56 protein-coding genes and 1 pseudogene (1 of these 57 only partly in view) are annotated in these 55,759 nt (G+C 62.2%); 39 read left to right on the top strand and 18 right to left on the bottom strand.

Annotated elements, in window-relative coordinates:
• Window positions 1-752 precede the first annotated feature (752 nt).
• The 16 genes and pseudogenes from phnC to EC919_RS15790 all read left to right on the top strand — a co-directional run bounded on the left by phnC (window position 753) and on the right by EC919_RS15790 (window position 15,484).
• Window positions 753-1,586 (top strand): phosphonate ABC transporter ATP-binding protein, encoded by an 834-nt coding sequence (phnC, locus tag EC919_RS15865; protein ID WP_133775376.1) that lies wholly within the window; start codon window positions 753-755, stop codon window positions 1,584-1,586.
• A 66-nt stretch (window positions 1,587-1,652) separates the two neighbouring features.
• Entirely contained in the window at window positions 1,653-2,657 is a 1,005-nt protein-coding gene (gene phnD / locus EC919_RS15860; protein WP_133775375.1) for a phosphonate ABC transporter substrate-binding protein, read from the top strand.
• A gap of 90 nt (window positions 2,658-2,747) precedes the next feature.
• Entirely contained in the window at window positions 2,748-3,536 is a 789-nt protein-coding gene (phnE, locus tag EC919_RS15855) for a phosphonate ABC transporter, permease protein PhnE (protein ID WP_133775374.1), read from the top strand.
• 140 nt (window positions 3,537-3,676) lie between these two features.
• Window positions 3,677-4,354, top strand: a complete 678-nt coding sequence (gene phnF, locus EC919_RS15850) for a phosphonate metabolism transcriptional regulator PhnF (RefSeq protein ID WP_133775373.1) — start codon at window positions 3,677-3,679, stop codon at window positions 4,352-4,354.
• A 14-nt stretch (window positions 4,355-4,368) separates the two neighbouring features.
• A complete protein-coding gene (gene phnG / locus EC919_RS15845; protein WP_133775372.1) occupies window positions 4,369-4,851 on the top strand; it encodes a phosphonate C-P lyase system protein PhnG in 483 nt (160 codons plus the stop codon).
• A gap of 26 nt (window positions 4,852-4,877) precedes the next feature.
• Window positions 4,878-5,510 carry a phosphonate C-P lyase system protein PhnH gene (gene phnH / locus EC919_RS15840; RefSeq protein WP_133775428.1) on the top strand — a complete coding sequence of 211 codons (633 nt, stop codon included), beginning with the start codon at window positions 4,878-4,880 and terminating at the stop codon, window positions 5,508-5,510.
• On the top strand, window positions 5,510-6,583 hold the full coding sequence (locus EC919_RS15835; RefSeq protein ID WP_133775371.1) for a carbon-phosphorus lyase complex subunit PhnI: 1,074 nt from the start codon (window positions 5,510-5,512) through the stop codon (window positions 6,581-6,583). Before phnH ends, EC919_RS15835 begins: the two co-directional genes overlap by 1 nt.
• Window positions 6,580-7,467, top strand: coding sequence for an alpha-D-ribose 1-methylphosphonate 5-phosphate C-P-lyase PhnJ (locus EC919_RS15830; protein WP_133775370.1), 888 nt, complete (start codon window positions 6,580-6,582; stop codon window positions 7,465-7,467). Before EC919_RS15835 ends, EC919_RS15830 begins: the two co-directional genes overlap by 4 nt.
• The gene (gene phnK, locus EC919_RS15825) at window positions 7,464-8,294 is read left to right on the top strand and encodes a phosphonate C-P lyase system protein PhnK (protein WP_133775369.1); all 831 of its coding nucleotides are present in this window, start codon (window positions 7,464-7,466) and stop codon (window positions 8,292-8,294) included. The genes EC919_RS15830 and phnK overlap by 4 nt, the downstream gene beginning before the upstream one ends.
• A gap of 22 nt (window positions 8,295-8,316) precedes the next feature.
• Window positions 8,317-9,057 carry a phosphonate C-P lyase system protein PhnL gene (gene phnL, locus EC919_RS15820; RefSeq protein ID WP_133775368.1) on the top strand — a complete coding sequence of 247 codons (741 nt, stop codon included), beginning with the start codon at window positions 8,317-8,319 and terminating at the stop codon, window positions 9,055-9,057.
• Complete coding sequence (locus EC919_RS15815) at window positions 9,051-10,214, top strand: alpha-D-ribose 1-methylphosphonate 5-triphosphate diphosphatase (RefSeq protein WP_133775367.1); 1,164 nt, start codon at window positions 9,051-9,053, stop codon at window positions 10,212-10,214. The genes phnL and EC919_RS15815 overlap by 7 nt, the downstream gene beginning before the upstream one ends.
• Entirely contained in the window at window positions 10,214-10,780 is a 567-nt protein-coding gene (phnN, locus tag EC919_RS15810; RefSeq protein ID WP_133775366.1) for a phosphonate metabolism protein/1,5-bisphosphokinase (PRPP-forming) PhnN, read from the top strand. Before EC919_RS15815 ends, phnN begins: the two co-directional genes overlap by 1 nt.
• Window positions 10,771-11,520, top strand: coding sequence for a phosphonate metabolism protein PhnP (gene phnP, locus EC919_RS15805; RefSeq protein WP_133775365.1), 750 nt, complete (start codon window positions 10,771-10,773; stop codon window positions 11,518-11,520). The genes phnN and phnP overlap by 10 nt, the downstream gene beginning before the upstream one ends.
• Window positions 11,521-11,660: 140 nt before the next feature.
• A pseudogene (locus EC919_RS27870) lies at window positions 11,661-12,542 on the top strand (cache domain-containing protein); the annotation flags it as partial.
• Window positions 12,528-13,667 carry a methyl-accepting chemotaxis protein gene (locus EC919_RS27865; protein ID WP_432213826.1) on the top strand — a complete coding sequence of 380 codons (1,140 nt, stop codon included), beginning with the start codon at window positions 12,528-12,530 and terminating at the stop codon, window positions 13,665-13,667. The pseudogene EC919_RS27870 and the gene EC919_RS27865, both read left to right, overlap by 15 nt.
• A gap of 995 nt (window positions 13,668-14,662) precedes the next feature.
• Window positions 14,663-15,484 (top strand): alpha/beta fold hydrolase, encoded by an 822-nt coding sequence (locus EC919_RS15790; RefSeq protein WP_133775362.1) that lies wholly within the window; start codon window positions 14,663-14,665, stop codon window positions 15,482-15,484.
• 89 nt (window positions 15,485-15,573) lie between these two features.
• Here the strand turns inward: EC919_RS15790 and moaA are convergent, their stop codons facing one another.
• The 3 genes from moaA to EC919_RS15775 all read right to left on the bottom strand — a co-directional run bounded on the left by moaA (window position 15,574) and on the right by EC919_RS15775 (window position 19,142).
• Window positions 15,574-16,572, bottom strand: coding sequence for a GTP 3',8-cyclase MoaA (gene moaA / locus EC919_RS15785; RefSeq protein WP_065991658.1), 999 nt, complete (start codon window positions 16,570-16,572; stop codon window positions 15,574-15,576).
• A gap of 75 nt (window positions 16,573-16,647) precedes the next feature.
• Complete coding sequence (locus EC919_RS15780) at window positions 16,648-17,475, bottom strand: formate/nitrite transporter family protein (RefSeq protein ID WP_133775361.1); 828 nt, start codon at window positions 17,473-17,475, stop codon at window positions 16,648-16,650.
• Between the two features lie 317 nt (window positions 17,476-17,792).
• Window positions 17,793-19,142 carry a cation:proton antiporter gene (locus EC919_RS15775; protein WP_133775360.1) on the bottom strand — a complete coding sequence of 450 codons (1,350 nt, stop codon included), beginning with the start codon at window positions 19,140-19,142 and terminating at the stop codon, window positions 17,793-17,795.
• Between the two features lie 153 nt (window positions 19,143-19,295).
• Here EC919_RS15775 and EC919_RS15770 point away from each other — a divergent pair, with 153 nt between their 5' ends.
• Together EC919_RS15770 and EC919_RS15765 are read left to right on the top strand one after the other, a co-directional pair.
• Window positions 19,296-19,511, top strand: a complete 216-nt coding sequence (locus EC919_RS15770; protein ID WP_133775359.1) for a DUF6434 domain-containing protein — start codon at window positions 19,296-19,298, stop codon at window positions 19,509-19,511.
• Window positions 19,512-19,528: 17 nt separating this feature from the next.
• The gene (locus EC919_RS15765; RefSeq protein ID WP_133775358.1) at window positions 19,529-20,155 is read left to right on the top strand and encodes a glutathione S-transferase family protein; all 627 of its coding nucleotides are present in this window, start codon (window positions 19,529-19,531) and stop codon (window positions 20,153-20,155) included.
• A 12-nt stretch (window positions 20,156-20,167) separates the two neighbouring features.
• Here the strand turns inward: EC919_RS15765 and EC919_RS15760 are convergent, their stop codons facing one another.
• Window positions 20,168-20,986, bottom strand: a complete 819-nt coding sequence (locus tag EC919_RS15760; RefSeq protein ID WP_133775427.1) for a helix-turn-helix transcriptional regulator — start codon at window positions 20,984-20,986, stop codon at window positions 20,168-20,170.
• Between the two features lie 114 nt (window positions 20,987-21,100).
• On the opposite strand from EC919_RS15760, the gene EC919_RS15755 reads away from it, so the two are divergent.
• Complete coding sequence (locus tag EC919_RS15755) at window positions 21,101-22,057, top strand: threonine dehydratase (RefSeq protein WP_133775357.1); 957 nt, start codon at window positions 21,101-21,103, stop codon at window positions 22,055-22,057.
• Between the two features lie 55 nt (window positions 22,058-22,112).
• Here the strand turns inward: EC919_RS15755 and EC919_RS15750 are convergent, their stop codons facing one another.
• The 3 genes from EC919_RS15750 to EC919_RS15740 all read right to left on the bottom strand — a co-directional run bounded on the left by EC919_RS15750 (window position 22,113) and on the right by EC919_RS15740 (window position 25,209).
• Window positions 22,113-22,895, bottom strand: a complete 783-nt coding sequence (locus EC919_RS15750; RefSeq protein WP_133775356.1) for a YkgJ family cysteine cluster protein — start codon at window positions 22,893-22,895, stop codon at window positions 22,113-22,115.
• A gap of 171 nt (window positions 22,896-23,066) precedes the next feature.
• Window positions 23,067-23,840, bottom strand: coding sequence for an L-iditol 2-dehydrogenase (locus EC919_RS15745; RefSeq protein ID WP_133775355.1), 774 nt, complete (start codon window positions 23,838-23,840; stop codon window positions 23,067-23,069).
• 55 nt (window positions 23,841-23,895) lie between these two features.
• On the bottom strand, window positions 23,896-25,209 hold the full coding sequence (locus EC919_RS15740) for an ABC transporter substrate-binding protein (protein WP_133775354.1): 1,314 nt from the start codon (window positions 25,207-25,209) through the stop codon (window positions 23,896-23,898).
• Window positions 25,210-25,502: 293 nt separating this feature from the next.
• Between EC919_RS15740 and EC919_RS15735 the strand changes: the two genes are divergently transcribed.
• Window positions 25,503-26,432, top strand: a complete 930-nt coding sequence (locus tag EC919_RS15735) for a helix-turn-helix domain-containing protein (protein ID WP_133775353.1) — start codon at window positions 25,503-25,505, stop codon at window positions 26,430-26,432.
• 314 nt (window positions 26,433-26,746) lie between these two features.
• Here EC919_RS15735 and EC919_RS15730 read toward each other — a convergent pair whose 3' ends face one another.
• From EC919_RS15730 to EC919_RS15715, 4 genes are all read right to left on the bottom strand, one after another.
• On the bottom strand, window positions 26,747-27,163 hold the full coding sequence (locus EC919_RS15730) for a phosphate-starvation-inducible PsiE family protein (protein WP_243842275.1): 417 nt from the start codon (window positions 27,161-27,163) through the stop codon (window positions 26,747-26,749).
• A gap of 349 nt (window positions 27,164-27,512) precedes the next feature.
• Window positions 27,513-27,674 carry a hypothetical protein gene (locus tag EC919_RS15725; protein WP_108119258.1) on the bottom strand — a complete coding sequence of 54 codons (162 nt, stop codon included), beginning with the start codon at window positions 27,672-27,674 and terminating at the stop codon, window positions 27,513-27,515.
• Between the two features lie 187 nt (window positions 27,675-27,861).
• Window positions 27,862-29,445, bottom strand: a complete 1,584-nt coding sequence (locus EC919_RS15720) for a putative bifunctional diguanylate cyclase/phosphodiesterase (protein WP_133775351.1) — start codon at window positions 29,443-29,445, stop codon at window positions 27,862-27,864.
• A gap of 257 nt (window positions 29,446-29,702) precedes the next feature.
• A complete protein-coding gene (locus EC919_RS15715) occupies window positions 29,703-31,046 on the bottom strand; it encodes an OprD family porin (RefSeq protein WP_133775350.1) in 1,344 nt (447 codons plus the stop codon).
• 443 nt (window positions 31,047-31,489) lie between these two features.
• On the opposite strand from EC919_RS15715, the gene accB reads away from it, so the two are divergent.
• The 11 genes from accB to EC919_RS15660 all read left to right on the top strand — a co-directional run bounded on the left by accB (window position 31,490) and on the right by EC919_RS15660 (window position 40,400).
• On the top strand, window positions 31,490-31,972 hold the full coding sequence (accB, locus tag EC919_RS15710; protein WP_133775349.1) for an acetyl-CoA carboxylase biotin carboxyl carrier protein: 483 nt from the start codon (window positions 31,490-31,492) through the stop codon (window positions 31,970-31,972).
• An 18-nt stretch (window positions 31,973-31,990) separates the two neighbouring features.
• On the top strand, window positions 31,991-33,346 hold the full coding sequence (gene accC, locus EC919_RS15705) for an acetyl-CoA carboxylase biotin carboxylase subunit (RefSeq protein WP_133775348.1): 1,356 nt from the start codon (window positions 31,991-31,993) through the stop codon (window positions 33,344-33,346).
• 5 nt (window positions 33,347-33,351) lie between these two features.
• Window positions 33,352-33,762, top strand: a complete 411-nt coding sequence (locus tag EC919_RS15700; protein ID WP_133775347.1) for an acetyl-CoA carboxylase biotin carboxyl carrier protein — start codon at window positions 33,352-33,354, stop codon at window positions 33,760-33,762.
• A gap of 24 nt (window positions 33,763-33,786) precedes the next feature.
• Window positions 33,787-34,554, top strand: a complete 768-nt coding sequence (locus EC919_RS15695) for a LamB/YcsF family protein (protein ID WP_133775346.1) — start codon at window positions 33,787-33,789, stop codon at window positions 34,552-34,554.
• A gap of 162 nt (window positions 34,555-34,716) precedes the next feature.
• Window positions 34,717-35,463, top strand: a complete 747-nt coding sequence (locus EC919_RS15690) for an SDR family oxidoreductase (RefSeq protein WP_133775345.1) — start codon at window positions 34,717-34,719, stop codon at window positions 35,461-35,463.
• Window positions 35,464-35,559: 96 nt separating this feature from the next.
• The gene (locus tag EC919_RS15685) at window positions 35,560-36,261 is read left to right on the top strand and encodes an amino acid ABC transporter permease (RefSeq protein WP_133775344.1); all 702 of its coding nucleotides are present in this window, start codon (window positions 35,560-35,562) and stop codon (window positions 36,259-36,261) included.
• A 6-nt stretch (window positions 36,262-36,267) separates the two neighbouring features.
• Window positions 36,268-37,026 (top strand): amino acid ABC transporter permease, encoded by a 759-nt coding sequence (locus EC919_RS15680; protein WP_133775343.1) that lies wholly within the window; start codon window positions 36,268-36,270, stop codon window positions 37,024-37,026.
• Window positions 37,027-37,040: 14 nt separating this feature from the next.
• A complete protein-coding gene (locus EC919_RS15675) occupies window positions 37,041-37,769 on the top strand; it encodes an amino acid ABC transporter ATP-binding protein (protein WP_166650569.1) in 729 nt (242 codons plus the stop codon).
• Window positions 37,770-37,857: 88 nt separating this feature from the next.
• Window positions 37,858-38,691: a transporter substrate-binding domain-containing protein gene (locus tag EC919_RS15670; RefSeq protein ID WP_133775341.1), complete on the top strand. Its 834-nt coding sequence runs from the start codon at window positions 37,858-37,860 to the stop codon at window positions 38,689-38,691.
• 49 nt (window positions 38,692-38,740) lie between these two features.
• Window positions 38,741-39,010: a hypothetical protein gene (locus tag EC919_RS15665; protein WP_133775340.1), complete on the top strand. Its 270-nt coding sequence runs from the start codon at window positions 38,741-38,743 to the stop codon at window positions 39,008-39,010.
• 181 nt (window positions 39,011-39,191) lie between these two features.
• Window positions 39,192-40,400 carry a pyridoxal phosphate-dependent aminotransferase gene (locus EC919_RS15660; protein WP_243842268.1) on the top strand — a complete coding sequence of 403 codons (1,209 nt, stop codon included), beginning with the start codon at window positions 39,192-39,194 and terminating at the stop codon, window positions 40,398-40,400.
• Window positions 40,401-40,468: 68 nt separating this feature from the next.
• Here the strand turns inward: EC919_RS15660 and EC919_RS15655 are convergent, their stop codons facing one another.
• The 3 genes from EC919_RS15655 to EC919_RS15645 are packed head-to-tail and all read right to left on the bottom strand — an operon-like array spanning window position 40,469 to window position 43,732.
• On the bottom strand, window positions 40,469-41,446 hold the full coding sequence (locus tag EC919_RS15655) for a biotin-dependent carboxyltransferase family protein (protein ID WP_133775339.1): 978 nt from the start codon (window positions 41,444-41,446) through the stop codon (window positions 40,469-40,471).
• Window positions 41,443-42,153 (bottom strand): 5-oxoprolinase subunit PxpB, encoded by a 711-nt coding sequence (pxpB, locus tag EC919_RS15650; protein ID WP_133775338.1) that lies wholly within the window; start codon window positions 42,151-42,153, stop codon window positions 41,443-41,445. The genes EC919_RS15655 and pxpB overlap by 4 nt, the downstream gene beginning before the upstream one ends.
• A gap of 43 nt (window positions 42,154-42,196) precedes the next feature.
• Window positions 42,197-43,732: an MFS transporter gene (locus EC919_RS15645; RefSeq protein ID WP_133775337.1), complete on the bottom strand. Its 1,536-nt coding sequence runs from the start codon at window positions 43,730-43,732 to the stop codon at window positions 42,197-42,199.
• Window positions 43,733-44,049: 317 nt separating this feature from the next.
• Between EC919_RS15645 and nac the strand changes: the two genes are divergently transcribed.
• The 3 genes from nac (at window position 44,050) to EC919_RS15630 (ending at window position 46,276) form a co-directional block, all read left to right on the top strand.
• Window positions 44,050-44,964 (top strand): nitrogen assimilation transcriptional regulator NAC, encoded by a 915-nt coding sequence (gene nac, locus EC919_RS15640; RefSeq protein WP_133775336.1) that lies wholly within the window; start codon window positions 44,050-44,052, stop codon window positions 44,962-44,964.
• 154 nt (window positions 44,965-45,118) lie between these two features.
• Entirely contained in the window at window positions 45,119-45,664 is a 546-nt protein-coding gene (locus EC919_RS15635; RefSeq protein ID WP_133775335.1) for a glutathione peroxidase, read from the top strand.
• Between the two features lie 3 nt (window positions 45,665-45,667).
• Entirely contained in the window at window positions 45,668-46,276 is a 609-nt protein-coding gene (locus tag EC919_RS15630; RefSeq protein ID WP_133775334.1) for a dTMP kinase, read from the top strand.
• A gap of 103 nt (window positions 46,277-46,379) precedes the next feature.
• On the opposite strand, the gene EC919_RS15625 is transcribed toward EC919_RS15630, so the two are convergent.
• From EC919_RS15625 to EC919_RS15615, 3 genes are all read right to left on the bottom strand, one after another.
• A complete protein-coding gene (locus EC919_RS15625; protein WP_133775333.1) occupies window positions 46,380-48,638 on the bottom strand; it encodes a putative bifunctional diguanylate cyclase/phosphodiesterase in 2,259 nt (752 codons plus the stop codon).
• 284 nt (window positions 48,639-48,922) lie between these two features.
• A complete protein-coding gene (locus EC919_RS15620) occupies window positions 48,923-49,216 on the bottom strand; it encodes a hypothetical protein (RefSeq protein ID WP_133775332.1) in 294 nt (97 codons plus the stop codon).
• Window positions 49,217-49,475: 259 nt separating this feature from the next.
• Window positions 49,476-50,123, bottom strand: a complete 648-nt coding sequence (locus EC919_RS15615; RefSeq protein ID WP_133775331.1) for a BON domain-containing protein — start codon at window positions 50,121-50,123, stop codon at window positions 49,476-49,478.
• 343 nt (window positions 50,124-50,466) lie between these two features.
• On the opposite strand from EC919_RS15615, the gene EC919_RS15610 reads away from it, so the two are divergent.
• Entirely contained in the window at window positions 50,467-51,360 is an 894-nt protein-coding gene (locus EC919_RS15610; RefSeq protein WP_208294984.1) for a universal stress protein, read from the top strand.
• Window positions 51,361-51,373: 13 nt separating this feature from the next.
• Here EC919_RS15610 and EC919_RS15605 read toward each other — a convergent pair whose 3' ends face one another.
• Window positions 51,374-52,126 (bottom strand): helix-turn-helix domain-containing protein, encoded by a 753-nt coding sequence (locus EC919_RS15605; protein ID WP_133775425.1) that lies wholly within the window; start codon window positions 52,124-52,126, stop codon window positions 51,374-51,376.
• 298 nt (window positions 52,127-52,424) lie between these two features.
• On the opposite strand from EC919_RS15605, the gene EC919_RS15600 reads away from it, so the two are divergent.
• From EC919_RS15600 to atpD, 4 genes are all read left to right on the top strand, one after another.
• A complete protein-coding gene (locus tag EC919_RS15600; RefSeq protein ID WP_432213819.1) occupies window positions 52,425-53,336 on the top strand; it encodes a universal stress protein in 912 nt (303 codons plus the stop codon).
• A gap of 61 nt (window positions 53,337-53,397) precedes the next feature.
• Entirely contained in the window at window positions 53,398-54,426 is a 1,029-nt protein-coding gene (locus EC919_RS15595; protein ID WP_133775329.1) for a class I fructose-bisphosphate aldolase, read from the top strand.
• A 233-nt stretch (window positions 54,427-54,659) separates the two neighbouring features.
• Complete coding sequence (locus EC919_RS15590) at window positions 54,660-55,475, top strand: PRC-barrel domain-containing protein (protein WP_133775328.1); 816 nt, start codon at window positions 54,660-54,662, stop codon at window positions 55,473-55,475.
• Window positions 55,472-55,759: the start of a F0F1 ATP synthase subunit beta gene (gene atpD, locus EC919_RS15585; protein WP_133775327.1), read on the top strand. It continues 1,149 nt past the right edge of the window; the window shows 288 of its 1,437 coding nt (coding positions 1-288); the start codon lies at window positions 55,472-55,474; its stop codon lies off the right edge, out of view. Before EC919_RS15590 ends, atpD begins: the two co-directional genes overlap by 4 nt.

The raw sequence follows: 55,759 nt of genomic DNA, 5'->3' as shown, positions 1-55,759 counted from the left end.
ACCGCAATTCGCGGGCAAGCGCGCTCCTACAGTTGATCTTCATCAAACCGGTTGATTTCTGATCGTGCCCACGCTCCGCGTGGGTATGCATCCCCTGACGCTCCGCGTCCATCCCAGGCTGAAGCCGGTCCTGATGGACGAATGCATTCCCATAGTAGGACCGGCTTCAGCCGGGAAGAGGCCAGTCTGAACACCCTCAGTTCTGCGGCGTGACGCCTTACGCTTTCCCGGCTAAAGCCAGTCCTACCGACGCAGGCACGACGCGAAACTGTAGGAGCCGGCTTGCTGGCGAACCGGTTTCGTCAGCCAACACTCTCGGTTCTGGCCCACCGCATTCGCCAGCAAGCCGGCTCCTACAGAACCGCTGCCAGGCATCAGTACTGCGGCGTAACGCCTGACGCTTTCCCGTCTAAATCCAGTCCCACCCACTGCATCGCGTTGTGCCAACGGACCAACGGCACGAATTATTTGTTTCAACCCCGCCTTTAACCCCGCCATCCAGCCTTCAACATCCGCGCAACTTGTCTAGCCCGCACAGCGCCTAAACCGCCCTTCGACGTCCTGATGTCCACAAAACCCACGAAAAACCCCGCATCAAATGGTCTCCGAACTGCCACTCCACAGTCATCGTCGATTCATGGAACTGCCACAGGCTGCCCCTAATGTCACTCGCACCGAACGCGGCCATGGACGGTCGTGCGGCTGATCATTCACCCCGGCAGGACGCTGGAATCACAAGACCAGAGAAGCCCATGAACGCAGCCATCCACGTCGACCGCCTGAACAAGACATTCGCTGGAAAGACCGCTTTGGTTGACCTTGCATTGTCTATACAACACGGAGAAATGGTGGCGCTGATCGGCGCTTCCGGTTCCGGCAAATCCACGCTGTTGCGGCATCTGGCCGGGCTGGCCTGCTGTGATCGCAGCAACGGCGGCAGCGTCCAGGTGCTGGGCCGCGAAGTGCAGGCTTCGGGCCGCCTCAACGGCAAAGTGCGGCGCCTGCGCGCCGACATCGGCTACATCTTCCAGCAATTCAACCTGGTCAATCGCCTCAGCGTCCTCGACAACGTCCTGCTCGGCTGCCTCGGTCGCATGCCGCGCTGGCGTGGCAGCCTGGGGCTGTTCAACGCCGAGGAGAAAGCCCGCGCCATGGCCAACCTCGACCGCGTCGGCCTCGCCGATCTCGCGCCGCAACGGGCCTCGACCCTGTCCGGCGGCCAGCAGCAGCGGGTGGCCATTGCCCGCGCGCTGACCCAGCAGGCCGAAGTGATTCTTGCCGACGAACCCATTGCGTCCCTCGACCCCGAATCGGCGCGCAAGGTCATGGAAATTCTCGCCGACATCAATCGCCGGGACGGCAAGACTGTCGTCGTCACCCTGCATCAGGTGGATTACGCCGTGCGCTATTGCCCGCGTGCCGTGGCCCTCAAAGGCGGGCGCATTCACTTCGACGGCAACGGCTGCGAGCTTAACAGCCAGTTCCTCAACGACCTGTATGGCGCCGACGCCGACACCAGCCTGATGTTCGACGGCAGCGCGCGGAACACCGAACGACCGCCCCAATTGCTGATGGCCCGCGCCTGACTCAGTGGCGGCACCGGTAACAGACAACACCCAACCCCACACGAAAACCAGCTCCGGGAGTTCCCCATGTTGAACCGTATCGGGCGCGTATTCGCGTCTGCCGCTGTCGTCGCCGGTTGCCTGATGGGCACTGCGCAGGCCGACGACAACGTCATCAACTTCGGCATCATGTCCACCGAGTCGTCGCAGAACCTGAAAAGCGTCTGGCAGCCGTTCATCGACGACATGACGAAAAAGACCGGGCTGAAAGTCAACGCCACCTTCGCCTCCGACTACGCCGGCCTGATCCAGGGCATGCGCTTCAACAAGGTCGACGTGGCCTGGCTGGGCAACAAGGCGGCGATGGAAGCGGTGGACCGTTCCGGCGGCGAGATCTTCGCCCAGACCGCCGCCGCCAACGGTGCGCCCGGCTACTGGAGCGTGATCATTGCGCGCAAGGACAGCCCGATCAATTCGGTCGAGGACATGCTCAAGCACGCCAAGGAACTGACCTTCGGCAACGGTGACCCGAACTCAACGTCGGGCTATCTGGTGCCGGGCTACTACGTGTTCGCGCAGAACCACGTCGACGCCGCCACCGCCTTCAAACGCACGCTGAACTCCAGCCATGAAGTCAACGCCCTCAGCGTGGCCAAAGGGCAACTGGACGTCGCCACCTTCAACACCGAAAGCTGGGACCGTCTGGAAGTCACCCAGCCGGACAAGGCCGCGATGCTCAAGGTGATCTGGAAATCGCCGCTGATCCCGGCTGACCCGATGGTCTGGCGCAAGGGCTTGTCGGACGTGGACAAGAACAAGATCCGCGATTTCTTCGCCAACTACGGTGACACCGACGAAGAAAAGGCCGTGCTGAAGAACATGCAGATGGGCAAGTTCCTCAAGTCCTCGGACGACCAGTTGCTGACCATCCGCCAGCTCGAGCTGTTCAAGCAGAAGACCGAAACCACGGCCAGCACCACCCTCAGCGCCGACGAGAAGGCCACCCGCCTGAAAGACATCGACGCCGGGCTGACCAGGCTGCAGGACCGTATTTCCGAGCTGGAAAAACAAGGCACCGCCAAGGCGGGTTGATGCACGGGGCGTGCTTGCCTGTGTGGGTAAATCACCTGCAGGCACAGCGCGCCAGTCATGACGCTTCACCCGATCGCAACCGGACTTTTTATGACCACTCACGCTGCTTACCTCGAAGCCGCTGGCAAGCGCAGCTGGCCGCAATACCTGGGCTGGGGCCTGTTCCTGGCGATGATGGCCTGGGCCTGGCACGGCGCGGAAATGAACCCGCTGGCGCTGTACCGCGATTCCGGCAACATGGCGACCTTCGCCGCCGACTTCTTCCCGCCTGACTTCCACGAATGGCGCGCCTACCTCAAGGAAATGATCGTCACCGTGCAGATCGCCCTGTGGGGCACGCTGCTGGCGATCGTCTGCTCGGTGCCGCTGGGCATTCTCTGCGCCGACAACATCACCCCGTGGTGGATTCACCAGCCATTGCGCCGGGTCATGGATTCGTTCCGCTCGATCAACGAAATGGTCTTCGCCATGCTCTTCGTGGTGGCTGTCGGCCTGGGCCCGTTTGCCGGTGTCCTCGCGTTGTGGATCAGCACCACCGGCGTGCTCGCCAAGCTGTTTGCCGAAGCGGTGGAAGCGATTGATCCGGGCCCGGTCGAGGGCGTGCGTGCCACCGGCGCCAGTGCGTTGCAGGAAGTGATCTTCGGGGTCATTCCGCAGGTCATGCCGCTGTGGATTTCCTACGCGCTGTACCGCTTCGAATCCAACGTGCGCTCGGCCACGGTGGTGGGAATGGTCGGTGCCGGCGGGATCGGCGTGATCCTCTGGGAAAACATCCGCGCCTTCCAGTTCACCCAGACCTGCTCAGTGCTGCTGGTGATCATCGTGGTGGTGAGCGTCATCGACATCTTCTCCCAGCGCCTGCGCAAGCAGTTCATCTAATGACCACGACAGGAGAGGGTGCGAACCCTTTTTTAGCCATGCAGTTGTCTAGACAATCCGAAGCACTGATTCGAGAACCGATGAGCCGCGAAACGCTTCATCGCGAGCCCATGCATCGCGAATCGCCTCATCGTGAACCCATGTACCTCGAACTCGCGCAGACCCTGCGCAGTGAACTCGACCGCTACACCGCCGGGGAATACCTGCCCGCCGAAACCCAGCTGGCGGCGCGCTTCGAGGTCAACCGCCATACGGTGCGCCGGGCCATCGACGAGCTGGTCCGCGAAGGCAGCCTGCTGCGCCGACAGGGCAAAGGCACTCAGGTGCTGGGCCGTCCGCTGGTGTACCCGGTCGCCGCCGGCAGTGCCTACAGCGAATCCCTCGCGGCGCTGGGCCACGGCGTCGAAGCGGTGCTGCTGCAACGCAGGCTCTGCACGGCAACGGCGGAGGAGGCCGGGCACCTGGGCCTTGAACCCTACGCGCCGCTGATCGAACTGCAAACCCTGCGCCGCCTCGACGGCCAGCCGGTCTGCCTGATTCGCCACCGTTACTGCGCCACCCGCGCGTCGTTGATCGCCGACTACGTCAGCGGCTCGGTGCGCCAGTTCCTTGCCGAACGCCAGTTGCCGTTGACCCGCACCTTCAGCCTGATCGGCGCGCGCCTGCCCAGTCGCGAAGAAGCCAGCGTGCTGCTGATGCCGCGCCACTTGCCGGCGCTGACGGTGCTCACCCTGTCCCACGATGCGCACGGAAACCCGGTGGAGATTGCCCATTCCACCAGCCGCTCCGACCGCTTCCAGTATCAGATCGTCACCTGACGGAGATGCCCTCGATGACTGCCACACCCGCTTGCTCCACCGCATCCGACGCCCAAGTACCGGACCACGCCGCGCGCCAGCACTGGATTGGTGTGCTCTCGCGCAGCCGCCGCAGCGAACTCCTGGCCCACGAAGCCGCGTTGCGTGACGCCGACTACCAACTGATCCGCGCGCCGGAAATAGGCATGACCCTGGTGCGGGGCCGCATGGGCGGCAGCGGTGCGCCGTTCAACGTCGGCGAGATGACCGTAACCCGCTGTGTGGTGCGCCTGGCCGACGGCCGCACCGGCTTCAGCTACCTGGCGGGGCGCGACAAGGCCCACGCCGAACTCGCCGCCCTGGCCGACGCGCATTTGCAGGGCGCCCAACAGGCGCACTGGATCAGCGACCTGATCGACCCGCTGGCCCGTGCGCAAGACATGCGCCGGACCCAACAACAAGCCGAAACCGCCGCGACCAAAGTGGACTTCTTCACCCTGGTCAGAGGAGAGAACTGATGAGCACCTCTCTCGCAACTGAATCCTTGCCCGCCTCGCTGCTGCAGCCAGCATTCGCCGACCCGGTGCTGGATGCCCAGCGCAGTTTTCGCGCCGCCCTCAAGGCGCTGGCCGGCCCCGGTGTCGCGCAAAGCCTGCTCGCCACGCAAACCCCGCCGCACCTCGAAGGCCTCGCCGCCGCCAGCCACGCCCTGTGCCTGGCCTTGCTGGACATCGACACGCCACTGTGGCTCGCGCCGACGTTCGACACCCAGGCCATTCGCGCCAACCTGACCTTCCATTGCGGCTGCCCGATCGTCAGCGACCGGCAGAACGCCCGCTTCGCGCTGCTCGACGACAGCCAGTTGCACGACCTCAGCGGTTTCGACCTGGGTAACGACCGCTATCCGGATCAGTCCTGCACGCTATTGGTCCAGTTGCCGAGCCTGCAGGGCGGCACGCAACTGGCCTGGCATGGGCCGGGCATCGAAAGCAAAAACCACGTCAGCCTGCCGTTGCAGGAGGCGTTCTGGCAGGAGCGCGAAGCGCGCAATGATTTCCCGCGCGGCATCGACGTGTTCTTCGTCGCCGGCAGCGAATTGCTCGGCCTGCCGCGCAGCACCCAAGTGATGTTCAAGCCCCAGCAGTCCAGGCCTCAACAGTCGAAAGGAGCCGCCTGATGTACGTTGCCGTCAAGGGTGGCGAACAGGCCATCGACAATGCCCACAAACTGCTGGCGAAACAGCGCCGGGGCGACACGTCCGTCGCGGAACTGGGCGTGGAACAGATCCGTCAGCAACTGCCCCTGGCCGTCGCCCGGGTGATGACAGAAGGCTCGCTTTACGACGCCGAACTGGCGGCGCTGGCGATCAAGCAGTCGGCCGGCGATCTGGTTGAAGCGATCTTCCTGCTGCGCGCCTACCGCACCACGCTGACCCGCTTCAGCGCCAGTCTGCCCATCGACACCTCGGCCATGCAGCTCAACCGGCGTTTGTCGGCCACGTTCAAGGACGTCCCCGGCGGGCAATTGCTGGGCCCGACCTTCGATTACACCCACCGTCTGCTGGATTTCACCTTGCTGGCCGAAGGCGAATTTCCCGGCCCTGAAGCCCAGGCCGACGCCGCCGTTCAGGACTGTCCGCGGGTGCTGGGGCTGCTCGCAAAAGAAGGCCTGATCAAGGAAGAACAGGACACCGGCGCGCCGGTCGCCGACATCACCCGCGAGCCGCTGGAGTACCCGGCCAGCCGCGCCGAACGCCTGCAAGCGCTGGCCCGGGGCGATGAAGGGTTCCTGTTGGCGCTGGGCTATTCGACCCAGCGCGGCTATGGCCGCAATCACCCGTTTGCCGGCGAAATTCGGGTGGGTGAAGTGGAGGTGTGGATCGAGCCGGAAGAGCTGGGCTTTCCGATTTCCATTGGCGCCATCGAGCTGACCGAGTGCGAAATGGTCAACCAGTTCGTCGGTTCCGCCACCGAGCTGCCGCAATTCACGCGCGGCTATGGCCTGGCCTTCGGGCATGCCGAGCGCAAAGCCATGGGCATGGCGCTGGTGGACCGCTCCCTGCGCGCCGGTGAATACAGCGAAGAAATCGTCTCGCCGGCCCAGCAGGAAGAGTTCGTGCTCGCCCACTGCGACAACGTCGAGGCCGCCGGTTTCGTCTCGCACCTGAAACTGCCGCACTACGTGGACTTCCAGGCCGAACTGGAACTGATCCGCAAACTGCGCAAGCCCTCCAAGGAGCCGGCTCAATGAACGCCGCCACGCAGCCACGTCCCCAGCCACAGACGCCGCGAGACGAGGCCTACAACTTCGCGTATCTGGATGAACAGACCAAACGCATGATCCGTCGCGGCCTGCTCAAGGCCGTGGCGATTCCCGGTTATCAAGTGCCCTTCGGTGGCCGTGAAATGCCGCTGCCCTACGGCTGGGGCACCGGCGGCATGCAACTGACCGCCGCGATCCTCGGCGCCGAAGACGTGCTGAAAGTCATCGATCAGGGCGCCGACGACACCACCAACGCCGTGTCGATCCGCCGTTTCTTTGCCCGCACCGCCGGCGTCGCCACCACTGAGCGCACGCCCGAAGCGACGATCATCCAGACCCGCCACCGCATCCCGGAAACGCCGCTGCACGCCGATCAGATCATGGTCTATCAGGTGCCGATCCCCGAGCCGCTGCGCTTCATCGAACCGTCGGAAACCGAGACCCGCACCATGCACGCGCTGAATGACTATGGCGTCATGCACGTCAAGCTCTACGAAGACATCGCCACCTTCGGCCACATCGCCACGGCCTACGCCTACCCGGTGACCGTCGACGAGCGCTACGTCATGGACCCGTCGCCGATCCCCAAATTCGACAACCCGAAACTCGACATGAGCTCGGCGCTGATGCTGTTCGGCGCCGGTCGCGAGAAGCGTCTGTACGCGGTGCCGCCGTTCACCCGCGTCACCAGCCTGGACTTCGAGGATCACCCTTTTGAAGTGCAGAAGTGGGAACACAGCTGTGCGATCTGCGGCAGCCACGACTCGTTCCTCGACGAGCTGATCCTCGACGATCAGGGCACCCAGAGTTTCGTCTGCTCGGACACCGACTACTGCGCGCAACGGGTCAGTCAGGGGAGGGCCGGGCAATGAACGCTGCTCAACAGATCGACCGGGATGCCGTCAGCGATCGCACCCAGCCGCTGCTGAAAGTACGCGGACTGACCAAGTTGTACGGGCCGGAGAAAGGATGCCAGGACGTCAGTTTCGAGCTGTACCCGGGCGAGGTGCTGGGCATTGTCGGTGAATCCGGCTCCGGCAAGTCGACGCTGCTGTCGTTGCTCAGCGGCCGTTGCCCGCCCGACAGCGGCGTCATCGATTACCGCCTCGCCGACACCCATAAAAGCGCCGGCCAATGGCTCGACCTTTACAGCGCCAGCGAGGCCGAACGGCGCACCTTGCTGCGCACGGAGTGGGGCTTCGTCGAGCAGAACCCCCGCGACGGCCTGCGCATGGCGGTGTCAGCCGGCGCCAATATCGGCGAGCGGCTGATGGCCCAGGGCGTGCGCAATTATCAGGCGCTGCGGGCGGCGGGGCTGGACTGGCTCAATCAAGTGGAGATCGATCCGGCGCGCATCGACGACCTGCCACGGACTTTTTCCGGCGGCATGCAGCAACGTTTGCAGATCGCCCGAAATCTGGTGTCCGGCCCACGGCTGGTGTTCATGGACGAGCCCACCGGCGGCCTCGACGTGTCGGTGCAGGCGCGTTTGCTCGACCTGATGCGCGGGCTGGTGCGCGAGCTGGACCTGGCGGTGGTGATCGTCACCCACGACCTGGCCGTGGCCCGCTTGCTCGCCGATCGGCTGATGGTCATGCGCCGTTCCCATGTGGTGGAAACCGGCCTGACCGATCAGATCCTCGACGACCCGCAACATCCGTATTCGCAGCTGCTGGTGTCTTCGGTGCTGCAGCCATGATCCGCCTTTCGGGATGCCTTCAATGAACACGCTGATCGAGGTCCGTGACCTTTCGAAAACCTTCACCCTGCACCAGCAGAACGGCGTCGTGCTCAACGTGCTGCGCGGCCTGAATTTCTCCGTCAGCGGCGGCGAATGCCTGGTGCTCCACGGCCATTCCGGCGCGGGCAAAAGTACGCTGCTGCGCACCCTTTACGGCAACTACCTGCCGGCCGGCGGCAGCATTCGCGTGCAGCATCAGGGCGAGTGGCTGGAGCTGGTGGGCGCCGCGCCCCGGGACGTGCTGCAAGTGCGCCAGCAGACCCTCGGGTATGTCAGCCAGTTTCTGCGCGTCATCCCGCGCGTCGCCACGGTCGATGTGGTCATGGAACCGGCGCTGGCCCGTGGCTGGAAGCGCGAGGATGCCCGGACCCGCGCCGAGGATCTGCTCGCTCGGCTGAACATTCCCCAGCGCCTGTGGCAATTGGCACCGGGGACGTTTTCCGGCGGCGAACAGCAGCGCGTCAACATCGCCCGCGGCTTCATGGTGCCGTGGCCGGTGATGCTGCTGGACGAGCCCACCGCATCGCTGGACGACGGCAATCGCCAGGTGGTCCTCGAATTGATCAATGAAGCGAAGAGCGCTGGCGCCGCAGTGATAGGCATTTTCCACGACCGACTGGCCCGGGAAGCGGTGTCCGACCGCCACCTGGACATGACCCCGCCCGACCTTGACCCGCAGGCTTCGATGGCGTCGAGCTTGAAGGAGACCGAACAATGCTGAACGAACAGATCCTGACCAACGCCAAGATCGTCACTGCCGAGCGCGTCTTCACCGGCACCGTGGTGCTGCGCGACGGGTTGATCAGCGAGGTCGATGACAGCATCAGTCAACTGTCCCAGGCGCAGAACCTGAATGGTGATTACCTGCTGCCGGGGCTGGTCGAGCTGCACACCGACAACCTGGAAAAGCACCTCAGCCCGCGCCCCGGTGTGGACTGGCCGTCGGCCTCGGCGGTGATGAGCCACGATGCGCAAATCATTGCGGCGGGCATCACCACGGTGTTCGACGCGCTGTCCATCGGCGACGTCAATCCCAAGGGCAAACGCATGCAGCAACTGCCGGGCATGATCGAGGCGATCGCTTCGGCAAACGCTGCCGACCTGACCCGCGCCGAGCACCGCCTGCACCTGCGCTGCGAAGTCTGCCACCCCGACACCCTCAGCGTGTTCCGCGACCTGGTCGAGCAGCCGCTGGTGCAACTGGTGTCGGTGATGGACCATTCGCCGGGCCAGCGCCAGTTCGCCCTGGAATCCAAGTACCGTGAGTACTACATGGGCAAATACCACCTGAGCAGCGAACAGATGGACGCCTTCATCGTTGAGCAGGTCGCCAATTCCAAGACCTACAGCGACCGTTATCGCCGGGCCATCGTTGACATCTGCCTGGCGCGGGGGTTGTCGGTGGCCAGCCACGATGACGCGACACTGGCCCACGTCGAAGAGTCGGCGGCCTACGGCATGAGCATCGCTGAGTTCCCGACCACCCTTGAAGCCGCGCAGGGCTGCCGGCGCCTGGGCATGAGCGTGTTGATGGGCGCGCCGAACATCGTTCGCGGCGGCTCGCACTCGGGCAATATTGCGGCGGCGACATTGGCCGAAGAAGGGCTACTGGATATTCTCTCCAGCGATTACTATCCGGCCAGCCTATTGCAGGCGGCGTTCACCCTGGGGGCCCAGCTGGATGCAGCAGATGACTCGACGGGCGCCGGACTGGCGCAGGCGGTGACCACGGTCAGCCTGGCACCGGCCCGTTCGGCGGGCTTGCAGGATCGCGGCGAGATCCGTGTCGGCCTGCGCGCCGACCTGATCCACGCCCGGGCTCTGGGCACACTGCCCATCATTCAACAAGTCTGGCGACAAGCGAAGAGGGTGTTCTGATGGCAGGCAGGTTGATCTATCTCATCGGGCCGTCGGGTTCGGGCAAGGACAGCCTGCTGGATGCGGCCCGCGAGGCGCTGGCCGCGCGGGACTGCCGGATCGTGCGGCGGGTCATCACCCGATCGGCGGAAGCCAAGGGCGAAGCGGCCCAGGCCGTCAGTGTCGAGCGCTTCGACGAACTGCAGTCTCAGGGTGCGTTTGCCTTGAGCTGGTTCGCCAACGGCCTGCATTACGGCATCCCCAAAGAGATCGATCAATGGCTGGCCGACGGGCACGACGTGCTGGTCAACGGCTCGCGCGGACATCTGCCTCAAGCGCGGTCGCGTTATCCGTCGCTGTGGGTGGTGCTGTTGACCGTGGATCAATCCGTCTTGCGGGAGCGCTTGCTCAGTCGCGCGCGGGAATCGGCCCAAGACATCGAAACCCGACTGGCGCGCAACGCGCAATTCGCCGACGACGTGCAGGCGAGCGACCCGTCGTTGATCGTGCTCGACAACTCCGGCGCGCTGGAGCAAACGGTCGCCCGATTGTTGCAGCGACTGGAGCGCGCCCACGCATGCGCCTGACGCTTCTTGGCACGGGGGATGCGCGGCAAGTGCCGGTCTACGGCTGTGAATGCGCAGCTTGTCACGCCGCCCATGCCGACCAACGCCTGCGCCGACGCCCGTGCTGCGCGCTGGTTGAAGTGGGCGAACAGCGCTGGCTCATCGACAGCGGCTTGCCCGACCTCACCGACCGCTTCCCGCCGCGCAGCCTCAGCGGCATCCTGCAAACCCACTACCACGCCGACCACGCCCAGGGCCTGCTGCACCTGCGCTGGGGCCAGGGGCTGGTGATCCCGGTGCACGGCCCGGTGGACGCGGAAGGGCTGTCGGACCTGTACAAACACCCCGGTATCCTCGATTTCAGCCAGCCCTTCATGCCCTTTGAAAGCCGTGCGCTGGGCGAACTGCACGTCACCGCGCTGCCGCTGCTGCACTCGAAACCGACGCTCGGTTATCTGCTCGAAGGCGGGGGACGCCGCATCGCCTACCTTACCGACACCGTCGGCTTGCCCCACGACACCCAGGCTTTTTTGCAGCTCCAGGCGCTCGACGTGCTGGTCATCGACTGCTCCATGCCGCCGCAACCGCAGACGCCGCGTAACCACAATGATGTGAATCTGGCGCTGCAGATCATTGAAGCGCTCGAGCCCGATCAGGCCGTGCTGACCCATGTCGGGCATACGCTGGATGCGTGGTTGATGGAGCATGCCGCGGAACTGCCCGGGCATGTTCGGGTGGCGCGGGACGCCATGCTGGTCTGAACGGGGGCGGGCGGGGAGAGGTCTGGCGAGTCGTCCTATAACCACCTGTCGCCGATGTCGTTTAAACGTCTGTCCGGCTTCAACTTTTGCCTGTCACGGCCGTTGCAAATGTAGCCCTACATTTCCTTCGGAGCTTGACCATGTCGTTGATTCCCCGCCGTATCGCTGGACGAATGACCCTGGGGATCCTGACATTGCTGATTCTCACGGCGGTGGCGATTTTCGCGGTCATGACCCTGGGGGGCAAACCCCAACTGGTGGCCGCCGGCACCGAGTCGGCGGAGCAGTCAGCCAGCGCCATCACCCGTCAGCTGGCGTTGCCCTTGAGTCGCATCGAGGGGACCGCTGCTGCCATGGCGCTGCTCGCGGAGACGCTGCCCCACGAAGAAGCCCTGTACCTGAGCAACTTCCCCGGCTTGATCGACAGTCAGGGGGATTCCGCCATTGCCGGTGGCGGCGTGTGGCCGGAACCCAACGCATTTGCGGCGGGCACCGAGCGTCGCAGTTTTTTCTGGGCACGGGACGCAGGCAATCGACTGGACTTTTCGGACGAATACAACCAGGCCAAAACGCCGCCTTATCAGGCTGAAACCTGGTACACCGGGGCCAAGTCCGCACCGGCAGGGCGTTGCGTCTGGTCCGATGCTTACCAGGACCCGGTCAGCGGCGTGGCCATGACCACCTGCAGCGTCCCTTTTCGGGCGCAGGGCGCGTTCGCCGGGGTCGCGACCATCGACCTGAAGCTTGACGGTCTGGCGGCCTTCCTCAAAGAGAAAGGCGGCGTCACCGACGGCTACGCATTCGCGGTGGATCCTTCAGGCAACGTGCTGTATTTCCCCGATGCGAAAGGCACCAAGGGCCTGCTGACCATTACCGGGTTGAGCCAGGAGCAACCCTGGTTGAAGCCGGTGGCTGATCAGCTCGCGAGCAACACCTCGGCCCTCTCGACGCTGAGGATTGAGCAGGATGGCCGGCTCAACGGCCCGGCCTACGTCACGCTGGCGACCATGGCCGGCACCGGCTGGCGGATTGGCCTGGTGACCCCGGAAGCCCGGGTGGTCGGCCTGGCCAACCGCCTCACCGGACAGATTCTGTTGTTCCTGTTGCCGCTGTTGGGCGTGCTGCTGGGTCTGGCCTGGCTGGCAGGCAAGCGGCTGTTGGCGCAACTGGAGGAAACCACCGCGCAAATCGACAGCCTGGGGCAGGGCGGGTGTACCGATACTCAACTGGCCATTTTGCGTGCCGACGAGATCGGCGCGCTGCGTGAGTCGGTCAACCGATACGCAGGTTCCCTGCGCAACATGCTGCACCGCATCGCCGAGGAGTCGGTGTCCCTGGAGCGCCAGGCCAACGAGCTGGCGCAGCTGTCCCAAGGCGTCGCCGAGCGGGCCGAATCCCAGCGTCAGGACAACACCTTGCTGGCGACCGCAATCACCGAGATGTCGGCCAGTGCCAACGAAGTCGCCCAGAACACCACGGACTGCTCCGACACCGCCCGCCGTTCCCTGGGCGAGGCGCAGAAAAGCCAGGATCAGGTCAACAGCAACAGCCAGTCCATCGAAGTGCTTGCAACCGACATTGCCGGGGCGGCGGGCGCCATCACCCAGCTGGGCGATGACATCGAGCGCGTGGGCAGCGTGCTGGAGGTGATCAAATCGATCTCGCAACAGACCAATCTGCTGGCCCTGAACGCCGCCATCGAAGCGGCACGCGCAGGCGAACAGGGCCGTGGCTTTGCGGTCGTGGCCGATGAGGTCCGCACCCTGGCAGGGCGCACCCAGGCGTCGGCGAACGAAATTCAGGAGATGATCTCGCAGTTGCGTCAGGCCTCCAGTGCGGCGGTCTCGACCATGCAGAACGGCGCTCATCGCACCCGTGAGTCGGTGCAACAGGCCGTCAACGTCGCCGCCACACTGGGCACCACCGTCTTCAGCTTCGACGATATCGTCCAGCGCGCCCATCAGATCGCGGTGGCGGCTCAGGAGCAAAGCCATGTCACCCACGAAATCAACGAGCTGGCGGTGCGCATTCACGCCTCCAGCGAACAAGGCGCGCGGGACGCCGGCACCCTGCGCGAACTGGGCAAAGGCATGCAATCGATCTCCGGTCGTCTGGGTGCATTGAGTCGCGGTGGCAACCAGGCCTGAGGCACCTGTGTCAGGCCGCGACATCGCCGGTCGTCACACCGGCGTCTTCCCGGCTAAAGCCGGTCCCACTAACAGCAGCGCGTGCATCCAGTGGGACCGCCTTCCGCCGGGAAGTCATTGATCCGAATTTACTCGGTCCGTAGGAGCCGGCTTGCAGGCGAACGCAGTGGGTCAGTCGACATCTCCATTTCAGCGCCACCGCGTTCGCCAGCAAGCCGGCTCCTACCGTGAGTGTGCGTGCATTCAGTGGAAATGGTGGTGCTCACACCGACGTCTTCCCGGCTGAAGCCGGTCCCACTAACAGCAGCACGTGCAGCCCGTGGTAGCAGCGGCAACTCGGACTGTAGGACCGGCTTTAGCCGGGAAGCTATTGATCCGGATTTATTCGGTCCGTAGGCGCCGGCTTGCTGGCGAATGCAGTGGGTCAGTTGACATCTTCATTCCTGTGCCACCGCGTTCGCCAGCAAGCCGGCTCCTACCGTGAGTGTGCGTGTATTCAGTGGAAATGGTGGTGCTCACACCGACGTCTTCCCGGCTGAAGCCGGTCCCACTAAAGGCACCGCGTACACCCTGTGGGACCGGCTTTAGCCGGGAAGCTTTTGATGTGTTTTTGATCTTCATACGCAAAAAGTCCAGACACCGCCAATCGCGACTTGGGTGCAGGCTGAACGCAGGTCTCGCTCCGTGGGCCGAGCGGCATGGATGCCGCGAGAGCCGCCCCCCGCCATGGATGGCGGATGGCGGCGGGCCCACGGAGCGAGACCGGAGTGAAGGAACCCCGACGAAGGAGGGGCCTAACCAGGAGCATAAGCCCTTGGTTACTTGGGGCTTTATCAAGTAACTCGCCGGAGGCGAAACAGTCTGCCCCCAGGCAGACGCTCTTGATCTTGATCTTGATCTCGCGAAGCGCAAACCAGCACATATGGACAAGGCACATCCGCGATCCGGGACTACGCTCAACCTTCCCCTGCACCCTATCCCGAGGACCGCATCCGATGACCACCCTGACCCTGAAAGACGGCACCGAATTCTTCTACAAAGACTGGGGCACCGGCCAGCCGATCGTCTTCTCCCATGGCTGGCCCCTCGACGGCGACGCCTGGGATGCGCAAATGCTCTTCCTCGGCCAGCACGGCTTCCGCGTCATCGCCCACGACCGCCGCGGCCACGGGCGCTCAGGCCAGACCTGGGAAGGCAACGACATGGACACCTACGCCGACGACCTCGCCCAACTGTTCGAAGCCCTCGACCTCAAAGACGCCATCATGATCGGCCACTCCACCGGCGGTGGCGAAGTCGCCCGCTACATCGGCCGCCATGGCACCGCACGGGTCGCCAAAGCCGTCCTCATCGGCGCGGTCCCACCCATCATGCTCAAAACCGACGCCAATCCCGAAGGCCTGCCCATGGAGGTGTTTGACGGCATCCGCGCCGGCTTCACCGCCGACCGCTCACAGTTCTTCAAGGATCTCGCCGTGCCGTTCTTTGGCTTCAACCGCGACGGCGTGAAAACCTCCCAGGGCGCGATCGACTCGTTCTGGTCCATCGGCATGCTGGGCAGCATCAAAGGCGAGTTCGACTGCATCAAGGCGTTCTCGGAAACCGACTTCACCGAAGACCTCAAAAAGATCGACGTGCCAACCCTGATCCTGCACGGCGATGACGACCAGATCGTCCCGATCGTCGCGTCCGGCTACAAGAGTCACGAGTTGGTGAAAGGCTCGACGCTGCACGTCGTCAAGGGCGGCGCCCACGGCATGTGCACGGTTCAGCCGGAAGAGATCAATGCGATTCTGCTGGGCTTCATCAAGGGCTGATCAGCCTGTTCAGCAAGGACTGGCGGTCTCAAGCGTGGAGGCTGCCAGGCTTCTCATAATGCGCTAACAGCTCAGCAACAAGGGCCTATTCAGCCGCCGGTCATGTTCATGAACCGCACCACCTGCACGTCATCGTTGAGCTCGAAGTTGTGCTTCCACGGCTTCAATTGCATGGCGTTGACGATGGCTTTCTCAAGCTTGTCCGGCTGACCCGGATTGGCCCGCAGCACAGCTTTCAGATCGGCCGAATGCTCGTTACCCAGGCACAACAGCAAACGACCTTCCACCGTCACGCGAACGCGGTTGCAGGTTGCGCAGAAGTTGTGGCTGTGGGGCGAGATGAAGCCGATGCGGATGTGCGGCGCTTCAGCCACGCGCCAGTAGCGGGAAGGCCCGGACGTGGACTCGGTGGAATGCACCAGGGTGTAGCGCTCGGCGATACGTTCGCGCACCTGCTCGCTGGAGTAGAACGACTCGGCGCGGCTGTGCTCGCTGATCGTCCCGAGGGGCATCTCTTCGATAAACGTGATATCCACGCCACGATCAATGGCGAAGGCCACCAGATCATTGATCTCGTGGTCGTTGCGGCCCTGCATCACCACGCAGTTGAGCTTGGTGCGCTCGAAACCGGCCGCGTTGGCGGCGTCGATTCCGGCAATCACCTTGCTCAGATCACCGGTGCGGGTCAGTTCCTTGAAGCGCGCGGGATCGAGGCTGTCGAGGCTGATATTGAGGCGCTTGAGACCGGCTTCGAACAGCGGCACGGCGAGTTTGTCGAGCTGCGAGCCGTTGGTGGTCATGCACAGTTCGCGCAGGCCGGGCAGGGCGGCGATGCTGCGAACCAGCCCGACGATGCCGGAGCGCACCAATGGCTCACCGCCGGTCAGACGGATCTTCTTGGTGCCCAGCGCCACAAAACGCTCGGCCAGTTGATGGATTTCTTCGAGGGAGAGAATCTGCTGACGGGGGAGGAAGGTCATGTCCTCGGCCATGCAATACACGCAGCGGAAATCGCAGCGATCCGTCACCGACATGCGGACGTAATCGACTTTGCGTGAATAGCTGTCCATCAGGACTCGATCTGACATTGATTACTCTCAACAACGTGACACGTGGCAGAAACAGGGTGCGCGCCCCAATAAGAAAGGCGCGCGGCTGCAGCGTTAAATCTGGCTTCCGGTCTGCTGCTCGATGGCCGCATCAGTGACGCCGGTTGCCGAAGCCTGAATGGCTTTCGAATAGGACACGTAATACGCGAGCCCGACGAAAATTGCACCCCCCACGGCGTTGCCAAGGAACACCGCGACGAAGTTTTCAACGAAATCGGTCCAGCTCAGGGCATCGGCAAAGATCGCCGCCGGGATCACGAACATGTTGGCGACCACGTGCTGGAAGCCGATGGCGACGAAGGCCATGATCGGGAACCACATGGCTACCACTTTCCCGGTCACGTCTTTGCTGGCGTATGACAACCAGACCGCCAGGCACACCAACCAGTTGCAACCAATGCCGGAAATAAACGCCTGACCGAAATCAGCGCTGACTTTGGCCTTGGCGATGGCCAGGGTCTTGGCCAGGTACGCACCTTCAGTCAGGCCCAGCACATGGCCGAAGAAGTAGGCCACGAACAGCGCGCCCAGCAGGTTCGCGAACGTGACCAGCGCCCAGTTGCGCGCCACCGCCGACAGGGGCACCCGACCCGCGAACATCGCGGTCGGCAGGCTCATCATGTTGCCCGTGAGCAGCTCGCCGCCGGCGAGGATCACCAGAATCAGACCCAGCGGAAACACCGCCGCGCCCATCAGGTTACCCAGTGATGCCCAGGCCGCCGGGATCATCGTGCTGACATGGATGTCCAGCAAAAAGCCAAGGGCGATGAACGCTCCGGCGAGAAAGCCCAGCACCAGAATCGCCGGGGTCGGCAGATGGGACTTTTTCACGCCGGCTTCAATGGTGATCTCGGCAATCTGCTGGGGTGTATTGATGGACATAGGCTTTCAAGCTCGCAAGCAATGGACCGCACCGCGACGGAACGAGCCGGCGGTGCGAAAACGAAGGAGGGGTTCAAGCATCCAGGCTTGGTGCGCGGAGGTGTCAGGGACACGGCGCCGATCTCTGATGGAGACGCTGCTGCGACGTTAAACCGCATTGCAGAGAGCGCTCAAAAGACCTGATCAATTAGTGAGCACGCTACCGATAGGGCCCCTGAGCGTCCAATCGCTTGTTCCGATAGGGTCATCGACGCTGTCTATCACGAGGCGTTTGTCAGACGGCCGCCGCCAGGTACGCATGCGGCCAGACCATGGCGCTAGTCGTTGCTGTCGCGGCTGATGCTGCACTCATAGCGCTCCAGCAGCGGCTGAATGCTGATGCCGTGCAGCAGAATGCTCAACGCTACTACCGACAACGTCAGGCTGATGGTGGTGTCCACCGCCTCGGCCGGCAGCCCGTGGGTCAGGGCATAACACAGGTAATACAGCGTGCCGATGCCGCGAATGCCGAACCAGCCCACCAGCGCTTTTTGCGGCCGGGTCAGTAATCTGCCACTGATCAGCAGCCACACGCTCAGCGGCCGGATCACGCAGAACAACGCCAGGCCCAGTCCCACGGCGCGCCAGTCCCAGTAACTGGCCAGGGCCGCGCCGAGGAGGGTAATCAGCAGCACTTCCATGGCGCGTTCCACCAGGCTGCCGAAGACCATCATGTCGCCCATCATCACGCCGGCAGCGAGCTGGCTGTCGGACAGCGAATCGCGATCACCCATGATCGCCGACTCCGGATCGCTGTGGGTGTGCCCCACCACCGGGATGGCCACGTGTTCCGACGGCACCTCCGATTGGGTGGCGTTGGATTCGGCGTGACGCAGTCCGATGCCCGCCGCGAACACCGCCAGGAAGCCATAGGCGCCGAGGCCTTCGGCGCTGACGTAGGCAATGGCGATCAGGGCCAGAGCGAGGAAGTCGTTGGGCGACAGGGTGCTGTCGGCGTTCTTGATGCGCAGGTAAATCATCAGATGGCCGACGCCGCGGCCCAGGCCGTAACCCAGCATCAGACCGACCGGCACGCCCCAGACGATGTTTCTCAGGAGCCAGCCCTGGGTCCAGTCGAAATCCGAGAAACCGTGGGTGATGAACAACAGGGCGAAAATCACGAAGGGGAACGCGGTGCCGTCGTTGAGCCCGGCCTCACCCGACAGGCCGAAGCGCACCCGGTCCAGGTCCTGGGCGCTGTTGACCTGCACCAGGCCGGCCAGGACCGGGTCGGTGGGTGAGAGCATGGCGCCGAGCAGCAAAGAGATCGGCCATGACAGGCCGAACAGGTAATGCGCGGTCAGGCTGACGCCGGCGATGGTTGCCAGCATCACCGGCCCGGCCAACAGGTACGCTGAATACCAGCCGCTGCGGTGCAGGGGCAGGCGCAACTTGATGCCGGTGTTGAACAGGGAAAACAGCACGGCGATTTCAGTCAGCCGTTCAAGCCAGTGGCGTGCGTCGCGAATGTCGAGCTGCGCGATGTCCAGGCCCCAGGGCCCGATCGCCGCGCCAAACGCCAGACACACCGCCGACGTCGTGACCGGCAGCCAGCGCAGATAGGAAGAAGTCAGTGCCAGCAGCATCAGCAGGACACCGAAGACGGTCATGCAAAGAATGAAACTCATGCGAAAACATCATCAGTCAATGGGCGGGAGTGACTGTGTGACTGTGAGAGGGTGGGATAGTTGAAACAAATATGGAATGGATCCCGCCACCGGTGCGACAGCCCGCGTTTGCCGACTAGACTGTGCGCGACCCCCTCACCTGGACTCAGCCCCATGGCCTTTGACTGGCACAGCGAATCGCTTTCCCGAGACACCCCTGTCACCCAGGATTACCGCAATACCCAGAGCGTACGCCGGTTTATGACCGCGCAGTGCGGGCCGGCCTTTAAGTTCGACCGCGACTTCATGGCCTGGATACGCAACGACAGCCCCAAGACCCTGGGCGATGTGGTCGATGAATGGCAGCGGCGTCATGGCAATAGAGCCTGACCAGAGCGGGAGAACGTATGTTCAGATTATTTGGGGCCGACAGATCCGGCTCGGCCGCCATTGAGATGGCCCTCACGCTGTGCGGCGCCGAATACCGCCTGGTCACCGCCAGTTCATGGGAAACGGGCGCAGGGCAGGACGAGCTGAAGCGCCTGAACCCGTTGATGCAGGTGCCGACCCTGGTTCTCTCCGACGGCGGCGTGCTGACGGAGAGCGCCGCCATCCTCACCCACCTGGGCCTGGCCTTTCCGCTGTCCGGCCTGTTGTCTCAAGACGCCCTTGAACGTGCCCAGCAACTCCGGGCCCTGGTGTACCTGGCCAGCAACTGCTACGCGTCGATCGGCCTGATCGATTACCCCGAACGGTGGCTGCCCGACGCCGGTCCTGATCAATTAGACCGCTTGGTCGCAGGCGCCCGGCACAAACTCCACCGTCAGTGGGAGGTGTTCAGCGATGTGTTTTACAACCCGATCGCGTGGCATCCCGATGCGCCCGGCGCGGTCGAAATCCTCGCCTGCGTGGTCAGCCAGTGGAGCGGGGCGCGGGAGCATCTGGGAAGGTCGCGCCCCGAGTTCTACGCATCCCTCGAGATAGTCGATCAACATCCCGCTGTCGAGTCGGTGCTGCAGCGACACGGTTGGTGAGCGGTTGATCAGCTAAAGCGACCACTGACTGCGCAGCTTCGCCGGGCTGATGCCCATGCGCAGCCGAAAGGCAGTCGCCATATGCGCCTGGGAGCTGAAGCCACAGTCATGGGCGATCTCGGCCAGTCCTGCGTGTGAATCGCGCATCAGGCTCCGGACCTTGGCCAGACGTCGGTCGATCAGGTAACTGTGGGGGCTTTTCCCGGTGGTGTTCTTGAAGGCCCGCATGAAATACCCCTCGGACAATCCCAACATCTGCGCCATCGCCTGTACCCCCAGCGGGCCGTCGATACCGGCGTCGATGAACTCATCGAGTCTGCGCATCCGGCGGGCGTTGATCGAGCCTTGCAGCGGTGCGTCGAAAGCGCTTTTGTCGTCGATCCGGTCAGTCAGGGCCAGCGCCCAGCCCTCCCAATCATCCGCCGCCGAAGCCTGCAACAGCGCTGCGCGCATCTTCGTTGCGAGGGCGATTGCCTGGGCATCAATGCGGTTATTGAAGGGATGATCGCCCGCCAGAGCCAACCCGTCCGTGCGCAGCAGCCGCAGGTATTCACCGCCCGTGGGCGACTCCGATAGCACGTCGCAACCGGCGGGCACGAATGCCAGGCCATTGGGCACCGCATCAAAGGGCTGCACCCGGTCGCTGCCGATGGCGTGCAGGCCACGCTGGCTTTCGAACGCAAAGCCGATCGCCGCCTGGGTCGCCACGTACCGCGTGGCGTAAGCGGCGGCGGGGAGCAATTCGATCATCCACGGCCCAGCATGGACACGGCGAACCGGTTCAGACGGGAGCGGGTGAGGCGGGCGTTTTGTCGGGCTCATGGCCTGCATAGTAATGAAGTGATCGGGCATAAGTCAGGTCAGTTTTCTGAAAGCCGGCGCGGCGAGCGTCTGACTAGACTGAGCCACCTTTAGGAGGACACGATTTTGAGGAGTAGTCGCCCCATGCACGGACTGACCCGCGACGATATCGAACAGGCCGCTCGCCAGGTGTACGAGGTCATGCCGCCTACCGCCCAATACCCGTGGCCGTTACTGGCTGAGCGGCTGAACAGCACGGTGTGGGTCAAGCACGAAAACCACACGCCCACCGGCGCGTTCAAGGTGCGTGGCGGGATCACCTTCATGCACTGGCTCAAGCGCACTTACCCGACGGTCAAAGGCATCGTGACGGCCACGCGCGGCAATCACGGTCAGAGCCTGGCGCTGGCCGCCACTGCACTGGGCCTGAGTGCGTTGATTGTGGTGCCGGAAGGCAACTCGCCGGAAAAGAACAACGCCATGCGGGCCCTTGGCGGCACCGTGATCGAATGCGGCTGGGATTTCGACGAAGCCCGGGAAGAGGCGGCGCGGCTGGCGGACCTGCATGGGCACTATCTGGTGCCGCCATTCCACATCGAGTTGCTCAAGGGCGTGGCGACGTATGGGCTGGAGTTGTTCCTCGCTGTACCGGATCTGGACACGGTTTACGTGCCCATCGGCTGTGGGTCCGGGATTTGTGGCGTCATTGCTGCCCGCGACGTGCTGGGCCTGCCGACAAAGGTAGTGGGCGTGGTGTCCACCGAGGCGGCGGCCGCCAAGTGGTCGTTCGAGGAAGGGACCATTTTGCAGACCCCGTCGGCGAACACCTTTGCCGATGGCCTCGCCGTGCGCCGGCCCATTCCTGCGGCCTTCGCGATCTATCGAACCGGGGCGCAGCGCATCGTGGCCGTCAGCGAGGCAGAAATCGCCGAGGCCATGCGCGTCTATTACACCGACACCCACAACCTCGCGGAAGGCGCAGGGGCCGCTGCACTGGCGGCGCTCATTCAGGAGCGCCGGGCCATGGCAGGGAAAAAAGTCGGGGTGATTCTGTCCGGCGGGAATGTGGACCGGTCGGTGTATGCGCGGGTTATTGGCTGAAGCTTCAAGCTTCAAGCTGCAAGCTGCAAGCTTCAAGCGGTGCAGCGGGGACGGGTCAGCGGGGCAGTGGGTGGAAGATGTAATCGTCGGTGGGTGAGTCAGCCAGGGGCACGGATTGAGCGTGCAGATACGCCCTCAACGCCGGGTCTTCTGCCTTGATCTGCCAGGCTTGAGCCGTGGGACTGGCATTGACCTCAGCGCTTTCGCAGGCGGCAAGCAGCGTTTCGACCGAGGGCTGGTGAATGACCAGACCGTTGCCTTTCCAGCCGGCTACGGTCAGGCCCAGGCTTTCGCACAACCTGACTTTGCCTCGAGCATCCTCGCGATCGGTCGCGCGCGATTGCTGGACCAGCATCGCCAACCCTTGATCCGACGCCAGCAGGCTGCCCTGTTGCCAGCTTTCCGGCGGGCAGTCCTTATTTTGGGGTTTTAGTTCAATGAAAGGACTGATCTCCATCGGGTAAATCCGGCACACCAGCGGCCGCTCCAGATACACCGAACAGAGCCCGTCCTTTTGCAGGTTAGGGCATTCAGGGATCGCGTTGGCTGCCAGAATCACCGTCACCCGCAGGGTGGCTGAACCGCCGGTGACGGGCGCGGATCGGCCTGCGTTGTAGGCATATTCGGGGGAGCCGACGGGCCAGAGTGAATCGTCGAAGGCCTCCAGCAATATCCCGACAGAATGGCCGCGTCTGAGCCAGGTTACCGCTTCGGCGAGGGTCAAGGGCACGAAGCGGCCACGGCAGCACGCGCCACACCCAACGCACTCGAAACGGACGTTGGGATCTACCGCGAGGCCATTGGCTGTGGAGGTGGCTCCTGATTCTCTGATGTCCATGCGACCTGCGTCCCTGTTGGTTGAGCAGTGAATCATAACTGGATGTACGCGATCAGTCAGTGGGACCGGCTTCAGCCAGGAAGAGGCCCGTTTTGGCACCTCCAATGCCACTGCGTCGCGTAACGCCCGATGCACAACAACGCCCCGTGTCCTGCAGGTCACCCCTTGGCTTCAACTCATCCAGTTGCCGCCGTCAACATTGTAGGTCTGGGCGACGACATAATCGCTCTCCGCGGAGGCGAGAAAGATCGCCATGCCGGTCAGGTCTTCGGCGGTGCCCATGCGGCCGTAGGGCACTGCCTCGCCCACGAGCCGTTTCGTCTCGCCCAGCGGCCGGCCCTCGTGTTTGGCGAACAACGCGTCCACGCCATCCCAGTGCTCGCCGTCGACGACCCCTGGGGCGATCGCATTGACGTTGATCCGGTGCTTGATCAGGTTCAGTCCCGCTGACTGGGTCAGGCTGATGACGGCGGCCTTGGTCGCGCAGTAGACGCCCACCAGTGCCTCGCCGCGACGCCCGGCCTGACTCGCCATGTTGATGATCTTGCCGCCATGACCCTGGGCGATCATCTGTTTCGCTGCCGCCTGAAGGGTGAACAACGTGCCGGCCACATTGATGGAGAACAGCCGCTCGTAACTCTCGCGGGTGATGTCGGTGATGGGCGCCAGATCGAACAAGGCGGCGTTGTTGATCAGGATATCCAGCTTGCCGGTGGTGGCGACGACCGCCGCAATGGCCGCGTCGATGGACGCTTGATCGGTGACGTCCATCTTCACCGGGTAGGCACTGGCACCCAGCTCGGTCGCCGTCTGGGTCGCGCGCTCCAGATTGATGTCGGCGATGGCCACCGTCGCGCCTTCGCGAATATAGGCTTCGGCGTACGCCCGCCCGATGCCCCGGGCAGAGCCGGTGATCAGTGCGCTTTTACCTTCGAGTCGTTTCATTGAAAGGGTCATCCGTCATGCAGAAAGAGGCGGCGGATCGCTGCCGGCAGGGCGTTTATTGTTTCGGGTAACCGGCGCGTTTCATTTCCCGCACCGTCGTCGACTGCGCGGCCGCCAGTGCCTGCTCGACGGAGGTCTGACCGGTAAGTGCGGCCGAGAAGAGTTTGCCCACGGACGTGCCGATGGCCTGGAATTCCGGGATGGTCACGTACTGGATGCCGACATAGGGCACAGGCTTGGCCGACGGGTGCGTCGGGTCGGCGTGCTTCATCATTTCCAGTGTCACCTTCGCGAACGGCGCGGCCTTGAGATAGGCGTCGCTGTAGGTAGAGGTGCGGGTGCCAGGCGGTACGTTGGTGATGCCATCCTTCTGCGCAACCAGTTGGATGTATTCCCTGGAGGTGGCCCACAGGGTGAAGGCCTTGGCGGCGTCTTTGTGTCTGGAGGTGGCCGGGATCGCCAGGGACCAGGCGTACAGCCAGGATGAACCCTTGTCGGTGACTTCAACGGGCGCCGGCGCGAAACCCACGCTGTCCACGACCCGGCTCTGTTCCTTGTCGGTGGTGAACGACCCTGCCACGCTGGCATCGACCCAGATTGCACACTTGCCGCTGTTGAACAACGCCAGGGTTTCATTGAAGCCGTTGCTGGAGACGCCGGGCGGGCCGTAGTTTTTCAGCGTATTGACGTAGAAGTTGGCAGCGGCTGTCCACTCGGGGCTGGTCAGCTGGGGTTGCCATTTTTCGTCGAACCAGCGGGCGCCAAACGCGTTGGCCATCGTGGTCAGCAAGGCCATGTTCTCCCCCCAGCCGGCTTTGCCCCTCAGGCACATGCCGTACTGACCCTGGTCCGGGTGATGCAGTTTGGCGGCGAACTCGCCGAGCTGGGTCCAGGTCGGGTGCTCAGGCATGCTCAGCCCGGCTTGTTTGAACAGGTCGGTCCGGTAATAGGTCACCGTGCTCTCGCCGTAGAAGGGCAACGCATACAAGGTGTCGTTGACTGACAGGCCTTGGCGCACGGACGGGATGATGTCGTCCAGGTCGTAGCTGGCCGGTAAATCCTTCATCGCTTCGAGCCAGCCTTTTGCGCCCCACAACGGCGTCTCGTAGGTGCCGATGGTCAGCACATCGAACTGACCGCCCTGGGTGGCAATGTCGGTGGTCAGCCGTTGACGCAAGACGTTTTCTTCGAGCACCACCCAGTTGAGCTGAATGTCCGGGTGCTGCTCTTCAAAAACCTTTGAAAGCCGCTGCATGCGGATCATGTCGTTGTTGTTGACGGTGGCGATGGTGATCGTCTCGGCGGCGTGACTGATGCCCGCCAGGGACAGACCGGCAGACAGCAGCAGCGCGTGATGGGTGATCTTCATGGTGATCTCCACTCCACGCCGGTGGCGCGGAATCGTTATTGTTGTTTTTGAGCACTGCCGGGCGATCTGAAGTAACACTTCGGGGCAGTAGCGTGTCGATTACAGCAGCTTGCACGCCCTGCAAACAAACACACCGAGGACGTGCCACTGATGCTTTTTTAACCGTGCACACCTGTCGTGGGGCCGGCTAAAAAAGTATCAGCCCGCAGTGACAGGCGAGGTGGAGCAGGGGAATGCAATGCGCGTATGGTGCGGTGATGCATGCGCCAAAAATGACAAAAAAGGGCCAGACCATGCCTGCAAGCCGAACCGCCTTATTCGAGCAATTGCCTGCCGAGCTGGAAATCATCCTGCCGGCGCCCCAGCAGAGTTTTCGCTGGTACGAGCACGACTATCCCTATCCGCTCGCGCGCTGGAATCATCATCCCGAATACGAAATTCATCTGATCCGCAAAGGCAGCGGCAAACTGGTGGCGGGCGATTACATCGGCGCCTTCGGCCCGGGCCATGTCGCGCTGATCGGCCCCGATCTGCCCCATGACTGGATGGGCGATCTGACGCCGGGGGAGCACGTGCAAGGCCGGGACGTTGTGCTGCAATTCGACGGCGCTACGTTGCTGGGGTTGCGCGAGACGATGCCTGAGCTGGGTGAATTGCAGGGGTTGTTTGATCGTGCCCGCCGCGGCCTGGAATTTACCGGCGCAACCGCCGTGCAGGCGGCCGAGCTGCTTGAACGCATAGGTACGGCAAACGGGTTGCCGCGCCTGCTGCTGTTTCTCGAGCTGCTCAATACCCTGAGCACGGCGCCGACCCGTGAAGCCCGCACACTGGCGAGTTCGTGTTATGCGCCGACACTGGATGCCAAAAGCGCCGAGCGCGTTCACCGGGCGTTCGACTACCTGCAGCGGGAGCTCACCGGTGATATCAGACTGTCGGTGATCGCCGAGCGACTGCACATGAGCGAGCCGGGGTTCTCGCGGTTTTTCAAGCGCGCCACAGGCCACGGGTTTATCGACCTGATGCGCAAGCTGCGCATTCAGAAAGCCTGTCGGTTGTTGCTGCAGACGCAGATGTCCATCGCCGATGTGTGCTTTGAAGTGGGTTACATCAACCTGTCGAACTTCAATCGACACTTCCGTTACGAGATGAAGCAGACGCCGACGGATTATCGAAGAGGCACGGCGGCGACGTTGTTCAACTTGAATACCTCGAAGGCGTTTTAGTCGTTGACGCAATAGCCGCAGGGTCGGTACTGATCAGACTCAACTGATGCAAGCTCAGGTATCGCGTGGCAGTGGCCCACCATCTGCCGTGGCCCTCGGACACGACCCGCTCGAACCAGTGCATTTGTTCGGCCGTCGCTTCCAGGCTGGCATAGGAGACCCCGTAATGGGCAATGACCTGCGGATGCGAGAGCCCGGCAAACACTGCATGGATGTCGCGAGGCTCGACTTTTCGAAGCGTGTATTCGCCCGGCGAAAACCAAGGAGAACTGAAGGCAGTCGTGTTCACATCGATACTCTTTTAACGTGCGTCTCTAATCCTGCACGGACAGGTCGCGTTTGCCCAGCAACCAACAGACTACGCCGAGCACCAGGGTCGCGAAACCCAGCGCGGCAATGGTCAACGCCGGCGTGGTCAGGGTGTCGAGAATGACGAACTTGCGGCTCAGCGCCAGGAGCGCGATCAACAGCACGGTCCGCACCTGGACGACGCTGTCGCGCCGCAGCGCCGGGCGGATGATGGAGTGCTTGAATTCCAGTGCGATGAGCACGGTGAAAATCGAGCCGAAGACCGACTGGAAGACGCCGTGGTCCAAGGGATCGATGGCGCCGGTGATCAGCAGAGGCAAAAGGCTGCGGCACAGCTGAAGCAACGCCATGAGAATCACTGCGGCGATGATCAGGCTGAGGGCGATGACCACCAGTTGCTCGAATCGCTCATAGGCGCTCATCAGCCGCCACTGAGCGCTCGGGTGCCTGGCGGAAGAGGTGTCGGATTTCGGGGAGTTGACGGCATTGCCACGCATGATCAGGCCTCCTTCTCTTTAACTCACTGGCAGCAGGAGACTGGCTCCTGTCCGGTTCAAACCGGAGACAGAAGCCCAAAGTAGGGCTGACAGTAAAACTTTCAAGGGGAGATGGCGCTTTGTCACGCCCTCAGACAGCTGAGAACTCGGCGACCGCGCTGCAATAGAGAAGGGAAAAATAGTTGGACCAAGGACGGCCGGAGTACCGGTATAGCGGCTGCTGACGTCAGTCAGCGCCGCCAAAGGCTGATCTCAGCTCAGTGCAACGGCTGATTCACGCCTGTTCGTCTTGCTCAGTGGCATCATCGTCATGCTTGAGTGCCGGCTTCATGCCCGGCTGTGGCGCATGCACGGCATCCGGCGCGACTTCTTCGCCGTGGTTCTTCTTCTCTTGCTGCACTTTCTTGTCGTGGGCGACGTTACGTGGATCGGTCATGGGAATTCCTTGATCTGGCAGATAATTCGAATGCCCGCCGACGGAGCACGTTGGCCGTGAGCGTCGGGGCAAGATTTGGAGTCGGTGCCGGCTTCAGCGTTCAGTGCATTTCAAGCCGCGATGACTGAACCGCGCTAACTGGCCCGGAAGACCAGCAAGCGAGGACACACGATACCCCCAGGAAGGATCAGCCCGCCTGCTGCGCAAACGACGAATGGGTGTAGCAGAACAGGCTGGAAGCCGGCTTCGGACGGCCGTACAGGTAGCCCTGAGCGTAATGGCAGCCGCTGTTGGCCAGCCACGACGGCAGATGGGGCAGGTGGAATTCCTCGACGCCTTCAGCCGTGACTTGCATTTTCAGGCTGCGCGCCATGCCCAGAATCGCTTCGACCATGGGCAGGTGATCGGTCTGGCCGAGTTCAAAAAACGATCGGTCTATTTTGATCTTGTCGATGGACAGGCGGGTCAGGTGATACAGGCTTGAATAACCGATGCCGAAATCATCCAGCGCAACCGTAATACCGTGCTCGTGCAATTTGCTCAGGTTCTGCCGCGCCACGTCCAGATTCCCAACCAGGGCCTCCTCGGTGATTTCGACCTCGAAGCGATGAAACGCAAATTGCTCCTGGCGCAGTTGCTCCAGCAGTTGATCGGGAAACTGCGCGTCGGTCACCATGGCAGCGCTGACGTTCATGGACAAGCGCAAGCGGTCGTCCCAGCGATTGGCGGCGCGACAGGCTTGCCTGATCAGCGAGCGGGTCATGGCCGGGATCAATCCCAGGCGCTCCAGCACTGGAATGAAGTCGGCTGGTGTGGCGGTGCTGCCGTCGGCTTTGAGCCAGCGCGCGAGGACTTCAAAACCCACCACCTCCTGAGAAGGGAGCGCCACGATCGGTTGAAAGTAGGGAACGATTTCGTCGGCTTCAACCGCGCGCTTGAGCGCCAGTTCAAGGTCGGCCTGGTTCCGGCGCTGCTTTTCGTATTCGCTGTCATAAAAGTTGTAGGTCGAACGCCCGTCTTTCTTGCCCCGGTACATGGCCGTATCCGCACAGTGCAGCAATGCCGAGGCATCCTGCGCGTCGGTCCACGACCGCGAAACACCAATGGTGGCGCCCAGGGCCGAAGGCTCAACGGCACCGGACAACGGCGCGCTGAGCTCGAGCACTGCCGCTTCGGCGATCTGGCAGAGCTCGGTCTGGTGTTTGAAGTTGAGAAACAGCAGGCAAAACTCATCACCGCCCAGACGCGCCGCAATGCCGCCGTTATCGTCGGCGATGGCTTCGAGCCTGCGCGCAATCTCAACCAGCACAACGTCGCCGGCGGCGTGGCCGTGCTGATCGTTGACCGCCTTGAAGTGGTCCAGGTCGATGAGCATGATCGCCGCAGGCCGCCTCAAGCCCAACTGGTTTCGAACCATGTCCATGAAAATGCGCCGGTTGATCAACCCACTGAGCGAGTCATAGGTGGCCAGGGTTTCTGTTTGTGCCTGTGCCTGCTTCAATCGATGGTAGCTCGACCGGGTGTTGGTGATCAGGCGTTTGAGCAGAACGGTCGGGATGATCAGCGAGATCAGGGAAAACCCCGTGGCGGTCAGGACGAATCGCCACCTTTCGGCATCTTCGAAGTCAGCGTCATAGGGCAGGGCGAGCCAGTGCATGACCCAGGCCTCCAGCTTGAATTCCCAAAGGGTGGACAGGCCAACCACGGTGGACAGAGCGATCATTATGAGTACGGGCAGGCGACAGGCATTGCGGCGGTGCAGGTCAGTCATGGCAGGCCTCGCTGGGCCAGAAAGGTAATATGCGGTGTCAGACTGCCATCATGGCATATAGGTTCGTACCGTTGATCGAAGAATTGTGCCTGCACGCCGAACGGTGTCTGCGGGTGATCCTAAGCGGGAAGGGGATCCGCCTGGTTAGCTGTTGTGTGGTATTCCCTTGAATGCAGAAAAGGCGACAGCGTGCACTGTCGCCTGATCCTGATGATGTGGGGTTAGCAAGGCGCACCACTGAAGTGCGCGCTGTCGTCTTAAAACAACGAGATCGGGTAGTCGATGATGACCCGGTACTCGTCGGTGTCGCGCTGCATGTCGGTGCGGAACACACCTTGGCGAACGGCCGTACTCAAGCCTTTGGCCGGCCCGGATTGCACCACGTAGGCCAGCGTCGTATCGCGGGTCCATTCTTTACCGTCGGCGGCGGCGGTCTTGATGTGATCGCCATTGGTATAGACCGTCTTCAGCGACCAGCCCGGGAAGCCCATGCCGGCGAAGTCATAGGCGTAGCGCAGCTGCCAGGCGCGCTCGCCCGCACGCTGGAATTTTCCGGACATGGTTTCCGTCATGAAGTAGCTGGTCGTGCCTGCGCCTTCGTTAAGCCAGACCGCATCGCTGCTGCCGTTGACCTGTTGGTAACCGGCTGAAACAGCGTGGGCGCCCAGGGTGTAAGTGAACAACCCGCTGGTCAAACGGCTGTCGACTTTGCCGCGGGTCACGCCGTTGCCGTAATAGCCGGTACTGAAGTAGTCAGGGTCGTTGCCGTTACGGCCATCGGAACTGTTGTCCCAATGACGAATATCCGACGTTAAACGTCCTGGCCCCAACTGCAGACCATATAAGGCACCTAAAAAGTGCTGTTTGTAAAAGTTGGTCAAGTTGGCGTAATAGTATTGCAGGGTCAAATCAGGGGTGGCCTTGTATGAACCGCCGCCATACCAGAACTCATGGGAATAAGTGCTGCGCGTGGTATTAAGGCCTGGGTTGGTCGGGTCAAGCTTGGCATTCGAGCCCGCGATGGAAAGACCTTCTTCATCGGTTGAACCGCGTTCTTTGACCTTGTCGATACGGCCGGCGGTGAGTGTCAGGTTATCGATCTCCCGCGACTCTATCTGGGCACCCTGAAACGTCTGCAACACCAGGCGGTCACTGGCGACCAGGATAGGCAGCTTGGGTTGCAGCGTGCCGTAACGGAACTCGGTTTTCGACACCAGGGCCTTGAGGGTCATGCCGACACTGCTGAAATCGTCAACGGCACGGCCGTCGCCATCGGTAGGGAAGATGTTGCCCTGGCGAGCACTGCCGGTGGGGTTGTAGTGCACGCCCTTGCCCGAGTCCAGCTTGATCCCCAGCATGCCCACGGCGTCGACGCCAAAACCGACGGGGCCCTGGGTGAAACCGGAGGCGAAGTTCAGGATAAAGCCCTGGCCCCATTCTTGAGTGTAATTGGGCGCTGCGGCGCCATCGCGGTTATCGGCGTTACTGTAGAAGTTACGAGCCAATAACGTCGCGTGACTGTCCTCGATTAAACCTGCTGCCATACCGTTCTGAATGGCCAACAAGCCCAGAATCCCCGTTGAGTATTTGATCAAGGTCATGATGCATACCTAATGCCGTTGCATGAAGTGTGGAATACCGTGTGCTTGGGCAGTGTCGAAAGTGCGCAGTCGTGCGAGTGCCCAGGAATAACCGGTGGCGGCGTTCAGTCAGCCCCTGTTATTAATTGCCTGCCGTTGCAGGCAGCGTTTCCTTTGCGTGATCTGTGTCACGTCTCGCTGTTCTCGGCACAGCGCAAAACTACGCAATAGTTTCATCGGCGGGTTAAGACAACTTCGCTCTGGCTGGATAGCAAACACTTATGGATGGGCGTTTTGCATTTAATAAGTGCAAAGCCGTGTTTGTCGGTGCAAAAGCGGTCATAAGTCGGGCTTATCGCTCCAGTTATAAAGGCTCTTGGCGCGCCGCCCGGCAGCCTCGGTACATTGGCGGCAGACCCGAGTCATGACCGCTCGGCCGAGCGAGCAAAAGGCAGAAAAAAGAGATGGATCAACAGCGCATCAAACACCTGATCGACCTGCTGGCCGAGTCCGATCTGAGCGCACTGACGCTTAGCGAGGGCGGCACGACGGTCACGCTGAGCCGCCATGGCGGTGTGCCCGCCGCAACGCTGCCCGCCGAAACAACCGCTGCTCAGGCCATCGTCGAGCCTGCCGCTGCTGCGGTAAAAGCCCCGCCAGGTCCAAACCAGCCAGGTCCCAGCCAGTCAGAGGCCAGCCAGCCAGAGCCGACCCGCCGCCAAGTGTGCTCGCCGCTTTACGGCGTCCTGCACCTGACCCCATCGCCCGATGAGCCGCCCTTCGTGGCAGTCGGTGATGCCGTGACCGCAGGGCAGACCCTGTGCATCGTCGAGGCCATGAAGATGTTCCACCAGGTACAGGCTACCCGCGCCGGGCAGGTCAAGGCGATCCTGGCAGCGGGCGGCACCGAAGTGGAATCCGGTCAACCGCTGTTCGACCTCATTTAGCCCTCAGACAGGTTTCCCATGTTCGACACAGTACTGATCGCCAACCGCGGTGAAATTGCCCTGCGCATTCAGCGCGCGTGCCACGGCCTCGGCTTGAAAACCGTCATGGTCTATTCCCAGGCCGATGCCCAGGCTTCTTATCTGCAGTATGCCGACGAAGCGTTGTGCATCGGTCCGGCCGCGCCCGGGCAGAGCTACCTGAATCAGCAAGCGATCATCTATGCGGCACAGGCCTCCGGCGCCCAGGCCATCCACCCCGGCTATGGCTTTCTGTCCGAGAACGCCGACTTCAGCGAGCGTGTCGAAGCCGCCGGTATGACCTTTATCGGGCCGACCGCCGCGTGCATTCGGCAAATGGGCGACAAGGTGGCGGCCAAGCGTGCCATGCGCAAGGCTGGCGTGCCCTGCGTGCCCGGGCCTGAAGGTGCGTTGCCGGACGACCCGCTGCTGATCCAGCGCATCGGCGACGAAATCGGTTATCCGGTAATCGTCAAGGCCGCAGGCGGGGGCGGCGGGCGCGGCATGCGCAAGGTCGAGCGCAGTGAAGACCTGCTGCCAGCCGTCAGCGTCACCCGTGAAGAAGCCCGACGGGCCTTCGGCAATCCGGAGCTGTATATCGAGAAATTCCTGGGTCATCCGCGCCATGTCGAAATCCAGGTGCTGTGCGATAACCACGGCCGGGGCGTGTGGCTGGGCAGCCGCGATTGTTCGCAACAGCGCCGGCATCAGAAGGTGCTCGAGGAGGCGCCGGCGCCGGGTATCGATGCGGCGCTGCTGGCGGCCGTCGGCGAGCGTTGTGTGCGGGCCTGCCAACAGATCGGCTACCGCGGGGTCGGCACCTTCGAGTTCCTGTTCGAAGACGACGAGTTCTATTTCATCGAGATGAACACCCGCTTGCAGGTCGAGCACCCGGTGACCGAATTGACCACGGGTATCGACATCGTTCAACAGCAGTTGCGCATGGCGATGGGTGAGCCGCTGACCTACGAACAGCGCGACATCCGCACCCAGGGCCATGCGCTGGAGTGCCGCATCAACGCCGAAGACCCGCAGACCTTCATCCCCACACCAGGGCGCGTGACCCGTTGGGAAGTCCCCGGCGGCATGGGCGTGCGCGTCGATTCCCACGTGACCGCGGGTTATCAGGTGCCGCCGTACTACGACTCCATGATTGCCAAGGTCATCACCCACGGCGCCACCCGCGAGGAAGCGCTGGCGCGTATGCGCACGGCGCTCTCGCAACTGCGCATCGAAGGCATCAGCAGTAACGTCGCGCTCCATCGCGACATCCTCCAGGACCCGGATTTCTGCGCGGGTTCGGTGGACATTCATCATCTGGAACGTTGGCTCAAGGGCCGACGGCAAGCGGAGTAAGCGCGATGCACATCAGCAAGATTCGACAAATCGTGGAATGGATCAGCAGCGCCAACCTGGCCCAGTTCGAGTTGCACAGCGGCGACTTCAGCCTGCGCCTGACCCGTCCGCTCAATAGTGTCGCGTCCGGGGCTGCGGTGACGGCCCAGGCAGTGGAAAGCGCTGCACCTGCGCCACGAATCGGCGCCATGGCCACGGTCTGCGGACGCTTCCTGTCCCGCCACCCCGGACGCGACACGCCTGAAGTGCAGCCCGGCGATGTGATCGCTGTGGGTGCGCTGATCGGCTTGATCCAGGTCGGCGACGTCTTGCTGCCGGTCACTGCCACAGCAGCTGGCACCGTGGAAGCCTTCATGGTCGAAGAACAGCAACGGGTCGATTACGGCACTGCGCTGCTGTCGCTGGTCCACACATGACAAGCAGGGCATAAGGAGCAGGGCATGAAAATCGATTTGAACGCCGACCTCGGTGAGGGCTTCGCGGCCTACCGGATGGGCGAGGACGAAGCGCTGATGCAGATCATTTCGTCGGCCAACGTCGCCTGCGGCTTCCATGCCGGGGATCCGCTGATCATGGACACCACGGTGCGTCTGGCGCTGGCCGGCGGCATTGATCTGGGCGCCCACGTGGGTTTTCCTGACCTGCTCGGCTTCGGTCGCCGGCCGATGCAGATCGAGCCGCGCGAGCTGGCCACCTACGTGATCTACCAGCTCGGCGCACTGGCCGGGTTTGCCGCTGTTGCGGGCCATCGGCTGACCCACATGAGTTTCCACGGGGCGCTGGGCAACATGGCCGCAGCCGATGCCGAGCTGGCCGCGCCGCTGATCGCCGCCGTGGCCGCCTTCGATCCGGACATCATTGTCAGTTCATCCACCAGCCGCGCCATCGAAGGCGCTGCCGAACGTCATGGCTTACGCGTGGCGACGACCTTTCTGGCCGACCGCGCTTACGACAAAAGCGGTCTGCTGGTACCTCGCAAACTGCCCGACTCGGTCATCAAAGAGCCGGGCAAGGTCCGCGAGCGCGTCCGGCAGTTTCTCGATGACGGTACGGTGACCTGCTACAGCGGCGAACGCATCAAAATGGACGCCTGTTCGATTCTGCTGCACGGCGATACCGCCGGGGCGGTGCAACTGGCGCGGGAGATCCGGGCGGAAATCCAGCAGGGCGGTGGTGAAATCGTCCCGATCTCGCGCTTGATGGCCTGAATTCATTGGGCCGCACCGAGCCATAAGCCGCGCTTATCGCCACACAGGGATTACGTCTTGGCGCCCGCAATCGTCGCCCAGTAGAGTCGTGACACAGGCCCGGCCCCCATTTTCCGACACCTGCAACACGGGGTCGCTGAACGATTTGATGAGGAATGAAAGATGCCATTTTCAGACTACAAGACCGCACTGGTGACCGGCGCTTCTTCGGGTATCGGTGCCGCCACGGTCGAGCGCCTTTGCCGCGAAGGCATCACCGTGCACGCGGTCGCCCGCAATGCCGAGAACCTCGCTGCGCTGGCCGCCCGTACGGGCTGCATTCCCCATGCGGTGGACGTGGCTGACCTGGCGGGCATTACGGCGCTGACCGAGGGGCTGGACATTGACATTCTGGTCAACAACGCCGGCGTAGACCGTCCTGGCTCGATTCTCAATGCCGACGCCGAGGGCATCGACGCCCTGATCGACGTCAACCTGCGGGCGGTGCTGCACCTGACCCGGTTGCTGGTGCCCGGCATGGTCAGCCGCGACTGCGGCCATGTGATCAACATCAGCTCGATCGCAGCCGCCTACAACTTCGGCGGCAACTCGACCTATCACGCCACCAAGGCGGCCGTCAGCATGCTTTCGCGCAACCTGCGCATCGACGTATTCGGCAAGCGCGTGCGGGTGACTGAAATCTGTCCCGGCCGCGTGGCCACGGACATCTTTGCCCATGTCCACGGCAATCCGGAAGAAAGCCACAAGAAGTACATCGAAGGTTTCGAGCTGCCGGTGGCGGCCGACATCGCCGACGCCATCGCCTTTGCCATTGCGGCGCCGGTGTCGATGAACGTCGGCCATATGGAAATCACCCCGACGCTGCAGGTCCCCGGAGGTCTGCAGACGACGCGCCCCCAGGGGAGTTGAAGCGGCTGCCGGACAAGAACGGATGCATCCGTCACGCCCCTGGGGGCTCCGGCTTTCGATTGACGCTGCCGCTACAGACTTCCAAAGGTGACTCCCATGATTAAAGGTTTCGATCTGGGGCCGATTCTGACCGGCGAATATGCCGCACTGATGCTTCAGGGTGCGCTGTTGACCCTCAAGTTGATGCTCTTCGCCTGGCTGCTGGCCATGAGTCTGGCGTTTTTGCTGGTGGTGGTGCGCCTGACTCACAACAAACTGGCCGAACACCTGGTCGCCGCTTATGTGGCGTATCACCGTAATGTCCCGACGCTGGTGCAACTGATGCTCTGGTACTTCGGTGTGCCGACGCTCCTGCCTGAAAGCACACAGCTGTGGCTGGCCGATTTCAGCACTGAATTCATCTTTGCGGTGATCGCCCTGGGTCTGTGCCAGGCGGCGTATTTTGCCGAGGACCTGCGCGCCGGCCTGCGGGCGATTCCCGACGGCCAGACCGAAGCCTCGCGGGCGCTGGGCATGGGCTATGTGCGTTCGATGCGTTACGTGATCCTGCCCCAGGGCGTGCGCAACTCGCTGCCGTCGTTGATCAACCACACCGTGTTGCTGTTCAAGAACACCAGCCTGGCAATGGCCATTGGCGTGGTCGAGTTGACCTACGCCACGCGCGAAGTCGAGAACTACACCTTTCGCACGTTCGAGTCGTACCTGGTTGCCACGGTCGGCTACCTGGCGGTCTCGCTGGTGCTGATGGGTATCGGGGCGCTGATCGCCCGTCGTTTCGATCTGGCGCGGGCGAGGTAATCCCACATGTTCGACGTCTTTACTATTCTGCGCGGCAACTGGGAACTGCTGTTGATCGGCCAGTACCCGAGCGGGCCGATGGGCGGCCTGGTCAACACCCTGATGCTGTCGGCGCTGGCGCTGGTCATCGCTTTTCCGCTGAGCATTCTGCTGGCCATGGCGCGCATCTCGCCGTTCCGCGCGCTGCGCTACCCGGCGTTCGTCTGGGTGTATGTGCTGCGCGGTATCCCGCTGTTGCTGGTGATCTTCTGGACCTACTTTCTGGTGCCAGTGCTGATCGGCCATAACATCAGCGCCTTCACCACCATGCTGTGCACGCTGGTGATTTACCAGAGCGCCTACCTCAGCGAAATCGTGCGGGGCGGGATTCAGGCGCTGCCCGGTGGGCAATACGAGGCCGCAAGAGCGCTGGGCATGGGCTACTGGCGGGCGATGAGTTACGTGATCCTGCCGCAAGCGCTTTACAACGCCTTGCCGAGCCTGATCAGCCAGTTCGTGTCGATCATCAAGGAAACCACGCTGGGCTACATCATCAACCTGCAGGAACTGACCTTCTCGGCCAATCAGGTGAACAACCAGCTGCTGACCAAACCGTTCCAGGTCTATTTCATTCTGGCGATCAGCTACTTCTGCATCTGCTACAGCCTGACCCGGCTGGCCGGCGCTGTGGAACATCGCATCGAGCGCAAGCGCAAGGGCGATAACGGCAGCGCGTCTGCCGCCAAGGCCATTCCCGAACTCGTTTCCACCGATCTGCCCAGGTAATCGCCATGAAACCCATGATCACCTTTTCCAACATCGACAAGTGGTACGGCGAGTACCGTGCCTTGACCACCATCAACGCGGAGATATCCAAGGGTGAAGTGGTGGTGGTCTGCGGCCCCTCGGGCTCGGGCAAATCAACCCTGATCCGCACCGTCAATCGCCTCGAGGCCATCCAGGGCGGACAGATTCTGTTCGAGGGCCATGACATTCACGGCACGGATGCCAACGTCAATCGCCTGCGCAGCCGCATCGGCTTTGTGTTCCAGAGCTTCAATCTCTTCCCGCACCTGTCGGTACTCGATAACGTCGTGCTGTCGCCGACCAAGGTCAAGGGCATCAAGGGCTCGGCAGCGAAGAAGCAGGCGATGGAGCTGCTGGACCGTGTCGGCATGGCGCACAAGGCCGGTGCCTATCCCGGCCAGTTGTCGGGCGGTCAGCAGCAGCGGGTGGCGATAGCCCGGGCGCTGGCCATGGAGCCGCCGGTGATGCTGTTCGACGAGCCCACCAGTGCGCTTGATCCGGAAATGGTCGGTGAAGTGCTCAGCGTGATGCGCGGGCTGGCGAAGGAGGGCATGACCATGATGTGCGTGACCCACGAAATGAATTTCGCTCGCGAGGTGGCGGACACCATCTGGTTCATGGACGCCGGACAGATTCTCGAGAAAGCCACGCCCGAGGTGTTTTTCAGCGAGCCCTCGCACCCTCGCGCGCAACGTTTCATCAGCGATCTACGTTCTCATTGAGGCGCCGTCAGAGCCGCCCACGACCCTTGCGCGGTATACCCGCGCGCTCAGGCTGCCGCCCACACCACACACTTTTGAGGATGGATGCATGCGAATCAAATCGGCCTGTCTGGCCCTGATCGTCACCCCGGTAATCGCCATGGCGGCTCACGCCGATCAATGGGCGGATATCCAGGCGAAACAAACCCTCAGCTGCGGGGTGTACTCCGATGTGCCGCCGTTCTCGTCGCCCAACCCACAGACCCGCGTGCTCGAAGGCATGGACGTCGACTTGTGCACCACGCTGGCGAAGCACCTGGGCGTGAAGGTGGAACTCAAGCCGCTGTCGGGCGAAGCACGGGTGCCGGAAGTGAAGATGGGCCGCGTCGATGTGGTCATCGCCAACCTGGCGTACACCAAGACCCGCGCTCAGCAGATCCAGTTCAGCGACCCTTACTACGTGGCCAAGGAAATGCTCGTGGTCAAGAAGCCGCTGGCGGACCAACCGCGTTCTTACTTCGAAGGCAAGCGCATCAGCGCCACCAAGGGCTCGATCTCCGAGCAGTCAATTCGCATGGCCAAGGCCACCCCGGTGACGTTCCAGGACACCGGTTCGGCGTACCTTGCGGTGCAGCAGAACAAAGTACTGGGCGTGGTCACCAATGCCATGTCGGCGGCCAAACTGGTGGCTCAGGCCGGGGCCGGCGGTGTCGAGCTGGGCATCGTCAAAGAACCAATGGCGCTTGAACCGGTGAGCGTCGGCATGCGCCTGGACGAGCCCGTCCTGCTGACGAAGGTCAACGACGCGCTGATGGCCATGGAAACCGCTGGCGAGATCGACCAGATCTGGGCCAAGTGGATCGGGCCGAACACCGAATACAAGATGGTGCGCGAAGAGAAGGTGCAGAAGCTCAGCGCACTGAAATTTGAGCCCCTTGAATGACCACCCGATGGCGGGCCGGTTTTATCCATGAATCCACGGAGACTGCGCAATGAAACGATTGATCGCTGTTGCTGCGCTGATGGCTACAGGCAGTGTGATGGCCGCCGAGGACGTGTGCTCTCTGCAATTGCAGAAACTCGCTGATCAAGCGGCGATCACCAAACCTTCGTCCGTCACCGGCCCATCGTCGGAGGTCGACACGTTGATCGCCGAAGCCAAGGCCTACAAGGCCAAGGGAGACCTGGACAACTGCGCACGCAGCGGTCAGAAGGCCTTGTCGCTGATCAAGCAGACCTCGGGCGGCTCGGCCACGCAATAGCTGCCCCGGCTGACTCGCGTCACCAAGGCCCGGCATTCATGCCGGGCCTTGGTGCATCTGGGGCAGGGCGATCCGGGCCATCCATTTAGGTTATGTCCCCACAGTAAAGCGATATTGGAGCCTGTCGTCCGTTTGCTTCTATGCTTCTTTTGCCCCCCCGATCCCGCAACCACGAAGACTGATGACAATGCCTGCTATCGCTGATCGCTTGAAAAACGTTTCCGTTTCCGCGTCCGTGGCCATGACCCAGAAAGCCCGTGACCTGGCCGCCCAAGGCATCAAGGTCATTGGCTTGTCGACCGGCGAGCCCGACTTCCCCACGCCCGAGCACGCCATCGAGGCCGCCTATGCGGCGGCCCGTGCCGGCGACACCAAATACCCGCCCACCGACGGTACGCCGGCGCTGCGAGCGGCGATTCAGCGCAAGTTCAAGCGCGACAACAATCTCGACTACGAGGTCGCCCAGATTCTCACCGCCGGCGGCGGCAAGCAGATCATTTTCAATGCCATGCTGGCGACTATCAACCCGGGCGATGAGGTGTTGATTCCCACGCCGGCGTGGATCAGCTACGCCGACATCGTCAAGTTTGCCGGCGGTGTGCCGGTGCCGGTCAATTGCACACAAGCCAATCACTTCAAACTGCGTCCCGAAGACCTCGAAGCGGCTATCACGCCGAGGACCAAGTGGCTGCTGCTCAACTACCCGAGCAATCCGACGGGTTCGGCGTGCTCACGGGCCGAGATGGCCGCAATCGCTGCGGTGATGTTGCGTCATGAGCACGTGTGGATCATGACCGACGACATGTACGAGCACCTGATCTACGACGATTTCGAGTTCTGCACCATCGGCGACGTCGAGCCGCGTCTGCTCGATCGTGTGTTGACCGTCAACGGCGTGTCCAAGGCGTATGCCATGACCGGTTGGCGGATGGGCTTCTGCGGTGGCCCGGCGGATCTGGTCAAGGCGATGAGTAACGTCAACACCCAGAACAGCGGGGGGATCTGCACCCTGACCCAGGCGGCGGCGATTGCCGTGCTCGATGGCCCTCAGGACTTGCTCAAGGAGCGCGCGGCGATCTACCAGCAGCGCCGGGATTTCGTGCTGGGGGGGCTGGCGGATATTCCCGGCCTGCAGTGCCACAAGCCTGAGGGTGCTTTCTACCTGTTTCCGAACATGTCCGAGCTGATCGGGCGGACCTCGCGTGGCGGGCGCCGGATCGGCAGCGATACCGATTTCGTCATGGCCTTGATGGAAGAGCACCACGTGACCACGGTGCAGGGCGCTGCCTACGGCATGAGTCCGTACTTTCGCCTGTCCTACGCCACCAGCCTCGACGTGCTCGGCGAAGGCTGTGATCGCATCGCCGAGTTCTGTGCAGGTCTTAAGTGATTTGATTTGATCTGTCTTGCCGGCGATGGGGCCCTTGAAGGCCCTGTTGCCGGCAAGCCCGCCTTCGATCAGCGCAAGGCCAGCGCCTGCAGCATCCGGCCCACCGCCTGCAAATACCCTTCAAGGGCCTCTTCGGCCGCGATTGCATCCCGAGTGTCTGCCTGGACCAGACGAATCCTGCTGCCGATGGGTGCCTGCCCCAACCGCCACAGGTCCACCTCGATAATCCCGGCGATCTTCGGATAACCGCCGGCGGTGTTGGCGTCGCTCATCTGAATGATCGGCTCGCCCGCAGGTGGGACCTGGACGATACCGGGGACCAGTCCATAGGAGCGCATCTCGACCACGGTTTCCGGCTGGATAGCCAGCCCTGACAGGCGATAGCCGGTGCGGTTGCTTTGCGCCGAGATCTTCCAGCTCTGCGCCCAGAAGCGCTCGGCATCGGCCTTGAACAACGCGTATTCACCGGCCGGAATCGCCCGCAGCAGCAGCGTCCCGTCGGCATCCACCGGGAAGTGTTCTCGCACCGCCTCGCTCGGCGGCGTGACCCCAAAGCCTCCGGCTGGCAGCGCGGGCAGAGGTCCGTCAAGCACGGCCAACGTGTCACTTGGGGCCAGGGTCCGGCCTTCGTGACCGCCGAAATTGCCGCGCAGCGAGGTGCTGCGCGAGCCCATCAGCTCGGGCACATCGATACCGCCGCTGACACACAGGTAGCCACGGGCGGCACCCTTGGGGAAACGCAGCTCCAGTTCCTGGCCGGCCTCCACGGTACAGGCCCACCAGGGCAGCAAGGGTTGACCATCCAGACGCGCCTTGCAGTCGGCACCGGTCAACGCGATTGCCAGGGTGCGGGTAAAACGCACCTTGAAGGGAAAGGTCTGGATTTCGATGGCGGCACAGTTCTCGTCGTTACCGAGCATCAGGTTGCCGACGCGCAGGGCGACCGGGTCCATGGCACCGGCGGTTGCGACGCCGATATTGCGATAACCGCGGCGCCCGAGGTCCTGCACACTGTTGAGGGGGCCGCTGGCGATAATCTCGATCACAGTTCGATCCTTTCAGGCAGAAAACGCACGGTGTCACCCGGTGCGAGGGTGGCGGGAACGCTGGCATAGGGGTCGAACATCGGCAGCTCGGCGCTGCCCAACGCGTTCCAGCCATTAGGCCCGTCGAGTACTGAAAGCCCCGATTGCATGCCACCGATAGTGACCATGCCCTTGCGCATGTTCAGCGAAGGGACCTTCTTGCGTGGCATGTAGATCGCCGGATCGAGGCCTGCCAGATAGCCGAAGCCCGGCGCGCTGGCCACTGCAAAAACGGTATAGGTCGCCTGATGATGACGACGGATCACCTCGGCGGCCGGCAGCCCGGAAAAGTCGCAGATGGCTGGCAGGTCGATGGCGTACTCGCCCCCGTAGCAGGTGGGAATCTCGATCAGCCGGCCCGGGCGGTCGAGCTCTCGCGCCAGGCTCCAGGCGTCGTGGAGTCGTTCGATGATTCGGTCCGGCGCGGCAGGCGTCTGCTTGAGCACCACCAGCAGATTGGTCATCCCCGGTACCAGCTCTTCGATATCGTCTTCATGCTGCAGCGCGTCGCTCAAGGCCCAGATGCGCCGTTGCGCGGCCAGATCGAAATCCCCCGGGGCATCGATAAGAAAGGCGCGGCTGCCGATCATCGAGACCTTGGCGGGCAGGTGGGTCAAAAGCAGCGCGGGGGCAGGGGATGCACCGAGCGGCTGCGGACTGCTGTTCATGATGAAATTCCTGTAGCGCAGGGAGATAAGAAAAGGGTCGGGTTCATGACTTGTGGCCTGCCGCCTGACCTGGAGCGGGCATCAGTTGCACCGTGGGCAGACGCCTCAGCACCCACAGCGCCATGAGAGTCAGCACGGCGCAGGTGGCCAAACCCATGGACATGGCCTCGACCAACGCCGAGCGTCCGAGCGTCAGCAGTGCCGGGCTCAGCGTGGCACCCTGGGACAGCACTTGCGGATCACTCAACAGCGCCAGTGCCTGAGTCTGGCCGGCCTCTGTCAGCAATCGGCCGAGGTGCCAGGCATAAAGCACGTTCACCAGGGCACCCATGCACGCCGTGCCCAGCAGGCCGCCGACCAGTCGCAGTGATTGCTGCAGTGCGGTGGCGATGCCCAGGTACTGACGCTGCACCAGTGTCTGGGTGAACACCGACAGGTTGAGAAAGATAAAACCCAGGCCCAGGCCCGCCAGCAGAATCAACCCCAGCAGAGTGTTGAACCCGGCGCACGGGCCGACCAGCGCCAGGCCAAGGCAGGCGCAACCCAGGGTGGCGAAACCGGCCTGGGGCAGGCGGTTGGGATTGCGCAGGCGCGTCATGATTCGGCTGTTGACGATGGCCCCCAGGGTGATGCTTAACGCCAGTGGCGTAATCAGCACGCCGGCCTGTTGCGGTGAATAGCCATAGCCCCCCTGTAGCAGCAGCGGCAGATAGAACAGCAGCGTGAACATCACCGCGCCGGCCAGCAGTGCGAGGATGAACAGCACCCGCATGCTCTGATCGGCAAACAGCGGACCGGGCAGCAGGGGCGCCGCACTCCGCCGTTCCTGAAACCACAGCGCTGTAAAGGCCGCCAGACTGATAACGCCCAGCGCCGTGCACACCGCCACGCTGGAATGCCCCAGCCATTCGACGAACAGTTGCAGCGCACCCAGGCCCAGCGCGATCAGTGCCGCCCCGGTCCAGTCCATGCGAATCGCCCCGGTGGCGGCCGGCCGGTACCACGGCAAATGGCGCCAGGCGAAATACAGCGCCAGCGCCCCTAGCGGCAGGTTCAGCCAGAACACCGAGCGCCAGCCAAAATGCGCGGTCATGAAGCCACCCAGCCCTGGCCCGATGGCGTTGACCACGCTGAACAGCGCGCTGAGCATGATCTGCCAGCGCAGGCGTTGGCGGGTGTCGGGAAACAGCTCGGGGACGCAGGCGAACGCCGTGCCGACCAGCATGCCGCCGCCGATGCCTTGCAGTGCGCGTCCGACCACCAGCGCGACCATCCCGTTGGCCAGCGCGCACAGCACGGAGGCGAAGATAAAGATCAGCGTGGCGGCAATGACGAAAGGCTTGCGCCCGTAGTAATCACCCAGGCGGCCAAAGATCGGAATGGTCACGATCGAGGTCAGCAGGTAGCCGGTCGCCACCCAGGCGTACAGGTCGAAGCCGTTGAGTTCGCTGACGATGGTGGGCAGCGCGTTGCCGATCACGGTCTGGTCGAGGGCCGACAACATCAGCACCAATGACACACCGAGCATGGCCAGCAGCGCCTGGCGAAACGTCAACGGTCGGGTTTCGGCGCGGGTCATGGGTGGGTGCTGCGATGCGAATGACAGGCAGACATGCGGCCGCTCCTCGGGTGTCGGTAGGCTAATTTAAGAGCTGAGGCGCGCAGGCAGAAAGACATCTTTGTTCTGGACGGATAAGGCCTCCTTATGACGCACCCCGGGTGCACGGCTGCACCAATTTGGTGGGAAGGATGAGGGTGCAGCGCACAGGTTCGGTGAGCTGAGAGGTCGGCGTCTGCCATAGGTAAAGGCGATGACCTGCGCCAGAGCGTGCACTTGGCCGGCTGGCGCGGCTCTTGCTCTGGCAAGGCCATGATCTTATTCAAGGGTGTGACCGCGTGAATTTTCGCCGTTTGAAGTACTTCGTCAAGATTGTCGACATCGGCAGCATGACCCAGGCGGCCAACGTCCTGCACATCGCGCAACCGGCGCTTAGCCAGCAACTGGTGACGCTCGAGACCGAGGTGCAGCAGCAGCTGCTGATCCGCACCAAGCGCGGCGTGACCCCGACCGAAGCCGGCAAGGTCCTGTACGGGCATGCCCAGTTGATCCTGCGTCAATGCGAACAGGCGCAAAGCGATGTCAACGCCACCGGCCATGCCTTGTCAGGCCAGGTGTCGGTGGGGCTGGCGCCCGGCACTGCGGCCTCGGCGCTGTCGGTGCCACTGCTGCGTCGCGTGCGCGAGCTACATCCCGGGATTCTGCTGTACCTCAACGAAAACTTCGGCACCACGCTCAGTGAGCTGATCATGAACGGGCGCATGGACATGGCGGTGCTGTACGGCGGTCGCGAAATCCACGGCCTGAGCTTCACGCCCCTGCTGCGCGAGCAGTTATACCTGGTCAGCGCCGATCCGCAGTTCGCCGCGCAGCCGAGCATTCCGTTGACCGAACTGGCAGCGCTCGACCTGCTGCTGCCACGCACCTACAACATCATGCGGCGGCTGGTGGACGATGCGCTGATGAAGCTCAACCTCAGCGCCAAGGTGATCGCCGAAGTCGAATCGGCCTCGACGCTGGCGACCGCCGTTGCCGAACGCTTCGGTTCGACCGTGCTGCCCGAGTCCGCCGCGCGGGCGATGCAGCAGCATCAGGACGTGCACCTGACCCGCATCGTCGAACCCGAGATCGAGGCGCCTCTGGCGCTGTGCCTGTCCGGGCATCTGCCGCTGTCGGTACCGGGCCAGGCGGTGAAAATCATCTTGCTGGACATGATCGCCGAAATGCGCGAAAGCCTGGGCGCCTCCCGTTGACAGTGGCCTGACCGGTTGACGCGCGGATGGCGCGCATTGAGGGTGATGCCATGCAAATGATGAGTAAATCATCGGCTGCATGCTTTAAGGTGTCCCTGAAGGCCGACCGGCGATGCCCGGCCCCATACGACTCAACCGCCAACAGGAGCCACCCATGACCGATTCTCTGTACGACATTCCCCTCAAGCAAATCGATGGCACGCCAGCCAGCCTGGGCCAGTACAAGGGCAAAGTGCTGCTGGTGGTGAACGTGGCCTCTAAATGCGGGCTGACGCCGCAATACGAAGGGCTTGAAAGCCTTTACCAGGGCAAGAAGGAAGCCGGACTTGAAGTGCTGGGCTTTCCGGCCAACAACTTCAAGGAGCAAGAGCCGGGCAGCGACAGCGACATCCAATCGTTCTGCTCGACCACCTACGACGTGCATTTCCCGCTGTTCTCGAAAATCTCGGTCGCCGGCGACGACACCCACCCGCTCTACCGCGAACTGACCGCCGCCCAGCCCGCTGCCACCGGCGACGGACCGTTCCGTGAACGCCTCAAGGGCTATGGCATCGAAAGCGGCGCAGGCACCGACGTGCTGTGGAATTTCGAGAAATTCCTGATCGGGCGAGACGGCAAGGTGATTGGCCGCTTTGCGCCGGATGTGACCGCAGATGACCCACGCCTGACCGCCGCCATTGATGAAGCCCTTGCTGTCTGACCCATGAATCGTCCGCTGTTCGTTTCTCTGGATGGGCCCAAAGGGGTAGGCAAAACCACCCTGCTGGAGGCGGTGACCCAGTCACTCAGGGCTGACAACAAAAAAGTGATCCGGCTGAGCGAGAGCAAAAGTGACCCCCACCGGGGAGAAACAATGGCCCTCGTCAATCAACTGGTCAGACAACCCGACCGGGATCTGGAGTGGGAGGTGTGTAAGCGCCTGGCCGCCAGCCGTAGCTGGATTTCCCGGTATGTCCTGCCCCGACAGCCACCTGACAGCATCATCCTGATCGACCGCTGGTATCCCTCCGATGCCGCGTTTCGCCGCCTCGTCCCGTTTGCAGAGATTCTGCAGTTGAACCTTGACCAGGCCGTGCGTGTGCCGGACCTGCATGTCGGGGTTGTCACCGCCGCTGCTATTTCATGGGCGAGGGCAACCTCGCGACGGCGTGGGTTGAGCAGTACGGTGATTCACGAGCTGGAGGAGCATGCTGTTTGCACTGATGCCTTTGAGCGGGCGGTGTTAGATAACGGCTGGGTGTTGTGCCGGAATGAAGGGCTGCTCGCGGACGCGACGCTGCAAGTGGTTTCGGCAATATACAAAGTCCTCTGAAAATTCCGCCCGACACGCCGCTGGCCGATCTCACGAGACGTTTAGTGAACGCTCGAATTTCGGTATCGGCTGACAGCCAGGTCATATTCAAGTGACTAAGGCATCAGGGAAGTGCCAGGGGTCTGCTGGCAACCAGCAATGCCAGAAGATCCTCGGCCAGCACCGGTGGGCTCAGCAGAAAACCTTGAGCATAGGGGCAGTCCAGCTCCCGGAGCTGGTCGAGTTGGCCGAGCGTTTCGACGCCCTCGGCAACAATCGCCAGGTCCAGTGCTTCGCCCAGAGACAGAATACTTTTGACGATGGCGACGCTGCGTTCGTGTTTCATCATGCGGGTGACAAAGGACCGATCAATCTTGATGGCGTCGATGGGGTAACGGTCGATGTAGCCGAGGGAGCTGTAGCCGGTACCGAAGTCGTCCAGCGCAATCCGGATGCCCTGAGCGCGAAGGTCTTCGAGGGTCTTGGCAACCATCTCCGGTTCATGCAGGAACACGGATTCGGTGATCTCGATCTGCAAGGCGCGGGCATCGAACCCGGTCTCTGCAATGATCTCGGCGACCTGCAGGGCGAAGTCTTTGCGGTTGAGCTCTACCCCTGACACGTTCACGTTCAGCTTGATACTGCCCGGACCGGTAGCGTCCCCCCATTTCTTGACTTCGCGACAGGCATTGCGCATCACCCATTGGCCAAGATCGCAAATGACCCCAATGTCCTCGGCCACGCTGATGAACACATCGGGGGCGATAATACCCAGGGTCGAGTGGCGCCACCTCACCAGCGCTTCCACGCCGATGATTGTTTCAGTGGTGATGGAAAATATCGGCTGGTACACCAGGTAGAACTCATCGCGGGTGATCGCGTGCTTGAGCGCGTTCTGCATCACCAGCATGTCGATCGATGCCTGGCGCATCGAGAGGTCGAAGACTGCCCAACTGCCACGGCCTTTCTTTTTTGCCGCGTACATGGCCACGTCCGCATCCCGGATCAGGTCTTCGGCGGTGGTGTGCTGGACGTCCAGCGTCGCGATACCAATGCTGCAGGAGATAAAGAGTTGTTGCCCGTCGATGGCGGTCGGCAAACTGAGTGCGTGGGTCACTCGCCTGGCGGTCTCGATCGCCTGTTCCTGATGGCCTTGCTCAGTCAGCAATATCGCGAACTCGTCTCCACCGATGCGGGCGATCACCGCTGTGGGATCAATGCACTCGCTCAAGCGTTCTGCAACGCTTTTGAGCAAGATGTCGCCCGCATGGTGGCCCATGCCGTCGTTGACGTACTTGAATCGATCCAGATCCAGATACAACACCGTGGCCGCGCCGGGATTACCGGCGTTCCCCCTGCTCAGGGCCGAATGGATGCGGGCCATGAAGTAACCGCGATTCTTGAGCCTCGTCAGCTCGTCATGGAACGCCGCGTAGGAGAGTTCGTCCTGAATGCGCTCCCGCTCGATCAGCCGCGACTCGAGCGCCACGCGCTCTTCACGATCAAGCTGGGCCTGGCGGAAGTGCTGTTCCGCGTCTTTACGCTCTGTGATGTCGCGCTGTACGGAAACCCAGTGGGTGAACCAGCCTTTCTCGTTGGCGACCGGCACGATACTGAGCTGCACCCAGAACCGGGTTCCGTCGCGACGCGTGTTGATCAGCTCGACCTCGACGGGATCCCAGCGCTGCAGCGCCTCCCTGATCTGCTGGAGCGTGGCACGGTCAGTCTCGGGGCATTGCAGAATCCGCGGCGTCTTTCCCATGACTTCTTCGAGGCTGAAACCGGTGGTGGTGAGGAACGCCGGATTGCAATACACGATGCGCGGTCCGGGCAAATCGATGGGTTCTGCTTCGGTGATCAGGATGGCGTCCTTCGCGTTGACAACCACCGACTCCAGCAAGCGCAGGCGCTCGATGACCGCAGATCCGCCGACCGCAGGTGCGGGGTTCGTCTTGAGGGAGTCGTAGAGATCGGCGGCATGGGTTTGCACGCCATAGATGTGCGCGGCGCTGAGTCGCTTATGGGGAAGCGGGATCGTCATCAAGACCGCACCGTTCAGAGCACCGGCGCCATCTCGAATGGCAACGCAGACCAGCGACTCATCGACCACTCGATCCAGCCCGGCAGGTAGCGCAGCGTCAGCGGGCATGGCCTCGCCAACGTCGACGACGCCGCCGTAGGACAACACCATCTTTAACCAGCCACCGGTGATTTCATCTGCGCGCACTTCCGGCGCAGTGCCGTAGGTCGCCACCGTGCGCCACTGCTCTTCGTCTCGCAATATCAGAATGGCGCCCGTCGCCCCGGTCAGGTGGGAAGCAGCATCGAGAAAATGACCCAAAACTTCATGATTCTTCAAACCGAGGTGAGCCTTGGCGGCCATGTGCATTACCTGAAAAAAAAGGACGAAGTGCCAGGCGGTCATTCGACACGCGCAGAGATCGGCAACCTGGAGCGGCTGGGTGGCAGAACGGCTGCACCAGCAAGCCGGTAGCACTTTCGGTATCGGCGTGTCGACGAAGTTCAATAGGGCAACGCGACTCACGATCTGCACGACAGGAGAGGCCGATTGAGGGCTGGCCTTCCGGTGATTTCAATGTGGCATCATACTACTTTCGAGTGGTGGCAAATGTCGCCTAATAACGTGATTTGCACCCGAACACAGTTTCACGCGCTGGAAGGGTCAACCGACGGTGTATCAGGGGCAGAAGCCTGGGCGAATTCGGGAAGGATTTTTCGAATCAGCGTATCGATTTGAAAATCGTCTCGATTGGCCATCACTCCGTTCGACGCAATCTTCGTGTTCTCCAGGATCAGGCGGACCATCCCCGACGCACCCGCCCGCGTATGGCCGATCTGCTCGGCCCGTTGCACGTCCCCTGGCGATTGCTTCGGTATCGCCGCTTCCCGACAATTTTGACGTCCATGCGCACAGCGTTCGCTCATGTCGCCGGCCGTCATGCAGGTCATTAACGGGCAACTCAGATCGAAGGGGCTGAGCGCTGCGGCTATTTGAGGGGGCAGTCCCAAAACCTGCGGTTAGGCGTAAGTTCAAGGGTGATATCGGTCAATGGCTGACCGGGGAGGGCATCGAAACCGTATTTTGCGTCAGCACTCGCGCGCAACTTGCCAGGCGTCTCAGGAGTCTGTCGCGCTTGCGGCGATTGCACCCCTTGCGGTGCAGCATCCAGATCAGTTTTCAATGGCATGCACCGCCCAATCAGGTGATGAGCAGATGGTTTTCTACGTTCTTCACGCCAGGTACGGCCCAGGCAGCATGTTCGACCGCTTTGCGTTCAAGCCATCGGTGAACAGTGCCCTCAAGCTTGACTTGATTGCCGTCGGCGGAGACACGGATTTTGGTCAAATCCAGGTCCGAGCTTCTTCCCAGCGCTTCTTCGATCAGCCGCTTGATGTCTTGTGCGTCGGCTTTGGGTGTTATGACCAGCAGGTTGTTGAGACCCACGACGCCGTCCAGTTTCTGTATCGCGTTTTGCGCAGCCTCTTTCTGATATTGCCACTCCACGTTGCCCTCAAGCGTCACCCAGCCTTGCTGCACCTTGACCTGTATTTGTTCGTCCGGAACCACGGTATTCCAGCGCAGCAGGTCCAGGCACCGCGAGGCCGTCACTTCGTCACCGAAACCCACGGCCGTGGTCGCCCGCACTTTCAGTTCTTCGGCGACAGCCCGCACCCCCTTGACGCGCTTGACGGCCCGCTCTGTGGCGATCTTTTCAGCGTAGGTCCCGACATGACCCGTCAGGATGACGACGCCGTTTTCGATGGCGACGCCAATGGCGGCGGCATCGATGTGGGGCAAAAACTCAAGTTCGTCCAGAATGCTTCGGCGTAACGTCAAGTCGCTCATGGTCAATCCTCTTGGCTGAAGGCACTGGCGCGCAGCCCGATCACCGGAAGCCACGCTGTAGTCATTGAACGCTCGCCGGGAAATCAAACATTGAGGTTTGTCAGTGAAAGACGCTTTAGCCGCCAGGCGACACGATTTTCCTGATGAACAATGACGGCTGGGGAAATAATCAGGATCTTGATCAACCTCTGATCTACATCAGATGCCGGGCGCGCTACACGCCCACACTCCGCTCAAGGCGCAACGCCCTGACAGGTTGTCCATCGCCGATGAGCCACCGCCGCTGTCCAGCCCCCCAGAGATGATGAGTGAGGTCTATGTGAAAGACTCGCCGTGCCTTTTATTGATTGCCTCGTCAAAGCAGGAGCGTACGCCGGCCTTCGAACGCGCCGTTGCGTTGGCCAGGACCAGCGGCGCTCGATTGCTGATCGCGGCCCTGGACCACGTGAAACTGTTGGAAATAATGGGGCTTTTCAATCCTGAGGCACTGGCGAAACTGCGTGACGCCCACTTGCAGGTCCATCAGCACTGGCTCGAGTCGCAAGTGCAAGAAGAGCGCAGCAAGGGCCTCGATGTCGATCTGCAACGGTGGGGGACGGGGGATGTGTTCGAGGACATACAGCACTGCGTCAGAAGTGTCCGGCCCGTTATGTTGATCAAGGACGTTCACCATGAAGCCTCACTGCAACGGCTCTTCTCGACGCCCCTGGATTGGGAACTGTTGCGCCACTGCGCGTGCCCGGTTCAGCTTGTTATCCGCTCCACGCATCCCCTGCCGGTCAAGATGCTGGCTGCGGTCAACCTTTATCGGTCCAATGACGCCGACCTGCGCCTGAATCACCAGATACTCAACGTCGCGACACAACTGGCCCTCCAGTGCCATGCCGTGCTGCACGTGCTGTATGTGTACGACTGGGCGGCAATTTATGCGTCGGGGATGACCATGATGGGCGCCATGCCGGTCGAGCCCGGGTTCCAGGAAGCCCTGAGTGACGCACACGAAGAATCCTTTGCGTCGTTATGCGCGCAGCATGGAATCATGGAACGGCGTCGCCATTTCATGACCGGCACCCCACAGCCCACGATTGAAGCGTTCGCTCGACTGAACGACTTCGATCTGCTGGTGATGGGAACGATGCCGCGCCATGGTCTGGAGCAGGTCATGGGTAACACGGCAGAAGTGGTGCTGACCCATGCGCCTTGCAGCGTGCTGGTCGTCAGGGCCGGCTCGCTGTAAATGGCAGGCTGATTCAGAGCGTTTTCGGTCCGCAGCCGCAGCCGTTTATCAAAGCGTGCAGGCGTTTGAGGTCAAGGATCTCAACAGCCCGTCCGGAAATCCTGACGATGCTGTGGTCACGCAGGTTGGCGATGGCACGACAGATCGTTTCAAGGCGCAGCCCAAGGTATGAACCGATGTCTTCCCGGGTCATGCGCAGCACGAAAGCGGTAGGAGAGTAACCTCGATTGGCCATGCGGTTGGAGAGGTTGAGCAGAAACGCTGCCATGCGCTCCTCCGCATTGAGATTGCCCATCAGCAGCAGCATCTCGTGGTCCCGAACGATCTCTCTGCTCAGGACGCGATTGAGGTTGTGCTGCAGCGAAGGCAGTTCACGTGACAACCGCTCCAGCTGGGTGAAACGAATGGGGCACACTTCACTGTCTTCCAGCGCGATGGCATCGCACACGTGGCGATTCTCGCTGATCGCATCGCAGCCGAGCAGCTCTCCCGACATCTGAAACCCGGTCAGTTGATCGCGCCCGTCCTGGGAGGAAATCGTCGTCTTGAAAAAACCGTAGCGCACCGCGTAAAGCGATCGCAGCGGATCACCTGCGTGATAAAGCGCCTCGCCTTTCTTGATCTTCAGAGGCTGGGGAATGATGGCGGACAAACGATCGGTATCAATGACACTCATGCCCATCGACAGGCACAGCTCTCGAACACCGCAACTTGCGCACTCAGCCTTGAGGAACAGATCGGGGACAGCGGCCAGATGGGCGCTCATAGGAATCTCCTTATTCAATGCAGCATAGGCGCGGCGCGATAGCCGTAACAGCGGGCATTTCAAATGTGGATGAGCGGGGGGGATTGGAGAGAGAAAGTCATCCGAATCACGTGAGTTCAATGCGAACAGATAGATGTGTTTCACCCGTGAGCTGGGCATTTCCCGGCTCTGCGATGTCTGCACCATCCTTGATAAATATCAAGTCGGCTTTCGACCGGCCGCCGAGAATCGACCGTTATCGCCCGCGCCACAGTTGTGCAGTCCTGTGGTCGTCGTTCTTGCTGACTGGAGGTGCGCCATGTTCGAACCTGAACGTTTGATGCTCATCGCTTCGCCGCTGATGAAAAAAACGCCCGCCTTTGATCGTGCGGGCGCGCTGGCGCAGGCCAAGGATGCGGCGCTGCATATCGTCGCCTTCGATTACGTGGATGGCCTTGCCAGTGCAGGCCTGGTAAACGAGAGGGCGCTCAGAGAGATGCGCGATGGTTACTTGGCACGCCACCGCGAATGGCTCGAAGAGCAGGCTCAGCCAATACGGAATCTGGGGGTGCTGGTCACTACGGAAGTAATCTGGGTCATGCAGCCGCTTGACGAAATCATGGTGCATATCCGAGAGATCAATCCGGCGCTGGTGATCAAGGACGTAGAGCACGAATCGTGGGTATCGCGCATGCTGTTCACCTCGCTGGATCTGCGCCTGCTGCACGACTGCCCGGCTCCATTGCATCTGGTGTCGAAAGTGGCGCATGCGCGGCCACGCCAGGTGTTGGCCGCGGTGGACCCTTTCGGTCCCTCTGATCAGTTCGCGGGGATCAATGAAGCAATTATCACCCACGCTGAAAAACTGGCCGCGCAGTGTGATGCGCAGTTGCACCTGATTTATGCCTATGACCTGACCGCTGTATTCGCCTCCCAGGATGCCACGGGATTCAGCTCGAACTTGGCCCAGACCCTTTACGAGGCAGAAGAGGACGGGTTCAACAAGCTGGCCGAGCAGTTCGGGGTGCCCGATGAACGCAAGCACCTGGTGATGGGCTACCCGGCCAAGGTGATTCGCGCCTTTGCCGAGGCGCAAAACATTGATGTCATCGTGATGGGAACGGTTCATCGCAATCGCTTGAGCGCCTTGCTGGGCAGTACCACAGAGCAGGTGGCCCATCACATGCCCAGCAGCCTGCTGGCGGTCAATCCTCGCAGTACCGGGCACTGAGCACGGGTCGCCTCCAATCAAGCGTAGTGATTAATGTCAGCCAAACCTGAAGGGGCCAAGCATGAATGTGCAAGCACTGAAAGAAACCGCCAAGGCGTTGGTCAAGGACGGCAAGGGATTGCTGGCAATGGATGAAAGCAATCCGACCTGTGAACGGCGTTTCGCCGCCTTGGACATTCCCCGCACGGCAGAGGCCCGGCACGCCTATCGGGCGCTTATCGTGACCACCCCGACGCTGAATGAGTACATCAACGGGGCCATTCTCTACGATGAAACCCTCCGTCAATTCACACAGGATGGGGTGCCTTTCACGCAGTTCCTGATCGAAGCGGGCGTCATGCCGGGCATCAAGGTGGACATGGGCACAACAGCGTTGGCGGGGCACCCTGGGGAGAAAATCACCGAGGGTCTGGACGGACTGCGCGATCGGCTGCAGACGTACGCAAAACTGGGGGCGCGTTTTGCCAAGTGGCGTGCCGTGATTACGCCGGGAGCCGGCATTCCCAGCCACGGCTGCATCCAGGCCAATGCCCACGCATTGGCCAGATACGCAGCGTTGTGTCAGGAGGCGAGGCTGGTGCCCATCATCGAACCGGAAGTCTTGATGGACGGTGACCAGACACTCCAGCAATGCGCCGCTGTCACGGAGCAGGTGCTGCGCACAGTCTTCGAACAGCTGCATATCCAGCGCGTGCTACTGGAGGGGATGCTGCTCAAACCTAATATGGTACTTCCCGGCCTTGCGTGCACCACCCCTGCAACCGTGGCCGAGGTGAGTGAAGCGACGGTCAGTTGTTTGCTGCGAACCGTACCCGCCGCAGTGCCCGGGATCGTGTTCCTGTCAGGCGGGCAGACGGCAAAGTTGGCGTCCGCCCGCTTGAATGAGATGAACGCGACCTTCAAGTCGCGGTTGCCTTGGCCGCTGGCGTTTTCGTTTGCCCGGGCTGTTCAACAGCCGGCGCTGGAAATATGGAAAGGCGAATCGAGCCATGTGCACGCGGCCCAGCAGGCATTGCTGCACCGGCTCAGATGCAACCACGCCGCGTGTCGCGGTGAGTACGACCCCTCAATGGAAGGGCTGAGCCCATGAACGCGCCCCCCGCCCGCGTTCTTCACCCCGAAGTCCCCGACCATCGCGCTGTGAAACCTGATCGAGCCATTGGCCTTTCTGAAGAACTGATGCCCGGCCGGGTGAGGGGTGCGGCAGCGAACAGACACAGCCCGGTTCGGCGCACAGCGTGCTTGAACAGCGCCGGCGCAGCACGCACAGAACCTTTGTCGGTGCCGGACCAAACCCATAGGTGCTTTGAAGAGGACACTCCCATGTTGCTAAGCCTGAAAGACCTCAAGGGCTTCACCCTCAGTGCCACCGACGGTGATATCGGTGAAGTCAAAGACTTCTATTTTGATGATGAAGCCTGGGTGATCCGCTACTTCATCGTCGACACCGGCACCTGGCTTTCCCGCCGAAGGGTGCTGATTTCACCGCACGCCATCGACAGCCTCGATTGGCCCGGGCGTCGCCTGTCCCTTGCGATTACTCAGGACCAAGTCAAGAACAGTCCCGAGATTGACACAGACCAGCCGGTCTCTCGCCAGCATGAGATGCAGCATTTGGGCTATTACGGCTATCCGTATTATTGGGGAGGTGCAGGCCTGTGGCCCACCGGCGCGTATGCCGGGGCTGGCGGGTTTGGATTGCCCGGAGGGGAGTCCGGCAGTCGGCATGTTGAAGAAGAAAGTGCGAGGGCTGAGCGCGCCCTCCATGAGGACGACGATCCTCATTTGCGCAGCTGCGAGGCCGTTGTGGGCTATCACATCAAGGCCACTGATGGTGGTGTCGGACACGTCGAAAGCCTCTTGATCAATCAGGACACCTGGGCAATTCAGTACCTTGTGATCAACACCAGTAACTGGTGGGTGGGGCACCACGTGCTTATCGCGCCGGAGTGGGTGGACGCGGTGAGCTGGCTCCACAAGACGCTTTCAGTGGACCTGGATTGCGCCTCCATCAAATCCTCCCCCGCTTACGAGTCGACGGCGCAGTTGAACCGGGAGCGAGAACAGCATCTTTACGATCACCATGGTCGCAGCGGTTACTGGGTCAATGAAACGTTCATCGAGCGAGTGGAAACGTGAGCGCCGGGGTTGTTACGGCGGTGCGTGGCAGCGTTGTGGATGCCCGGTTCGAGTCTCTGCTGCCGCCGATCAACACCCTCCTGCGCGCCGGCCCGGGCGGCGCGGTGGCGATTGAGGTACTGGCCCAACGTGACGAGCGGCATGTGCGTGGCATCGCCCTCACACCGACCCAAGGCCTGGCCCGGGGAATGCCCATTCATGACACCGGTGGTCCCCTGCAGGCCCCCGTAGGTACCGGCATTCTGTCGCGGATGTTCGACGTCTTTGGTAATACCATTGACCGG

The organism is Pseudomonas graminis (assembly GCF_004364335.1).
Taxonomy (GTDB): domain Bacteria; phylum Pseudomonadota; class Gammaproteobacteria; order Pseudomonadales; family Pseudomonadaceae; genus Aquipseudomonas; species Aquipseudomonas graminis_D.
Note: the sequence above shows the minus strand (reverse complement) of the source record. Positions and strands in the feature narration are given on the sequence as shown.

Coding starts and splice junctions, on each gene's coding strand:
- phnC (WP_133775376.1), top strand. CDS start 753: ATGAACGCAGCCATCCACGTCGACCGCCTGAACAAGACATTCGCTGGA.
- phnD (WP_133775375.1), top strand. CDS start 1,653: ATGTTGAACCGTATCGGGCGCGTATTCGCGTCTGCCGCTGTCGTCGCC.
- phnE (WP_133775374.1), top strand. CDS start 2,748: ATGACCACTCACGCTGCTTACCTCGAAGCCGCTGGCAAGCGCAGCTGG.
- phnF (WP_133775373.1), top strand. CDS start 3,677: ATGTACCTCGAACTCGCGCAGACCCTGCGCAGTGAACTCGACCGCTAC.
- phnG (WP_133775372.1), top strand. CDS start 4,369: ATGACTGCCACACCCGCTTGCTCCACCGCATCCGACGCCCAAGTACCG.
- EC919_RS15835 (WP_133775371.1), top strand. CDS start 5,510: ATGTACGTTGCCGTCAAGGGTGGCGAACAGGCCATCGACAATGCCCAC.
- EC919_RS15830 (WP_133775370.1), top strand. CDS start 6,580: ATGAACGCCGCCACGCAGCCACGTCCCCAGCCACAGACGCCGCGAGAC.
- phnK (WP_133775369.1), top strand. CDS start 7,464: ATGAACGCTGCTCAACAGATCGACCGGGATGCCGTCAGCGATCGCACC.
- phnL (WP_133775368.1), top strand. CDS start 8,317: ATGAACACGCTGATCGAGGTCCGTGACCTTTCGAAAACCTTCACCCTG.
- EC919_RS15815 (WP_133775367.1), top strand. CDS start 9,051: ATGCTGAACGAACAGATCCTGACCAACGCCAAGATCGTCACTGCCGAG.
- phnN (WP_133775366.1), top strand. CDS start 10,214: ATGGCAGGCAGGTTGATCTATCTCATCGGGCCGTCGGGTTCGGGCAAG.
- phnP (WP_133775365.1), top strand. CDS start 10,771: ATGCGCCTGACGCTTCTTGGCACGGGGGATGCGCGGCAAGTGCCGGTC.
- EC919_RS27865 (WP_432213826.1), top strand. CDS start 12,528: ATGGCCGGCACCGGCTGGCGGATTGGCCTGGTGACCCCGGAAGCCCGG.
- EC919_RS15790 (WP_133775362.1), top strand. CDS start 14,663: ATGACCACCCTGACCCTGAAAGACGGCACCGAATTCTTCTACAAAGAC.
- moaA (WP_065991658.1), bottom strand. CDS start 16,572: ATGTCAGATCGAGTCCTGATGGACAGCTATTCACGCAAAGTCGATTAC.
- EC919_RS15780 (WP_133775361.1), bottom strand. CDS start 17,475: ATGTCCATCAATACACCCCAGCAGATTGCCGAGATCACCATTGAAGCC.
- EC919_RS15775 (WP_133775360.1), bottom strand. CDS start 19,142: ATGAGTTTCATTCTTTGCATGACCGTCTTCGGTGTCCTGCTGATGCTG.
- EC919_RS15770 (WP_133775359.1), top strand. CDS start 19,296: ATGGCCTTTGACTGGCACAGCGAATCGCTTTCCCGAGACACCCCTGTC.
- EC919_RS15765 (WP_133775358.1), top strand. CDS start 19,529: ATGTTCAGATTATTTGGGGCCGACAGATCCGGCTCGGCCGCCATTGAG.
- EC919_RS15760 (WP_133775427.1), bottom strand. CDS start 20,986: ATGCAGGCCATGAGCCCGACAAAACGCCCGCCTCACCCGCTCCCGTCT.
- EC919_RS15755 (WP_133775357.1), top strand. CDS start 21,101: ATGCACGGACTGACCCGCGACGATATCGAACAGGCCGCTCGCCAGGTG.
- EC919_RS15750 (WP_133775356.1), bottom strand. CDS start 22,895: ATGGACATCAGAGAATCAGGAGCCACCTCCACAGCCAATGGCCTCGCG.
- EC919_RS15745 (WP_133775355.1), bottom strand. CDS start 23,840: ATGAAACGACTCGAAGGTAAAAGCGCACTGATCACCGGCTCTGCCCGG.
- EC919_RS15740 (WP_133775354.1), bottom strand. CDS start 25,209: ATGAAGATCACCCATCACGCGCTGCTGCTGTCTGCCGGTCTGTCCCTG.
- EC919_RS15735 (WP_133775353.1), top strand. CDS start 25,503: ATGCCTGCAAGCCGAACCGCCTTATTCGAGCAATTGCCTGCCGAGCTG.
- EC919_RS15730 (WP_243842275.1), bottom strand. CDS start 27,163: ATGAGCGCCTATGAGCGATTCGAGCAACTGGTGGTCATCGCCCTCAGC.
- EC919_RS15725 (WP_108119258.1), bottom strand. CDS start 27,674: ATGACCGATCCACGTAACGTCGCCCACGACAAGAAAGTGCAGCAAGAG.
- EC919_RS15720 (WP_133775351.1), bottom strand. CDS start 29,445: ATGACTGACCTGCACCGCCGCAATGCCTGTCGCCTGCCCGTACTCATA.
- EC919_RS15715 (WP_133775350.1), bottom strand. CDS start 31,046: ATGACCTTGATCAAATACTCAACGGGGATTCTGGGCTTGTTGGCCATT.
- accB (WP_133775349.1), top strand. CDS start 31,490: ATGGATCAACAGCGCATCAAACACCTGATCGACCTGCTGGCCGAGTCC.
- accC (WP_133775348.1), top strand. CDS start 31,991: ATGTTCGACACAGTACTGATCGCCAACCGCGGTGAAATTGCCCTGCGC.
- EC919_RS15700 (WP_133775347.1), top strand. CDS start 33,352: ATGCACATCAGCAAGATTCGACAAATCGTGGAATGGATCAGCAGCGCC.
- EC919_RS15695 (WP_133775346.1), top strand. CDS start 33,787: ATGAAAATCGATTTGAACGCCGACCTCGGTGAGGGCTTCGCGGCCTAC.
- EC919_RS15690 (WP_133775345.1), top strand. CDS start 34,717: ATGCCATTTTCAGACTACAAGACCGCACTGGTGACCGGCGCTTCTTCG.
- EC919_RS15685 (WP_133775344.1), top strand. CDS start 35,560: ATGATTAAAGGTTTCGATCTGGGGCCGATTCTGACCGGCGAATATGCC.
- EC919_RS15680 (WP_133775343.1), top strand. CDS start 36,268: ATGTTCGACGTCTTTACTATTCTGCGCGGCAACTGGGAACTGCTGTTG.
- EC919_RS15675 (WP_166650569.1), top strand. CDS start 37,041: ATGATCACCTTTTCCAACATCGACAAGTGGTACGGCGAGTACCGTGCC.
- EC919_RS15670 (WP_133775341.1), top strand. CDS start 37,858: ATGCGAATCAAATCGGCCTGTCTGGCCCTGATCGTCACCCCGGTAATC.
- EC919_RS15665 (WP_133775340.1), top strand. CDS start 38,741: ATGAAACGATTGATCGCTGTTGCTGCGCTGATGGCTACAGGCAGTGTG.
- EC919_RS15660 (WP_243842268.1), top strand. CDS start 39,192: ATGACAATGCCTGCTATCGCTGATCGCTTGAAAAACGTTTCCGTTTCC.
- pxpB (WP_133775338.1), bottom strand. CDS start 42,153: ATGAACAGCAGTCCGCAGCCGCTCGGTGCATCCCCTGCCCCCGCGCTG.
- EC919_RS15645 (WP_133775337.1), bottom strand. CDS start 43,732: ATGACCCGCGCCGAAACCCGACCGTTGACGTTTCGCCAGGCGCTGCTG.
- EC919_RS15635 (WP_133775335.1), top strand. CDS start 45,119: ATGACCGATTCTCTGTACGACATTCCCCTCAAGCAAATCGATGGCACG.
- EC919_RS15630 (WP_133775334.1), top strand. CDS start 45,668: ATGAATCGTCCGCTGTTCGTTTCTCTGGATGGGCCCAAAGGGGTAGGC.
- EC919_RS15625 (WP_133775333.1), bottom strand. CDS start 48,638: ATGGCCGCCAAGGCTCACCTCGGTTTGAAGAATCATGAAGTTTTGGGT.
- EC919_RS15620 (WP_133775332.1), bottom strand. CDS start 49,216: ATGACGGCCGGCGACATGAGCGAACGCTGTGCGCATGGACGTCAAAAT.
- EC919_RS15615 (WP_133775331.1), bottom strand. CDS start 50,123: ATGAGCGACTTGACGTTACGCCGAAGCATTCTGGACGAACTTGAGTTT.
- EC919_RS15605 (WP_133775425.1), bottom strand. CDS start 52,126: ATGAGCGCCCATCTGGCCGCTGTCCCCGATCTGTTCCTCAAGGCTGAG.
- EC919_RS15600 (WP_432213819.1), top strand. CDS start 52,425: ATGTTCGAACCTGAACGTTTGATGCTCATCGCTTCGCCGCTGATGAAA.
- EC919_RS15595 (WP_133775329.1), top strand. CDS start 53,398: ATGAATGTGCAAGCACTGAAAGAAACCGCCAAGGCGTTGGTCAAGGAC.
- EC919_RS15590 (WP_133775328.1), top strand. CDS start 54,660: ATGTTGCTAAGCCTGAAAGACCTCAAGGGCTTCACCCTCAGTGCCACC.